62 protein-coding genes (2 of these 62 running past the window's edge) are annotated in these 55,858 nt (G+C 59.4%); 39 read left to right on the top strand and 23 right to left on the bottom strand.

The features are described from left to right. The 6 genes from KP702_RS12580 to KP702_RS12555 form a co-directional block, all read right to left on the bottom strand. Positions 1–324, bottom strand: the 5' portion of a protein-coding gene (locus KP702_RS12580; RefSeq protein ID WP_215769089.1) for a DUF262 domain-containing protein. Its footprint begins 765 nt before the window's first position; only the first 324 of its 1,089 coding nucleotides appear in the window; the start codon lies at positions 322–324; its stop codon lies off the left edge, out of view. A gap of 386 nt (positions 325–710) precedes the next feature. Further along, entirely contained in the window at positions 711–1,556 is an 846-nt protein-coding gene (locus KP702_RS12575; RefSeq protein ID WP_373687850.1) for a hypothetical protein, read from the bottom strand. A gap of 236 nt (positions 1,557–1,792) precedes the next feature. Continuing rightward, a complete protein-coding gene (locus KP702_RS12570) occupies positions 1,793–3,151 on the bottom strand; it encodes an O-antigen ligase (RefSeq protein WP_252348717.1) in 1,359 nt (452 codons plus the stop codon). A gap of 4 nt (positions 3,152–3,155) precedes the next feature. Then, positions 3,156–4,520, bottom strand: a complete 1,365-nt coding sequence (repC, locus tag KP702_RS12565) for a replication initiation protein RepC (RefSeq protein ID WP_215769088.1) — start codon at positions 4,518–4,520, stop codon at positions 3,156–3,158. 376 nt (positions 4,521–4,896) lie between these two features. After that, positions 4,897–5,574: a transglycosylase SLT domain-containing protein gene (locus KP702_RS12560; protein ID WP_373687849.1), complete on the bottom strand. Its 678-nt coding sequence runs from the start codon at positions 5,572–5,574 to the stop codon at positions 4,897–4,899. A gap of 35 nt (positions 5,575–5,609) precedes the next feature. Further along, positions 5,610–6,083 (bottom strand): hypothetical protein, encoded by a 474-nt coding sequence (locus tag KP702_RS12555; RefSeq protein ID WP_215769087.1) that lies wholly within the window; start codon positions 6,081–6,083, stop codon positions 5,610–5,612. Positions 6,084–6,218: 135 nt separating this feature from the next. On the opposite strand from KP702_RS12555, the gene KP702_RS12550 reads away from it, so the two are divergent. Continuing rightward, positions 6,219–7,154, top strand: coding sequence for a DsbC family protein (locus KP702_RS12550; RefSeq protein WP_215769086.1), 936 nt, complete (start codon positions 6,219–6,221; stop codon positions 7,152–7,154). Then, entirely contained in the window at positions 7,151–7,603 is a 453-nt protein-coding gene (locus KP702_RS12545; RefSeq protein WP_215769085.1) for a hypothetical protein, read from the top strand. The genes KP702_RS12550 and KP702_RS12545 overlap by 4 nt, the downstream gene beginning before the upstream one ends. 19 nt (positions 7,604–7,622) lie before the next feature. Here KP702_RS12545 and KP702_RS12540 read toward each other — a convergent pair whose 3' ends face one another. Genes KP702_RS12540 through KP702_RS16260 form a run of 7 tightly spaced genes read right to left on the bottom strand, consistent with a single transcriptional unit; the run spans position 7,623 to position 14,139 of the window. Next, complete coding sequence (locus KP702_RS12540; protein WP_215769084.1) at positions 7,623–7,931, bottom strand: hypothetical protein; 309 nt, start codon at positions 7,929–7,931, stop codon at positions 7,623–7,625. Further along, positions 7,928–8,239 (bottom strand): hypothetical protein, encoded by a 312-nt coding sequence (locus KP702_RS12535; RefSeq protein WP_215769083.1) that lies wholly within the window; start codon positions 8,237–8,239, stop codon positions 7,928–7,930. The genes KP702_RS12540 and KP702_RS12535 overlap by 4 nt, the downstream gene beginning before the upstream one ends. Positions 8,240–8,251: 12 nt before the next feature. Beyond that, positions 8,252–10,549 carry a DotA/TraY family protein gene (locus KP702_RS12530; RefSeq protein ID WP_252348716.1) on the bottom strand — a complete coding sequence of 766 codons (2,298 nt, stop codon included), beginning with the start codon at positions 10,547–10,549 and terminating at the stop codon, positions 8,252–8,254. Between the two features lie 16 nt (positions 10,550–10,565). Next, entirely contained in the window at positions 10,566–12,230 is a 1,665-nt protein-coding gene (locus tag KP702_RS12525) for a hypothetical protein (RefSeq protein ID WP_215769081.1), read from the bottom strand. Between the two features lie 21 nt (positions 12,231–12,251). Further along, positions 12,252–13,427 (bottom strand): hypothetical protein, encoded by a 1,176-nt coding sequence (locus KP702_RS12520; protein ID WP_215769080.1) that lies wholly within the window; start codon positions 13,425–13,427, stop codon positions 12,252–12,254. Beyond that, the gene (locus KP702_RS12515) at positions 13,424–13,996 is read right to left on the bottom strand and encodes a hypothetical protein (RefSeq protein ID WP_252348715.1); all 573 of its coding nucleotides are present in this window, start codon (positions 13,994–13,996) and stop codon (positions 13,424–13,426) included. Before KP702_RS12515 ends, KP702_RS12520 begins: the two co-directional genes overlap by 4 nt. After that, a complete protein-coding gene (locus tag KP702_RS16260; RefSeq protein WP_252348714.1) occupies positions 13,993–14,139 on the bottom strand; it encodes a hypothetical protein in 147 nt (48 codons plus the stop codon). The genes KP702_RS12515 and KP702_RS16260 overlap by 4 nt, the downstream gene beginning before the upstream one ends. 354 nt (positions 14,140–14,493) lie before the next feature. Between KP702_RS16260 and KP702_RS12510 the strand changes: the two genes are divergently transcribed. From KP702_RS12510 to KP702_RS12365, 30 genes are all read left to right on the top strand, one after another. Further along, complete coding sequence (locus tag KP702_RS12510) at positions 14,494–15,252, top strand: hypothetical protein (protein WP_215769078.1); 759 nt, start codon at positions 14,494–14,496, stop codon at positions 15,250–15,252. Further along, positions 15,252–15,899, top strand: a complete 648-nt coding sequence (locus KP702_RS12505) for a DotI/IcmL family type IV secretion protein (RefSeq protein WP_215769077.1) — start codon at positions 15,252–15,254, stop codon at positions 15,897–15,899. The genes KP702_RS12510 and KP702_RS12505 overlap by 1 nt, the downstream gene beginning before the upstream one ends. After that, positions 15,900–16,826: a DotH/IcmK family type IV secretion protein gene (locus KP702_RS12500; protein ID WP_215769076.1), complete on the top strand. Its 927-nt coding sequence runs from the start codon at positions 15,900–15,902 to the stop codon at positions 16,824–16,826. Beyond that, positions 16,823–18,076 (top strand): DotG/IcmE/VirB10 family protein, encoded by a 1,254-nt coding sequence (locus KP702_RS16255; RefSeq protein ID WP_252348713.1) that lies wholly within the window; start codon positions 16,823–16,825, stop codon positions 18,074–18,076. The genes KP702_RS12500 and KP702_RS16255 overlap by 4 nt, the downstream gene beginning before the upstream one ends. 72 nt (positions 18,077–18,148) lie before the next feature. Beyond that, complete coding sequence (locus KP702_RS12490; RefSeq protein ID WP_215769075.1) at positions 18,149–19,360, top strand: hypothetical protein; 1,212 nt, start codon at positions 18,149–18,151, stop codon at positions 19,358–19,360. Position 19,361: 1 nt separating this feature from the next. Further along, positions 19,362–19,907, top strand: coding sequence for a hypothetical protein (locus KP702_RS12485; RefSeq protein ID WP_024717053.1), 546 nt, complete (start codon positions 19,362–19,364; stop codon positions 19,905–19,907). A 53-nt stretch (positions 19,908–19,960) separates the two neighbouring features. After that, positions 19,961–20,362 (top strand): hypothetical protein, encoded by a 402-nt coding sequence (locus tag KP702_RS12480; RefSeq protein WP_061510691.1) that lies wholly within the window; start codon positions 19,961–19,963, stop codon positions 20,360–20,362. Position 20,363: 1 nt separating this feature from the next. Further along, positions 20,364–20,906: a hypothetical protein gene (locus KP702_RS12475; RefSeq protein WP_215769074.1), complete on the top strand. Its 543-nt coding sequence runs from the start codon at positions 20,364–20,366 to the stop codon at positions 20,904–20,906. Next, positions 20,906–24,064 carry a type IV secretion protein DotO gene (locus KP702_RS12470; protein ID WP_252348712.1) on the top strand — a complete coding sequence of 1,053 codons (3,159 nt, stop codon included), beginning with the start codon at positions 20,906–20,908 and terminating at the stop codon, positions 24,062–24,064. Before KP702_RS12475 ends, KP702_RS12470 begins: the two co-directional genes overlap by 1 nt. Before the next feature lie 14 nt (positions 24,065–24,078). Beyond that, positions 24,079–25,032, top strand: coding sequence for a TrbG/VirB9 family P-type conjugative transfer protein (locus tag KP702_RS12465; RefSeq protein WP_252348711.1), 954 nt, complete (start codon positions 24,079–24,081; stop codon positions 25,030–25,032). After that, positions 25,029–25,970: a toxin co-regulated pilus biosynthesis Q family protein gene (locus KP702_RS12460; protein ID WP_215769071.1), complete on the top strand. Its 942-nt coding sequence runs from the start codon at positions 25,029–25,031 to the stop codon at positions 25,968–25,970. Before KP702_RS12465 ends, KP702_RS12460 begins: the two co-directional genes overlap by 4 nt. Continuing rightward, entirely contained in the window at positions 25,967–27,682 is a 1,716-nt protein-coding gene (locus KP702_RS12455) for a secretin N-terminal domain-containing protein (RefSeq protein WP_215769070.1), read from the top strand. The genes KP702_RS12460 and KP702_RS12455 overlap by 4 nt, the downstream gene beginning before the upstream one ends. Next, positions 27,679–28,326, top strand: a complete 648-nt coding sequence (pilP, locus tag KP702_RS12450; RefSeq protein WP_215769069.1) for a type IV pilus biogenesis protein PilP — start codon at positions 27,679–27,681, stop codon at positions 28,324–28,326. The genes KP702_RS12455 and pilP overlap by 4 nt, the downstream gene beginning before the upstream one ends. Further along, positions 28,323–29,507 (top strand): type 4b pilus protein PilO2, encoded by a 1,185-nt coding sequence (locus KP702_RS12445; protein ID WP_215769068.1) that lies wholly within the window; start codon positions 28,323–28,325, stop codon positions 29,505–29,507. The genes pilP and KP702_RS12445 overlap by 4 nt, the downstream gene beginning before the upstream one ends. Then, complete coding sequence (locus tag KP702_RS12440; protein ID WP_011251506.1) at positions 29,504–31,189, top strand: GspE/PulE family protein; 1,686 nt, start codon at positions 29,504–29,506, stop codon at positions 31,187–31,189. The genes KP702_RS12445 and KP702_RS12440 overlap by 4 nt, the downstream gene beginning before the upstream one ends. After that, positions 31,189–32,319 (top strand): pilus biosynthesis protein PilR, encoded by a 1,131-nt coding sequence (locus tag KP702_RS12435; protein ID WP_215769067.1) that lies wholly within the window; start codon positions 31,189–31,191, stop codon positions 32,317–32,319. The genes KP702_RS12440 and KP702_RS12435 overlap by 1 nt, the downstream gene beginning before the upstream one ends. A 37-nt stretch (positions 32,320–32,356) precedes the next feature. Next, complete coding sequence (locus tag KP702_RS12430; protein ID WP_010504805.1) at positions 32,357–32,881, top strand: type 4 pilus major pilin; 525 nt, start codon at positions 32,357–32,359, stop codon at positions 32,879–32,881. A 6-nt stretch (positions 32,882–32,887) separates the two neighbouring features. Further along, complete coding sequence (gene pilM / locus KP702_RS12425) at positions 32,888–33,361, top strand: type IV pilus biogenesis protein PilM (protein ID WP_010504806.1); 474 nt, start codon at positions 32,888–32,890, stop codon at positions 33,359–33,361. A 1-nt stretch (position 33,362) separates the two neighbouring features. Then, positions 33,363–34,709, top strand: coding sequence for a shufflon system plasmid conjugative transfer pilus tip adhesin PilV (gene pilV / locus KP702_RS12420; RefSeq protein ID WP_215769066.1), 1,347 nt, complete (start codon positions 33,363–33,365; stop codon positions 34,707–34,709). Continuing rightward, positions 34,706–35,491 carry a DUF1796 family putative cysteine peptidase gene (locus tag KP702_RS12415; protein WP_226993346.1) on the top strand — a complete coding sequence of 262 codons (786 nt, stop codon included), beginning with the start codon at positions 34,706–34,708 and terminating at the stop codon, positions 35,489–35,491. The genes pilV and KP702_RS12415 overlap by 4 nt, the downstream gene beginning before the upstream one ends. Further along, entirely contained in the window at positions 35,488–36,195 is a 708-nt protein-coding gene (locus KP702_RS12410; RefSeq protein WP_010504812.1) for a transglycosylase SLT domain-containing protein, read from the top strand. The genes KP702_RS12415 and KP702_RS12410 overlap by 4 nt, the downstream gene beginning before the upstream one ends. Before the next feature lie 5 nt (positions 36,196–36,200). Then, the gene (locus tag KP702_RS12405; RefSeq protein WP_215769064.1) at positions 36,201–36,638 is read left to right on the top strand and encodes a DotD/TraH family lipoprotein; all 438 of its coding nucleotides are present in this window, start codon (positions 36,201–36,203) and stop codon (positions 36,636–36,638) included. Beyond that, positions 36,631–37,566, top strand: a complete 936-nt coding sequence (locus tag KP702_RS12400; RefSeq protein ID WP_211501533.1) for a type IV secretion system DotC family protein — start codon at positions 36,631–36,633, stop codon at positions 37,564–37,566. The genes KP702_RS12405 and KP702_RS12400 overlap by 8 nt, the downstream gene beginning before the upstream one ends. Beyond that, the gene (locus tag KP702_RS12395; RefSeq protein ID WP_215769063.1) at positions 37,566–38,699 is read left to right on the top strand and encodes a hypothetical protein; all 1,134 of its coding nucleotides are present in this window, start codon (positions 37,566–37,568) and stop codon (positions 38,697–38,699) included. The genes KP702_RS12400 and KP702_RS12395 overlap by 1 nt, the downstream gene beginning before the upstream one ends. Then, the gene (locus KP702_RS12390; protein ID WP_215769062.1) at positions 38,696–39,058 is read left to right on the top strand and encodes a hypothetical protein; all 363 of its coding nucleotides are present in this window, start codon (positions 38,696–38,698) and stop codon (positions 39,056–39,058) included. The genes KP702_RS12395 and KP702_RS12390 overlap by 4 nt, the downstream gene beginning before the upstream one ends. Beyond that, on the top strand, positions 39,055–40,170 hold the full coding sequence (locus tag KP702_RS12385) for a type IV pilus twitching motility protein PilT (protein WP_215769061.1): 1,116 nt from the start codon (positions 39,055–39,057) through the stop codon (positions 40,168–40,170). Before KP702_RS12390 ends, KP702_RS12385 begins: the two co-directional genes overlap by 4 nt. Next, positions 40,170–40,418 (top strand): IcmT/TraK family protein, encoded by a 249-nt coding sequence (icmT, locus tag KP702_RS12380; protein WP_010504824.1) that lies wholly within the window; start codon positions 40,170–40,172, stop codon positions 40,416–40,418. The genes KP702_RS12385 and icmT overlap by 1 nt, the downstream gene beginning before the upstream one ends. Further along, positions 40,415–40,786: a hypothetical protein gene (locus tag KP702_RS12375; protein ID WP_215769060.1), complete on the top strand. Its 372-nt coding sequence runs from the start codon at positions 40,415–40,417 to the stop codon at positions 40,784–40,786. The genes icmT and KP702_RS12375 overlap by 4 nt, the downstream gene beginning before the upstream one ends. A 58-nt stretch (positions 40,787–40,844) precedes the next feature. Further along, entirely contained in the window at positions 40,845–41,225 is a 381-nt protein-coding gene (locus tag KP702_RS12370) for a hypothetical protein (protein WP_215769059.1), read from the top strand. Between the two features lie 2 nt (positions 41,226–41,227). Continuing rightward, positions 41,228–43,477 carry a type IV secretion system DNA-binding domain-containing protein gene (locus tag KP702_RS12365; protein ID WP_215769058.1) on the top strand — a complete coding sequence of 750 codons (2,250 nt, stop codon included), beginning with the start codon at positions 41,228–41,230 and terminating at the stop codon, positions 43,475–43,477. Positions 43,478–43,518: 41 nt separating this feature from the next. Here the strand turns inward: KP702_RS12365 and mobF are convergent, their stop codons facing one another. The 4 genes from mobF to KP702_RS12345 all read right to left on the bottom strand — a co-directional run bounded on the left by mobF (position 43,519) and on the right by KP702_RS12345 (position 47,714). Beyond that, positions 43,519–46,725, bottom strand: coding sequence for a MobF family relaxase (mobF, locus tag KP702_RS12360; protein WP_215769057.1), 3,207 nt, complete (start codon positions 46,723–46,725; stop codon positions 43,519–43,521). Beyond that, positions 46,722–47,000 carry a hypothetical protein gene (locus tag KP702_RS12355; RefSeq protein WP_215769056.1) on the bottom strand — a complete coding sequence of 93 codons (279 nt, stop codon included), beginning with the start codon at positions 46,998–47,000 and terminating at the stop codon, positions 46,722–46,724. The genes mobF and KP702_RS12355 overlap by 4 nt, the downstream gene beginning before the upstream one ends. A 104-nt stretch (positions 47,001–47,104) precedes the next feature. After that, the gene (locus KP702_RS12350) at positions 47,105–47,488 is read right to left on the bottom strand and encodes a type II toxin-antitoxin system PemK/MazF family toxin (protein ID WP_206035503.1); all 384 of its coding nucleotides are present in this window, start codon (positions 47,486–47,488) and stop codon (positions 47,105–47,107) included. Further along, a complete protein-coding gene (locus KP702_RS12345) occupies positions 47,478–47,714 on the bottom strand; it encodes a BrnA antitoxin family protein (RefSeq protein ID WP_228123965.1) in 237 nt (78 codons plus the stop codon). Before KP702_RS12345 ends, KP702_RS12350 begins: the two co-directional genes overlap by 11 nt. Positions 47,715–48,016: 302 nt before the next feature. Here KP702_RS12345 and KP702_RS12340 point away from each other — a divergent pair, with 302 nt between their 5' ends. The 4 genes from KP702_RS12340 to KP702_RS12325 all read left to right on the top strand — a co-directional run bounded on the left by KP702_RS12340 (position 48,017) and on the right by KP702_RS12325 (position 51,269). After that, positions 48,017–48,898, top strand: coding sequence for a hypothetical protein (locus KP702_RS12340; protein ID WP_215769054.1), 882 nt, complete (start codon positions 48,017–48,019; stop codon positions 48,896–48,898). 99 nt (positions 48,899–48,997) lie between these two features. Next, entirely contained in the window at positions 48,998–49,807 is an 810-nt protein-coding gene (locus KP702_RS12335; protein WP_346344407.1) for a hypothetical protein, read from the top strand. Further along, positions 49,804–50,628 carry a hypothetical protein gene (locus KP702_RS12330; protein WP_215769053.1) on the top strand — a complete coding sequence of 275 codons (825 nt, stop codon included), beginning with the start codon at positions 49,804–49,806 and terminating at the stop codon, positions 50,626–50,628. The genes KP702_RS12335 and KP702_RS12330 overlap by 4 nt, the downstream gene beginning before the upstream one ends. Then, complete coding sequence (locus KP702_RS12325; protein ID WP_252348710.1) at positions 50,625–51,269, top strand: hypothetical protein; 645 nt, start codon at positions 50,625–50,627, stop codon at positions 51,267–51,269. Before KP702_RS12330 ends, KP702_RS12325 begins: the two co-directional genes overlap by 4 nt. 161 nt (positions 51,270–51,430) lie before the next feature. Here KP702_RS12325 and KP702_RS12320 read toward each other — a convergent pair whose 3' ends face one another. Next, complete coding sequence (locus KP702_RS12320; RefSeq protein WP_061928986.1) at positions 51,431–51,652, bottom strand: hypothetical protein; 222 nt, start codon at positions 51,650–51,652, stop codon at positions 51,431–51,433. A 92-nt stretch (positions 51,653–51,744) separates the two neighbouring features. Then, the gene (locus KP702_RS12315) at positions 51,745–52,401 is read right to left on the bottom strand and encodes a hypothetical protein (protein WP_215769052.1); all 657 of its coding nucleotides are present in this window, start codon (positions 52,399–52,401) and stop codon (positions 51,745–51,747) included. A 264-nt stretch (positions 52,402–52,665) separates the two neighbouring features. Between KP702_RS12315 and KP702_RS12310 the strand changes: the two genes are divergently transcribed. Both KP702_RS12310 and KP702_RS12305 read left to right on the top strand, forming a co-directional pair. Further along, positions 52,666–52,818 (top strand): hypothetical protein, encoded by a 153-nt coding sequence (locus tag KP702_RS12310; protein WP_215769051.1) that lies wholly within the window; start codon positions 52,666–52,668, stop codon positions 52,816–52,818. Between the two features lie 153 nt (positions 52,819–52,971). Beyond that, complete coding sequence (locus tag KP702_RS12305; RefSeq protein WP_215769050.1) at positions 52,972–53,232, top strand: hypothetical protein; 261 nt, start codon at positions 52,972–52,974, stop codon at positions 53,230–53,232. 155 nt (positions 53,233–53,387) lie between these two features. On the opposite strand, the gene KP702_RS16425 is transcribed toward KP702_RS12305, so the two are convergent. Genes KP702_RS16425 through ssb form a run of 3 tightly spaced genes read right to left on the bottom strand, consistent with a single transcriptional unit; the run spans position 53,388 to position 54,306 of the window. Further along, positions 53,388–53,513, bottom strand: coding sequence for a hypothetical protein (locus KP702_RS16425; protein ID WP_255308585.1), 126 nt, complete (start codon positions 53,511–53,513; stop codon positions 53,388–53,390). Then, on the bottom strand, positions 53,506–53,784 hold the full coding sequence (locus KP702_RS12300) for a hypothetical protein (RefSeq protein WP_010505526.1): 279 nt from the start codon (positions 53,782–53,784) through the stop codon (positions 53,506–53,508). The genes KP702_RS16425 and KP702_RS12300 overlap by 8 nt, the downstream gene beginning before the upstream one ends. Positions 53,785–53,811: 27 nt before the next feature. Beyond that, a complete protein-coding gene (gene ssb / locus KP702_RS12295; protein ID WP_215769049.1) occupies positions 53,812–54,306 on the bottom strand; it encodes a single-stranded DNA-binding protein in 495 nt (164 codons plus the stop codon). Between the two features lie 224 nt (positions 54,307–54,530). Between ssb and KP702_RS12290 the strand changes: the two genes are divergently transcribed. Further along, entirely contained in the window at positions 54,531–54,698 is a 168-nt protein-coding gene (locus KP702_RS12290; protein ID WP_215769135.1) for a hypothetical protein, read from the top strand. 351 nt (positions 54,699–55,049) lie between these two features. Here KP702_RS12290 and KP702_RS12285 read toward each other — a convergent pair whose 3' ends face one another. Next, positions 55,050–55,858: the 3' portion of a hypothetical protein gene (locus KP702_RS12285; protein WP_252348709.1), read on the bottom strand. 7 nt of this gene lie beyond the right edge of the window; the window shows 809 of its 816 coding nt (coding positions 8–816); its start codon lies off the right edge, out of view; the stop codon is at positions 55,050–55,052.

The raw sequence follows: 55,858 nt of genomic DNA, 5'->3' as shown, positions 1-55,858 counted from the left end.
CAGCGCATCGTGCCTCACCCCACGATGATCGACGAATACGCCCATAAGTTGAAAAATAGTGGAAAGCCTTTGGAGACCATCGATTACATCCCATATACCATCATCTCGTTGAGAAACGAAGATCGAAGGCAAAGGAATTCCGAGTAATATGGATTCAATTAAATTGCTTTTTTGCTCATCAGTCCACCGAAAAAATCTTTGAAATTCGGGGTGAATATCGAGATCGCCCCCTTCGTACATTGAAACCCACTCCCCAATCGACATTGCATAGTCGTCAGTTCTGATTTCTTTACGGCCTCTTTCGACTTCTTCAAGAATTGTCATTGATGCATCCTACGTTTAATATTATCGACTATATATAATTACATAGCTACCTCAACATCACATTAAGCGCCTTATATTTGAATGGCTGCTTCGCAATGACGTTCCATACGGTATGTTTGTGTGGCGGATGACCTATTACCTTTGCCGTTCGTATAGGCTCTGGATACCGTACTGCGCAGATTACAAAAGTCATCTTTCTGGCATTCTCCGCGAACAGCTGACATTTTGCTTTCCCCCCAAAGCTGCCTGCATGAGACCAGACAGGCAGCCAGATATTGTGATCAGAAAACGGCTATTTAGCGCAATAGTGCGACGCATCTGACACAGTAGACACTTCGTAAGTTGCCTCGGATGAGGCGGAACATAGTACTAGCTGACGGGTACGCTCACTCCGCATTACCAGACAGGGCCGCCTGATTGGCCGCAACAGCCTTCTGCGAGCTGATCGAGTTCAGATCGTCTGCCGTCGCGCCCGCCTGAACCTTGGCCTTACCTGTCTGAACCTGCTGCAACCCGGTCGTCGCTTCCTGCGCCATGTTATCCAGGCTGATCGCACCGGCTGCTTCCGCCGCCTTCGGCGCAACGGCCTTTTCGTAGATGATTGGTGCACCATCGGCCGTCGTTGTCGGCGCACCCGGAGCGGGCGCAGTAGCTTCCACAGGCGCAGGCGCAACAGCAACCGGTGTGACACTTACAGGCTGACCAGGCTGTGCTGTCACCTCTGCCTGCAGAGACGCGGTGGCCGGTACTGCGATAACCGGCGTGCTGTAAGCCGTGCGATTAATGATCAGATGATCGGGTCCGGTGGAATCCGTCGGATCCTTGTCATAGATGTCGACAAGCTTGTCATTACTGCCAAAACAGAACAGTACCGTATGGAGCTGCGGACGGGTTCCAGCCTTCACCGGTGCCCAGATCACCTGCGCCAGACCAAGTGTTGCAACGCTGGTGACAACTTCACCCGCCTTCATGGCCGCGCGGCCACCAGCTGTCAGGCCGGTGGTGTAGATCTTGTAGATATCGCAGGAGCGACCGTTCTTCTGGATCGTGCCTTCCGCCTTACCGACCGTGCTGACGACGCCGAAACGGTCCGTGTTCTGGTTGAACTGACTGAGCAGTACGGGCTCAGGCGCGGGCATCCCGCTGCTGCAAGCCGCCAGAAGCAGAAGGGCAGAGCTGGAGAAAAGTGTTTTTGAAATGGCTTTCAGTGTCATGACGGACCTGTCGATCACGGTCCCCGCCTGACCGACAGGGACACAGTATGTTGCGTTACAAATCATATTAAACGCTATCGTTTATCCGTCAATAGACGATATCTTTTATTTATGTTTGACAGGCGCAGCATGAGCCGTGTAGCGGAGGCGTATGGGAAGACCGCCACTCAACTTCAAAATGACCTCCGTTCGCCTGAGTCCTGAGGAGCGCGATCGTATTATCGCGCTTGTGGGCGACAGGGGTATGGCGCAGTTTATCCGGGAGGCCGTTGAGAAAGAGTTAAAGCGCCGCGAGCAGTCTCTCCGTCGTCAGGGCGATCCGCCTTCAGATCCCTGACGGCTTCCGCCAGCCCTGCCCCCAGAAGCAGAAAAGCAATCCCGCCAAGCGGCATATTCAGGAAAGCGCTCTGCGACGACAGAGGCCACTCATGCAGAACAGCGGCCCCGAAGAGACCGACACGCCAGGCAATCTCCGCTGCGGAAGAACCGACCTGCCTCCTGGTGGTGCGCCCCAGAACACGCCACCAGCTTCCGATCATCGTAATAAACAGAGCAGCTCCCGGAAATCCGCTGTTTGTCCCGGCTTCGAGCACATGATTATGGGTGTGCTGAACACACACAGACACACCTCCTCCGTCCGGTTGCAGATGGCTCGGACCGGGCCTGAGAAACTCTTCAGATCGACAATAATGCCGGAATGCATCGTCCCCTAACCCCATAGCCGGGTGTGCTTCGATCATCACGGCCGCCCGATTGTAGATCTGCCCATACGGGGAACTGGCGAAGTGGAGAAGCTGCGTCTGGGTCTTTGTCACCAGATGCCCGAAAGCCTCCGGGGACACGAACGCCAGCAGTCCAATGAGAGCCGGACTGGCGACCAGAAGTGCGAGCGCAGGACGCCGCAGTGACGGGAGCACCAGGGCACAGACACCGGTGCCGAGAAGAAATGTCGCCAGAGACATCCGCTGGCCAGCCAGCACGAGCAAACCGAGAACCGGTAGCAGGGTCGCACCCGTCACGAGTGCTTTCTGCCAGGACCTTCTCACCCGTTCCCCCAACAACGCCCCGACAAACAGAGCTGCCGGAAGACCCAGCAGTGCAAAAGGCGCAGATACACGCGGCTTGTCGTAGGGGCCAGTGAGTGTCCCATCCCCGAAACGCGGATTGCCAAACAGGTTATGACCCGTCACCGCCTGAAGCAGCATTTGCCCACCCAGATACAGCACGCAGGCGACAACCAGACGGCGACACCATGTCCGGGTCCAAGAATTCTGCAACGTCCAGAACGCCAGAGCGAACGCCGCGAGCGGAAACCGGATAGCCAGCAGCGCCTGGGTGAGGCTGGCCGTCGCCTCGGCCGGAACCGGCATCTGCCGTGGCAGGGAGCAAAGAACCAGCCATCCCCACCAGACAAGGGCCGGCCAGACGAAGCCCTGCCGACACCAGGACCAATCGCGGGTCAGGGCGCTCCGAAGCAGAAATCCGACCGCCAGGCCATCCAGACAGCCCTCGGCAATACCGCGCCAATGCACCAGAAACAGCGGCAGAAGCAGGGTCGCGAATGCGCCGAGACGATCCAGCAGTCGCAGAAGAACGGGCTTTTCAAACATCATTCTGTCAGATCCAGCTCGCTCGCGTTTTCGGTCCCTGCACGCTTACAGCGGCCATTGAGACCCCGGCCTCGGCCAGCATCCCCACTTCCCGGGTGCGATGATCCCGCAGTGCATACAGGCTGCGATCAAGGAACAGCGTGTTTCGTGCCCCGCGTTCGATGAGGGAGCGGAAATAAGCGTCCCGGAACCGGATGACAGCACCCCGCTCCAGCCGTGACGCCATGACGATCACGGCGACGGCTGCCTGCAACCGGCCGAGCACGACACAGGCCTGGGACCAGGCATGACAGGTTACACCCACCTGCCCCGACAGATACTCGGCGGCCTCGATCAACTGCTCGGCAGTCGGTCGACCGGAGGAACAGAGATCCCGCAGACTGCTGCAGATCTCGAGATAGAACGTCGCTGTCCCCTTGAATCCGCGCAGCGCTGTCCGGTCATACACGCTCGAACGGTCGGACCTGGAGCTTTGCCCTTCACGCCGCATTTTTTCAATGCGAATGCCGCCATCGGCGGCTACGTGATCTACTTCTTTAGAAGATTGAATGTTTTTAGTATCTGTATAGTGGGCCCCGTTTTGAGGACCCATGGGCCTCATTTCTGCTGGATACGACGTTGAAAAAACAGCGTTTTCCACAGGCGCATCATCCGGGCCGGTTTCAGGCTCGGCGCACTGCTCGGCCAGAGCCGTAGAAAGGGCCAGCATCTCCCGGTACAGCCCCTCCAGAGTGCCGGGCTGGGCCGTCCTCAGACGGCTGCGCATAATCCCCACCGCCTGCTCCATGATATTCTGAAGCCCGAGGTCTTCGGCCTGGGCGCGGACCGTGTCGTTCAGGCTGGCAATGCTGTCGCGCAGAAAGGACACGCGCTGGCGCAGTCGCCGCTGTTCGGCACTCAGGGCCAGCAGATCAGGCCAGCGGTAGCGAAGCGAGGCCAGATTGAAGCCAACCTGTGTCTGTCCCTCCTCCACCTGCCACCGTCGGCCGCGCTGTCCGTTGCGTCCGTCCTGCGGCACCAGCAGCCGCGCTTCCGCCAGCTCCCGGATATGACGCTGCAGCGTACTGCGCGACAGTCCTGTCCAGGACATGAGCGTGGTGTTGTGCGCGTAGATGAAGGGCGTCTCAAGCGTCGTCCAGGCGTCCGGAGAGGTCTTCTCCACCATGATGATCAGCGTCGAGGCTGCCCCCCGGCTGACGGGCAGCACACCCCGCAGGGATTTCAGCATGTTCAGCATATCCCGTTTGCCCGGCTCGGCCGGGACGGGGGTGGTCAGTTCGTCGCGTGCGGCCAGCATGGCCTCACTGATCCGGCGTCGTCCGCGCCGCGTGCACGGGGCCTGCGCCCTCTGCGTCTGTGCAGAATGCTCCATTGATCGGTCCTGTCTGAGGGTGAAGGGGCCACCTCACGGCCGGACACCAGACAAAACGCTCCCGTTCGCAATTTAGTGCTTGCGTTTCGAAAAGAGCTGACGCTAGATGAAGTTACCTTGTGTTCACCTAGCAACTGTTTTGCCGGAGCCCTGGCTCTTCCGATCGCCAAATCGGAGGAGGCGGGGTTTTTGGTATGCGGGCGCTACGTCATCGGGGGTCCTCTGGGTCGACTCGCTGGCGTCGCCCACAGGGACGTCTCCAGACATCCGGGCATCGTGCCTCCGTTCGGGCGCTGTAACAACCTCGAAAGCGCTGTGACAGTGAAAAAACTGAGTAAAAACGGGCGTTTAGTGTGTCCATTTTGGCGCGCTTTTTTCAACTTGTGACGGCCTCCGAAGCGCCACTGCCCATCCGGCTGGCCACCGTCTGTTGGTACTGACCCACCGTCCAGCCGCTCATATTATTGGCCGCGAGCGTCTTGGCGGAGACATACTGGCTGAGCGGCGTACTCGCATTTGATTCAGTTGCAATGGCCGCGCCGGCTTTGGTGCCGAACATGTAGGCGCCATACACCTGCGTTCCGGTGGCCGGTGCGCCTGTCGAGCGACTCACGGCGGGCGCGTAATCGCTGATGATAGCGCTCGCCACCTTGGCCTGGGCGACAGGATCGGAGCGGTCCGCGGCACTCAGACCGAGTTCTGAGGCGTACTGGTTCCAGGTGCCATCCGTCACCTGCCAGACCCCCTGTGCACTCGAGGACGTGTTCCCGACATTCTGGAAATGGCTTTCGATCTGCCCGAACGCCGCCAGCGTGTCCGGATTGATCCCGGCCGCCTGCGCCGCCGCCACCGCGTCCGCACCATAGGTCTGTGCCATCAGCGTCGCGTAAGCATCCGCCGTACCCCAAGCGCCCTGATACGAGGATGTGGCGGTCGTCTCGCCAGTCGTCGTCGCGGTCGATGGCCGCGTAAAGACGGGCGATCCGGGTTCCGGGTTGGTCGGCACGATCTGCTCAGGCACCGCCCCGAAGGCAGCGGTGACAGGACTACTCACGCCGAGAGTCAGCAGGGCCAGAACCGGGAAGGCTCTCACTTGGCCAGATGCGTAAACAGGACCATCCCGGCCGCGTTCTCACCAGAGACAACACACGCCCGAGACGCCCCATCCACGAGCGGGCGATAGGCCACAACGTCGGCCTCCGGAATCCAGGCATAGGTCGTTCCCGAGCGCAGAACCTGCCGCCAGCCCTGAAAGACCGTGTCCGTCACAGCGATCTGCGGAGCGGCAGTTCCAACATGGACGGCACCACGACGCGGCTCGGCAAAAAGCGGCTCGAAGTCATGGGCGGGACTGCGGCAGGTCACGGGAACCGGCGTGGCGTGTAGCGTTAGCGGCGCCTGTGTGACTGTCGGGGGCGGACCCCAGTTGCGAGAACCGAGCTCCGACTGACGCTCCTGCGACAGTCTATCGAGCTGCTCAGGCGTCAGATGCTGCGCTGAGGCCTGGGACACCAGAGGGGCCGCCAGCGAGACACAGACGGCGAGCCAGAAGCGAAAGCGCATGGTGCAGAATCCTTTAGAAAGTACCTCTCCATAGTCTGACCGATCCGAATGTGAGTGCGAACAGGACCCTGATTGACGCGCTCGGATCGCACTCACATGTGCGCCCGTCATGATGTCCGCAGGAGGATCAAACCCATGCGCTCTTTCATCCCGATGCTGATGCTCGGGCTCCCGGCTGTTGCCCTGGGAGCCTCGACCTGCCCCGCCGCGGAGCCAATCCGTGCTGCTGGTGGCCCGCCCCCTTCACGGCCGCTACCTGTTATGCCGGAGATGGGGCCAGCGCTGCCCGCCGCCGACATTGCAGCCTCACCTGCCTTGACCCGCCTTGCGAGCCAGGGCGCGCAACTCTATCGGCTGAAATCCGAACACGGTCTTGAGGCCGTCTTTGCCCGGAGCGGCACGCAGTTCCGTGTCTTTTACCTCACGCCCGATCATCTGGCCGAAATCGGAGGGGTCATGTGGGATGCGACCGGTCATAACATCACGCGCGACCAGGTCTCATCGATCCCGGGTGCGATCCCGACTGTACAATGGAATCCCTCGGGCTCCGGCCCGGGCTCAAGGCCGGGCGCCGCATCAGCGAACACTGCACCTCTCGCTGTGGATCCTGTTGAGCGCGTGAAAGCGGTTGCCTTCGGGCTTGAAGGACAGGACACGGCACCTCGCGTCTATATGTTCATTGATCCGCTATGTCCGTTTTCGACCCGTGCCTACGCAGCCCTGAAGCCTGCTGTTGCTTCCGGCCGGCTACAGCTTGCGATCGTTCCGGTCTCGATCAACGATCATGAGAACAAGGGGGCCAGTACGCCGGCTGCGCAACAGATGCTCTCTGCAAAACCGCATGACATGGCTGCACTGTGGAACCAGATCGATGATCTTGGTCACGCTGTTCCAGGCCACGCGACCTCAGACACGGCGGGCGCCAGCCTGATGCTGAATCTCTCTGCCGCTCATTCGATTGGCCTCAGAGGAACGCCAACCTTCGTGTGGAAGGATCGCAACGGCACCCCGCATGTTGAGGCAGGCCTGCCAGACGATCTTGATGCGTTTCTCGCGAGCCTTCACGCATGAGCGGTCGTCCGACAGTGAAGCAGCGGGCCGGACGAGCCGCGTTATGGCTCGTCTTTCCGTTTATCTTCGCGCTGAGGCCGGGTCTGCGCACGGCGCAGCAGGGTCTTCGGATCCTTCAGGACGTTCCTGTGATCCAGCCCGTGGATCAGACGACGTTCGAGGACCAGCCTCCCATGTCGCCGCAAATGGCTGCAATCCGTAAGCGAACCCGGACCCTGGGGCGACTGTATGGCACGCTCTGTCTGCTGGCGAGCCTCTGGTGGGTGATGATCCTCATGTGGAGCGGCGGGGCCGCTTTCAGCGCATCCTGCGTAGAAGCGCTCGCCTGTGCGATTGTTCTGGGAAGCCAGTTTGTTATTCAGGGCTTCTCAAACTGGCAGGCCCGGACAGGACGCGCCGGAAAACTCTCGGAGTATCTTTCGGACGGGCGGCTGCTCTGGCCCCGGTGAAGCCAGTCTCCGGGACGTCTCAGAATGTCCCGGACTGGGCGGCTTTGCGGTCAATCGACCAGGCGGCCTTTTCATAATCAGGTCGATCACCCTGATCGACCGGGTCATTGGGTTTGACAATGGTGCCGGCCCGCGTGGCAAGCGCAGGACGCCAGGTCACGGGCGCGGAGCCATAGGGCGCGTAAGGATCGTAAAGCGGCTGCTTCACCTTGGGTGGTGGTGGCACATTGTAAGACGAGATCGAACGGATGTTGCCGTGAGCGCAGGCTGACAGGCTGCACAGCAACGCGAGCCCCGCGACACTTTGCCTCAACGAAATGACCCTCAAGCCCTGCTGCCCTTTGCCTTTAGCTCGGCTTCAAGCGACGCAATCTGCGCTTCAGCTTTCTGAGCACGCTTCCGCATTTTCTCAGCGAATTCGCTCCATTCATCCCGGTTGCGAATCATCTCATCCAGACCCGTATCCGCGATACGGTGCTTCTTTGCGAGGGCATCGTACCTCCTAACGAGATCGTTATGAAGATCAACGACCTGATTATAGGCGGCCAGGGGAACCGACTTACCGGCAGCCTGTGCCATTCTTTCGGTAGCCTGCGTGATACGGCAGAGCTGGCCAAATTCCAGAATGTCAGCCATTATCCGTTCTCCTTAATCCTCGGCGCGGCCAGAGATCTGCATGAGAGCTCTGGTGGTGGAGTCTACTGGCTCTGCCGCGCCCTTGTCGACGGTATTCTGGGCATTTCCGATTGCACTCACATCCGACACGGTCTGTTGGGCAATATTTGCCACTTTATCTGTAGGAGCGGCGATCCCCCGGCCGGTTGACTTGTCATTGAAGTCGTCACTGTCCACACGACCAATACTCGTCATGCCCGCCATCGCAGGGATATGATGGGGCAGCGTTGAAATCAGCCTGAAGCACATGACGGCGATGCTCATCTCCATCGTGACGAACATGCAGAGCAGGACGATCAGACCAATGAAATTGTCCAGAAGCCAGCCACGCTCAAAGACGAACCCGGTGGCAATCGAGAACGCCTTCATGACCAGCCAGGAGATCGAGGCAAAGATCGTGTAACTGAGCACGAGACCCGCAATCATCATCACCGGGCGAAAGAGAATCGTGAACAGCACTTCATATCCGCGGTTCCCGCGTCCATGAAGGCCCTCTCCCTGAAACACCAGATGCGCCAGCATCCACAATGGGACACCCACCACGGCTTCAACCACGACAATATACCAACCCGCAACGCCAGCCATCCAATAGGCAAACGGGGTCATGGGGAGGACGTAAGCAAGCGTAATACCGGGCGCAAGCAGGAAGAAAGCGGCCGCAAAGACAGGCGTGAGCAGGGCTTTGATAAGACCGCTCAGTGCGAAGCTGCCTGCGGATGCGATGGCAGCCGGGACATCCCCGGTGGCAAGATTGGCCGCTGTCGCAAGCCCCGCCCCTGTCTTGCTGCTGAGCACCGCCGCGCCGCCAATAATCGCCAGCGCCGTGTGAATCAGAAGATGGCCGAGCCCGATCATTGCCCCCAAAGGGTCGGTCCAGTCGCTCCCGGATGTTGGCGACAGGAGATGATTGACGATCAGCGTCATGACCCCGTTCGTGATGCCAAGCGCCTGAAGAACACGGTCCAGAGCGGATTGCCCGGAGCTGGGCAAAGCCGCATTACTGAAGAGCCTCGTCGCCCCGTTCGGCGCACTGGCACTATCTGACGTTGCGAGCTTCTGCTCTTCCGCAGCCTGATACTGTTCAATCGCAGTGATTGGACCCGCTAGGTCTTTGGAGAGAAATGACCCCAATCCCTGCCAGCTTGGCAGCGTGACCGAGGGGACAATGGAGGACATGGACAGCACCTCTGCGTTGAGGCGCGAGATCTCAAGGTAGTAAGCCCCCAGCCCGCTCCAGCCGAGATTTTTCATAGCCACATAACCGGCATCATTCGAGCCGTTACCATCTGAGGAATACTGCGCACGGATCTTGCTGATCATGGCGGTGGCCGCTTCACTCAGCGCGCTCGAATAGGCTGTATTCTGTGCGGTCAGAACACCATCCATGGAGCGGAGGGCGGTCACATCCCGGGTCTGCCAGATCGTATCTGCGAGAGACGACATAGGCGTGCGCACCGCGCTGATCAGATCCTGCAGCGCTTTAACCTGCCTGGTGCCGACATCTGTCAGATCGAGGTTTGACCCGAGCATCTGCTGCTCGACCTGCTGCGGGATTGTCACCGAGATACTGCCGCAGGTTGCGGCAGCTGTCGCTTCGCCGACCGCGAGGCTGTAATCGACGGTCACGGGTGAACCGTTACCAGGATTGGAAATCCTGGGTTCGGGCATAAGGTCAGGATTGTTCGAGGCTTTGTTGACCAAGGCGCGGCACAGTTCGCTTTCCATCACCGCCATAACGACCTGCCTGGTCCCCGGGATGATCGGTTCAGCAAGGGGCAAAGCATCCGGGCCAATGGATTTGGCCACAACATCCGTGAGGTTGCGGGCCATCCCGATCGCCGTTTTCGCACCCTGCACGACGAGCGCCTGCCCGACCGAGAAGCCTCCATTTGCAGGGATCGGCACCATCAGCCCGAGTGCAACAACAACGCGCAGCGGCACCCACCCGGAGAAACTTGCAGAGAAAATCTTTCCGCTTTCTGCCGTCTTATGAACCTGCAGGATGGAGGCATAGCTGATCCAGAACGCCGCAATCAGCATCGCATAAGCCGAAATATACTGTAGCATCGTGCCTGTGGCTGTCTCTGTACCCCCTGACATCGGGAAGAGACTGTCGAGCACGCGGGCGGACCAGTCATCGCCCGCGCTCAGGTTGCTCCAGCTCACGCTGTCTGCCGTGGTTCCGGCAGAGGCGGATCCCACAGTGACCGTGAGGGCCACGACTATCATGGTGACCGCCCGGAAATGCCGGGACGCTCGAAGGAGCCGCATGAACTGGTGCATTGTTTTAGACCTCGGGGCTCGGGCTGTTATCGCGACTTTGCTCCTGACCCTGTTTTCGATCTTTGGTAAAAAAATCATGGAAACGGTCCACCAGACGCTGCAGAGCCGCACCAACTTCCCTCAGAAAGTCCTTGCCCGGCTCCTGGCCCGGAAGAGATTCCAGCCTCTTGCCAACACTGGCGGCGGTTTCTTCTGCGCTCTGCACCGTGGGGTCACTCAAAGCGTCGCGCTTTGACGCTTCATCGCCTAAAACTTCGACCTCTTTGCCCAACCGCTGAGACGACTTGCGAAGTTTTTCCCAGGACTCTGCAAAGCCGGGCGTGTTCTCCAGGGATGCGGTGAGCTGTGCGCGAAGCGCCTTATGGCTCCCATCCCCGGTCATGCCCGCGATGACAGACCGCTCTGACTGTCCGGGCTCTGATGCGGCTTTACTGAAGGCTTCAAAGAACTCATGGCCTACACGCTTGAGCGTGCCAAGATCTTCCTCGACCTCTCGGGCCGCTGCCTTGACCCTCCGGGTCCGGTCCATGATCTGGCGCTCGTCGCTCTTGCCCACCAGACCACTCATAAAGTCGGCCAGGCCATGACGATTGGTCGCCGTTGCGATCGTTGGCGCAACTTTCGCCTCGGCTTGATTGGGCTTGCTCTCCGGCTTTGGCTTGTTTTCCACGGCTTCTTGACCAACGTCCGGTTGTACGGCTTCCCGCTTATCTCCTGCTCGCGTAGGCCCGACAGATTCAGCTTCGTCAGCAGTTCTTTGGTCCTCTCTATGTACCGCACGGTCTACTCCTGCCGCGCTTTGTGGCCGCGTCTCTTCCACTTCTCCCGGCTGCTCAGACGAGCGATGATCTCCTTGGAACTCCTCATTGTCCCGAAAGGGACCGGCCTCGTCTTCAAGAGACTGTAGATATCCTTCGTCCTCAAACGGGTCGTTCGAGGGAAGGCCAGGCTCCAGGATCTCATGCTGTGTCCGGGGCGCCTGCTGAGGCTCGTGTGAGGGGTGTTCACTTTCCGCGACAGAAGGCTCAGGCTCCGTCACGGTCGGCTGGGGCATGTCAGCAGAAGCCGGTTTGTGCACTTCCGAAGATGCTTCCCTCACAGGAGCGGGCTCTGGCGTCGATGTCACTACGGGGTCCAGCTGCTGTGCATCTGGTCGAGGTGACAACTCTGGCTCGGTCTGTTGCGCGCGGGCAGGAGTGCCAGAGAGGGCCATGGTGATGCGATAGTCCAGAACGGCAGCCAGCCGTGCAGCCGCAACGGAAGCCTGTTCTTCCGGAGACATTTCGGACATCTCCAGCGCTGTTTTACGGAGATCACGGACGAGATCTCGATCTTCAAGCGAGCCAGCCTGCGCCAGAAGGGCTTTGATTTCTTCGTTCTCCAGCCCCGGCAGATCTGTGCCATGGGCCTTCAGGCCAGCCGCGAGAATGGGCGGGATCTGCGGCTCTGCACCGGTTCCGCTCAGAGCCTTCCAGTCCTGGACAAGCCAAGCCACCTGAACGGTGAACTTTGGATCGCCTTCCAGCCCCGGGTTTTCGCGCAGCCGCCCGGTCAGGTTCGAGAGATCTTTTGCAAGCCCGCGCTCTGCTTCGGGGATGGTCGACTGGTGAGCATCAAGCGCCTGCAGGACGTAGCCTAACGGCCCTTGCTGAGTGAGAGTACCCGACATGGTCATTCCTATTCGTGATGTTCAGGGGAGTGTTGTGGTAGGAACTGGCAGAGGCGAAACCGCCCGAAGCCTTTGCTCAGCGGAGGTCGCGAGCCTGTTGGCCTCCATCAGCGCCCGGGTCTGGTCCAGTTTGAACTGCTGCCAGGCAATCCAGTTACGCTGCGCGTCCAGCAGCGCGATCTGGACAAGGACCGATTTTTCGGAGGGCATCGCCTGCAGATCTGCCTGCCAGTCAGTGCCACTGTATTTCCGGTTGATTTCCAGTTCCGTGGCTTCGCTTTCAGAGCCAACCGACGTGTTGGTGTACCCCTCACGGACCGCCTCTGCTTTTTGGGCAGCACTCAGGGTCACGGTGTTCGCGTGCCACCCGATAATGTCGTCTCCGACGTGATGGGCGAGCGAAATGGCAGCATTATAGGCACGGCGACCCGGAAGGGCGGACTGCCCATCCACAGAGGTCAGGGCGCTCCCCCGCAGCGCGGCAGGCGCAACCGGCTGGATCAGTGTCGTAACATAATCATTGGCACGGTCGATTGAGGCCTGATCCTGATACGCCGGTGGCGTTAACAGGCTGGTGGCGTTCTGATCTGCATTCTGCTGGTCGGTGGATGCCAGCGAACAAACACCAGCGTCCGCTTCTGCGTCCGAGCAGTAAAGCGTGAAATGGCGGTTATTATTGGCCTGCGCGCCCTGCCCTGCACCTTCCCAGGACGGCGTTCCTTTTCCGGCCTGCGTCCGCTTGTCCTTGCCGCTATCAAGAGCCGTCGCAACGGCAGCACCATTTCGCGCAGCGACAACGGCAGCCTGCCCTCCTTCCAGATTGAGGCAATCCTGTCGGTTGGTCGCATGGTTGTCGCGCTGCTGAGCCGCCCGGACGTCTCGGGCAAGTTCGGCCTGCACCATATTGTTGGCGTCTGCGATCTGTTCCTGTGCCCCCACCTGCGCCTTCATGTAGTTGCTCAACTGCGTAAAGCCGTCTCCCAGACTGCCGTTAATGAGGCCAAGCGTACTGTTCAGGACTTTCTGGGCCGTTGTGATGACGCTGTTCATCGCGCCCTGAAGCGTGCTGATCGCGCCCACAATCGCGGCTGAATCAAAGAAGGCATAAGCCGGCTTCGGGGCTGCAACGGTTGCAAGCGCTAGAACCAGAAGGCTTGCGCCGCCGAGCCGTCCAGCTCTGTCGAGAAGCCGCTTCATTGGCTCACCCGAGAAATGCCGGTGCTCGATCCTATGGCGTCAAAGCTGTACCCCGAAGGAAGCTGGCTTTGTCCGGACACAACCCAGCTCTGGTTGCCGGTCGTATTCGTCCCGGCATTGATTAGGCTGTCGCCGCCGCCGCCAAAACTCAGGTTCGGGCAAAAACTGCCTGCCCCGAGGCCAAGATTAAAGTTCGTATCGAGACCCGTCACAGAGAGACCGCAATGGGCCGAACTCTGGAGGCTGTCCCATTCTGATGAGAGCTGGGAGCAGATCTTGCCCATTGCCGCTTCAGCGAGCGATGCGACATTCAGTTTGCTCGTGACGACATCCAGACCAACGCCGTTGAAGAAGTTTCCCAGGCAGGTGAACCTCGTTACGGATTTAGGCTGATGGATTGTTGCGTCGTCAGCCTTCAGGTCTGCAGCAAGCCCGGTCGCGCCTGCCTGCACGAGTGTCTGGCAGCCGGAGGAAGAGTCTTCTGCGAAGGCAGGTGTCACCAGACTGAAACCGAACGCGGCGATCAGCGGTACAAAAGTGAGACGTGTGCTCTCTCGGCACCCTTTCATTGTGCCGCACCTGAAGGCGTTCCCGAAGGGCGACTGTCCTGTCCTGAGCCAGGCTTTCCGAGAGGCCCAAGGATCTGCCTCGCGCCCTCTGCTGTCAGCCATCCGCCCTTAGGCTTTTCCTGCTCTCTCGTCTCACCAGACACCTTGACCCTCCAAAGCGGTTTCCATCCTGAGAGATAATAGAGGTGGGGGATGTGAGTGCGTACCCGGTGTGTCGCGGCGGCAGGAACGGGTTGGAAACCGAAAAACGTCTTTGCGAGACATTCCGATGCCGGAACGGGAAGCCGCAAAAATCAGATTGTGAGCCATGCAAAAATGGAATGGGGGTATTCCTGGAACGCGGCCTCGTTGGTTTTCGGGACTCTGCCGCCGCTGCCACGAGGTGTTGCAGAAATACACAGTTCCCCAAAAACGACCAGTCATTGGTAACATTTTGCGACGCGAGCGGTTAGGCTGTTTGACGATATATTAACGCTTCGATGGATGTAAAGAATACCATGAAGGCAAGCATTGTAGAAATGAAGTTTCGCTCCGGCTCGATTCCACCATGGATCAGTTTGCCATCAAAAAAGTTCTTTTGTCATGTGACCGCGTTAAAAGAGTTAACAACAAGTAAAGAAATATCGTTAAAGCGAACGAAAACCAGAAGGCTATGGTCTCACAGCGAGACGACACTGCTCACGAAAATCTATCCGACGGACACGGCGATCAAGGTCATTGCCGAGAGGCTCGGAAGAAGTCCGCAGGCTGTCGCGAACAAAGCGAAGCGACTGGGATTGCGCCGTCCGCTGACACTGAAGCGCCAACGTGCTGCACAAGCTCGAAAAAATTCCACAATCGTTAATGAGCATCATAACAATACATCGTCGGCAATGCTGGGCGCGCTTCCAAAAACGGCGTCTGGAAGAGCCATCTGGAACACACAGTCCCTGCATCTGCTGGCTGATCTGTGGAAGAGGCTCTATTCGCCTGCCTTCATCGCTGAATACTTCGGACTGAAGTACAATACTGTCTGTATGGCTGCTAAAAGGGCGGGGCTTCCGAACCGGGCCGGTTTCACACTGTTACGCACTTCTCCGACCGAAAACCCGTTTGCTGTTGCCGAAAATGCAACACTTGCCAGCCAGATGATTGCCAGGACCTGTGGCATCACGAACACAGTGTTTTTCCAGCATCCGAAGGATCGCCGCCAGCAACATTACAGCTACCTCGGCAGTCGTCTTGTCGAGCGCCGCGCGTCGGGATGCTTCCACTGATGCGTAACGCGTCCGCTGCTATCAGCCGGCGACTTCTCGATCCGGAGTTCCTCCAACGCATCGTCAAGCGCGTTCTCGTTGCCTTTTCGGGCAGTCTGATCCTCAACGTCATTCTGGGACTGGCCCTTACCGTATCGGTGATGAAAACACCGCACGTCCGATATATCTATCATGACTCATTGGGGAAGCCCCGGGAGCTGATCGTCACGGACCAACCGTATTTTTCTGACTCCGAAGTCATCAACTGGGCCGCAAGGAAAGTCACCAATCTCTATACGATGGATTTCGTGAGTTACGCCAAGCACCTGGATGCCTCTGCGAAAGACTTCGACCTTCCCGCATGGAACGCCTGGGCTCAGTCCTTCTCCGGGCCGGGCAATATTGATTTCATCAAGGCCAAACGTGTCTTCCTGACCGCAACGCCGAAGAGTGCGCCATCGATACGTTCCGAAGGAAAAACGAGAAGTGGCGACTATGAGTGGCACGTCTCATTTCCAATGTTGCTCAAATGGGAGAATGCCTCCGGCTCGACCACCAACCTTCTGTCGGTGGATGTGACGATCAGGCGCACCAACAGTCCCGAGCATCCTGACGGGCTTGTCATCACAGAACTCAACGCGCCGCGCGCCGCCGATAACGGGGGCTGAATGCACAGCACAATTAGAGCGGTCATCGGGCTTCTGCTGCTAGCAGTTCCCGAAGCAGTGGTTTGCGCGCAGACCACGCGGGACAGCAACGGCGCGCCACGGGTCGATCCCATTTATGAAGGCTTGCCGCCGCCTCCCAGTGCGATGCAACACTTCTATGACCGGGTCGATCAGGGCCAGAAGAACCTGGACGCAGCAGAAGATCCTCACCGTCTGGCCACCCCTGTGTCGCGGTCTGTGCGGATCTCCCTCGCCCCGGGTGCTCAGACCAATATCATCAGGATTGCGCAGGATTATCCCGCAGCCATCACGTTTCTGGATGAGACGGGTCAGTCCTGGCCGATTGCCTGGGATATCGCCACCAACAAAAGCGGCGGGTGTGACGCCCATGGTCAGGGACAGAACTCCGCCGTGCGCAGTGTCGGGATCAATGCGTGTGTTCCGGAAGCCGGCTCGAACGTCCTGCAGCTGACCCCCGTCTCGCGTTATGCTCATGGCGGTGTTCTGGTCAATCTCAAGGGCGCGCCAAAGCCGATCTCCTTCATGATCATCAGTGGAACAGGCGCCTATGACGCCGACCTGACGGTCCGGGTTGCCGCACGCGGTCCAAACGCGAAAGACACGCCCAATTCTGAGCCCGATGCGCCAGCTACGGGCGATCGTAACCTCGACGACATGCTCGATGGTGCGCCACCCGCCGATGCCGTTCCCCTGCGTATTTCCGGCGTCAGCCCGGATCGGATCAGGGCCTGGAAGCTGGGCGACAAGATGTACCTTCGCACCGATTACACGCCGATTTCTCCCGCCCCAAGCGCTCATGCGACCGAGTACGGCATTGGCATTTTTGAAATCCCCGAGACATCGAACGTGCTCCTGTCTTCAGGTGCCCGGATCATCTCTGCGACATTATCGGAGGACGGCCCGTGAGCGAGGCGCATCCAGGACCGGCCGCATCTGCCAGCGGCCTAGCCATCAGTCTCAAGGCGTCTCGTCGCCCCGCCTTCGCGGTCGCAGGCCTTCTCGTGGTGGCTGCAGGTGGGTGGTACATGATGAGCCACGGCTCAGCGCCAAAACCGAAGTCAGCGGCCCTGCAAACCCCAACCCTCGCGCCGCCAGCCGGAGGAAACAATCACTCCGACAAGCTCGACAGCGCAACCGTTATGAAGGAAAAGGCTGACGCCGACGCCGCCAAGGCCAATGGACGATCTTTTGCAAGCGCGCTGACGACAGACAGGCCGCTGGGGGACGATAAAGCCCCTCTGCTGGGTCGGATGCCTGGCACTGGTTCTGCAACAACCGCCGGCGTAACGCCCCCCGGGACGCCTCGGCCAGCGCCACCTCCGCCACCTGCAGTGAATCAGTTCACGCGCGCTCCGGAAGGAACCAAGGCCGCGTCCGAACCGCCCGCGAGCCGGGAGCGGCAGCCAGGAGAACTCTCTGAGGCACAGGAGGTTGAGTTATTGGCTGCGTGGAGCGGCAGGCCGGCTTCACTGGACATGGAACTTCCAGCGGAAACCGCGGCGGCAGGTGGCCACAGGCAGGACAGCACGTCTTTCACGCAGGAGCCCCAGGCGACCTCCTCAGGTGGAACCGGGTCACAGCAGAATGTGGCAACCGTAAAGTCGGCAACCCACAGGCTCCTTGCTGCAGGAAGGGGCGTTTATGGTCATTCTCTTCTTGGTGTTAACAGCGACTATCCGGGCACCCCGGTTCTCGTGGAGATTGATTCAGGACCACTCGCCCACGACAGACTGTCAGGCTCCTTCGAGCGCAAAGACGAACGGCTGGTCATCAAGTTCGATAAACTGATGATCGGTGACAGCGACCCTCTGCCGGTTTCTGCCTATGCCGTCGCACCCGACACCATGGAAACCGGCCTGGCCTCGGAAGTTCACGAGCATCTCCCGACGCGTGTCTTTCTTCCGGCCGCTGCGGCTTTTGTCGAAGGTCTCGGCAACGCGATGCAGAGCACAAACACAAACAGTGTGACCAGCGGGCTGGGCGTGAGTTCGTTCACGCATCTGACCTTGCCCCAGCAGCTTGGTGTTGCTGCCGGACGGGCTGGACAGGAAATGGGCCAGATCCTGCAAAAGCAAACGCCTCAGAACCCGACAGTCCTTCTTCATAAGGATGATCCTATCGGAGTGATTTTCACGGCGCCGGTGGACGCCCCCTGACTGCACTCACAACGGCCTTTGGCATCCTGCAAGGACGACACAGGAGGGACCATCAGCATGCGAGGAAACGCAATGCGCCGTGAGGACACAGGAGAGGTCGTGGAGATGCTGCGACCTCAGAAGCGCTCCACAGACCGGCCCGGTAAACAGGCCGAAGACGGCCAGATGCCACAGGAGGCAGAGCTGTCAGGCAACCGGGCGGATGCGCCAGAGGAAACGACAGAGAGCCGCCGCAAGCCTCTGAAGTCGCAGAATGGCACGGAAGACCGTGCTCCGCGCACGCCACGAAGCAGACTTCTGGTCGGTACCGCTCTGGCGGTGCTTGGGGCTGGAGGTCTGCTTGGCGGTGCTGTGGCGGTCGGTGCACATTTTGGCGTGCCGATCCCGTTTGTAAATGACAGACCACGCGCATCGATCACCACCACACCAGATGCACCAGCGGTCCCATCGGCTCGAAAGTCGGCCTTTACGTTGGCACCACCAGCGCTTGGCACGCCTGATGTCCCGGAAAAGCGGGTCCAGCAACCCTCTGTCGCTCAGAACGACGACCCGTTCGGCGGCGAGGGCATGACAGCCCCGGTTGATCCCCCAGCCACCACAAAGCCGGCTGAGATCAAAGCAGCTCCAGTCATTCCCGTGCCGCCCGCCGTCTCGGATGGAGCGCCAAACGCCTCCGCGGTGCCACCGAGCCAGGCGGTCTCCGCGCCTCAGGCTCAGTCCGCTGTGTCTGCCGCTCCGGCTGCGGCCCCCGCGCCCTCCTTCGCGTCCCCTGCATCCCCTTCACCAGACGCAGCCCTCGAGCTGGAAATGGCCAAACAGCTGAAAGCGCTGGATGATCATGTGGCGGCCTTGCAGAAAAACGTCGACGCCATGCAGGACAATGTGACGGCGACGCTGAACCGCGGTCTTGGCGAGTTCAAGGGACGCCTTGACGAGCTTCAGCATCACGAAGACCAGACAGATCGCGCGCTCCAGGCAAGCCAGTCCCCTCTGGCCCATCCGGCTCGTGAACACAGCAGTGCTGTGCCAGTTGCGCCGCGGGCCGTAAGTGTTGCGCAGCCTCACCCGTCAGCGGAGCCAAGTACGCCCAAGCCGGCCCTTGTGCATCTGCCCCAGTTCACGGTGCAGGCGGGAGCGCCAGGAATTGCCATTCTTCAGGACGAACAGGGCAATGCCAGCCGCGTCGAAGCGGGCTCCGTGATCCCCGGATGGGGGCCGGTCATCACGATTACCTCTTCGGGGTCGAGATGGGTCGTTCGCACCCCAAAAGGTCTGATCCACTAAGATGGAAGGGCTTTTCGACTTCGCTCAGGATCTTGGTGCCGCACTGTCCTGGCTGCTTCCGTTCCTTTGCTACGTCGGCGGAGGCTGCTTTCTCCTGAGCGGCGTCATGGGCATCTTTCAGCGCTCATCCATCAGTAACGGGCTACTCTCCAAGGGCGTGATTCCGGAGATGATGATCCTTGTTGGTGCGACTTTCCTGTCGTTTCCCGAGTTTCTCAATATGGGAAACCGCACCCTTGGCTTTGAGGGTAATGCCGGCATCGGTGCATCATCGAAAGTCAGCTTTTCCTCGGATGCCCTGATGACAGCGGCACAAGGTGGCCCGCTGGCTGCCCTGACGGCCATCCTCAATGTCTTTCACGTCTACTTCGCAGCCTACGGCGCACTGATCGTCTATTTCGCGATCGTGCGCCAGATGGGCCGGGCGAAAGGCGCGAACAACAGTTCCACCGGCCTCAACATGGTCATGGGAATAGCGGGATTCCTCGTGATGAACGCAGACGTCCTTGGTCCTGCACTCCTCAAAGAACTGAAGCTTGTGCAGTGACCCCACACCCTCACCCCACAGTCGACGCCCAGAGCGTCTATTCCGGAGTCATTATGACACAGTCCTCCCGCACACACCTGAAGCGCTCCCTGATGGTCGCGGCCCCTGCGCTTTCCGCATTGTCGTCTTTTGCTTTCGCCTCCGCAGCACGTGCTCAGGCCATTGACGACATCACGCGTGACGCAACGCAGAAAGGGATGAACGCCTTCGGCATGGGTCTTAACGCCTTCTGCTTTATCGGCGGTGGGCTTTTGCTTGCCATCGCCATCTTCGGTTGGTGGCAGCATCAGCGGAATCCGAATGCAGGATCGAAGCCTGGCATGATCATCGCTGGCTTCATTTGCGGTGGCATTCTCCTGGCATTCCCGTTCCTTGCCAAGACCGCGTCCTTTACGATGTTTGGTACTGCGCCGAGCGTCACAGGCGAACAGCAGCAGATGAAGTTCGACAAGTAAGATGCCTTCGTCGCGCCCATTGGCTTCGGCCGCCCCTGAAAGGTTGACGGTTGAAGATCTGACTGCACCGATGAGCGGGCATTGCACCTGCTGCGAGCACATGCTCGCAGCAGTTACCGTGTCAGGCAGACCCCTCTGTCTGACCTGTGCGCCGGCATTCGCGCTCGATGAGCCCGGTATAGACGATGTCGCGACACTGATCTGGCTCCCGCATCTGGATCAAGGCGCTCTGGGACGTTGTGTCACAGCACTTCATGTGGCCGCGAAAGCAGCGGGCCACACCGTTTACGATCAGGGGCTTTCAGGCGAGGCGCTGAGCGCAAAGCGCGCCTTCGAGGCTCTTCTGTCCTGCCGCCTCGGGGCATTGGAGAAGATCGGGACGGACCGCCCGTCTTTGTACCGATCCGCTCTGAAAAGCCTCTCCCGTAACCCTTTCCCGGATGCTCATGAAACCGGGCTTCGGATCCTCATGCGGGGAAAGTGGTTTCCAGACAATCCGCGCCGCTATCTCGACGCGGCTCAAGAATGGGCAGTGTCACGCTGATGCTACGTAAAAAAACGGTGCACTCAGAGGGGCAGGAAGCCCCGCGTCTCGCGCGGTCCAGAGCCTCCCTCTTCGATGGTGTCTTGCGGACGATTGCAGCCACATCAACCTTCCTGCATCGGGACGTGACCTCGTTCTGCGATCTGGCAACCTGCGATCAACGCGGCCTGATCACGTTCCAGGGCGATTACGCCACCGTCATCCGCCTGCGCGGGATGCGGCGGATCGCCAACGGGGCTGAAATCGCCGCGGCATCCTCACGACTTCGTCTGGCTTTGGGAAGTCAGTTCAGTCGGCCCGGCCATGCGTTGCAGTTCTGCTATGTCGCCGATCCTGAGGGTGTCAGTGAGAGCATCCGGCGAAACCTCGATGAACGACGGACCGTTGCAGGTGCGCTGAACGCGGATTTTGAAGACATCTTCACGGAACGACAGAAGGTACTTCCACCTTTCATGCGTCAGGAACGCACGTACCTCGTTCTCTGGACAAGACCTGCATGCCTGTCATCGCAGGAGGTGTCCCAGGCCAAACGCGAGCGGGCCAGCAATCTCAAGGACCTTCCGCCCCTGGGTGATGCTCAGAACCCTCTTCTGGGTAGCCTTGAACTGGGGACGATCCATCAGACCTTCGTGCAGGGTACCTGTGATGCTCTGAGCGCAGAAGCAGTGCAGGTCGATATTCTCAGCCCCGAAGAGGGTCTGCAGGCCATTCGGCAGGAACTCTACCCCGATACGATCGGCTCTGCCTGGACACCGTCCACGCCACTTCGTAAACCGGGCGGAACCGTTCCCGAGACGGATGCTCCGGCTGACGCGGCCGATGTTCTCTGGCCTCCGCTGCGCGAACAGCTCTTCCGTGACGATGCCAGCACGCCTGACTTCTCTACGGCCCGTATGGGTGTCTTCGACTGGAGCCCGATCGAACTGACGCGGGTTCCAGAAATGCCGGTGCCAGGCGTGAGCAACAAACCTGTTCCGACATTTACCGAGCTTGCAGCGCGTCTGTCGGGTCGCCGCATGCCCTGGCGTGCGACAGCTTTGATAGAAGGCGTGCGGCCGGGTTACATGGTGTGGAAGGATACGATCGCACAGTTCCTGAAGTTCGGCTCCAACACCCCCATTAATTCGGGGTTCGAAGAGCTGAAGGCCATGCGTAACAGCCAGAGTGACAGTATCGTCAAGCTGCGCATGGCCTTCGCCACCCGCTCGAACGCGGGTGACACCGAAGCACTCCGCACCCGTGCCTCAAGGCTGGAGCAGGCCATCCAGTCCTGGGACAGTGCTCAGGCCAGCCGCGTATGTGGGGACCCGCTTGCGGGTGTCCTGTCTTCCGTCCCCGGGCTGGCCCTTGCCTCAACCGCACCTCCGACCCCTGGCCCGATGTCCCAGATTCTGACGATGATGCCATGGGCCAGACCGGGGATGCCCTGGTCCGATGGTGCGATGCTGTTTCGCGCGAACGATGGCACGGTGGTTCCTTATGACCCTGCTGGCTCAGGGCGCGAGGCGGTACTTGACCTGTTCGTAGCGCCTTCCCGTCGCGGTAAGTCCATGCTGGCCAATGCCCTCCTGCTAGCCACGGTCCTGAGCCCTGCTGCAATGACAGCTCAAGGTGCCAAACTACCCCTGATCGGGAAAATGGACGTTGGGGATTCGTCTTCAGGGTTTATCGATATGGTCAAGGCCGGCTTGCGACAGGAAGACCGGCACCTTGCAATCCATATTCCATTTCAGCTGATTGACGAACACGCTTACAATATTTTCGATACCGAAACGTGCTGCCGGGCACCGCTGCCCTATCATCGCACGTTTCTGACCAATTTCATCGCGCAGATCTGTAAGCCGCTCGATGGTTCTGACTTCGAAGGCATGAACCAGCTGATCGACGCACTCATTACGGCCGCGTATGAATACTTCTCGGACACGGGGCCCTCCGTGCGGCCAAAGATGTACCGTGAGGGCGTTGATCGCTCGGGCATCGACGCGGCTCTTGCGCATCATCGTCTTGTGGCGACGCGGAATACGTCCTGGTGGGAAGTTGCAGACCTGCTGGCAAGCGCCGGCGACATGCGTATGGCGCACCGCGCAACACAGTTTGCCGTGCCGGTTATCAGCGATCTCGTCGAGGTCGTGCGTGAAGAGCGCATCCGCATGGAGTTCGACAAGACGAACCCGACAGGCGGCGCAGAGTCCTCCATTGATGTCTTCCGACGATACCTCAATCACTTCGTCGCAAAATTTCCAAGTCTGACAAAACCCACACGTCTGGATCTTGGAGAGGCGCGGATTGTGGTCATCGACATTGACCGGGTTGCGCCGGAAGGTCAGGGAGAGGCGCAACGTCAGACGGACCTGATGTATCTTCTGGGGTTTCAGATCGCTTCGCGCAACTTCTTCCTGCATCCAGAGGATGCCCAATACGTCCCTCTCCATGTCCGTCCGTATCATCGCAAGCGCTTCGAGGAGTTCCGGGAAAGCTTCAAGCGGATTGAGTGTGACGAGTTCCAGAGAACCGCAGGCGCGCCCTTCATCCAGAAGCAGTTTGAGGAGGCCGCACGACGGGGCGCCAAGCTCAATGTGAAAATCGGCCTTGCCAGTCAGAAGCTCGCAGATTTTGGAGACTATCTTATTTCTCACTCAACCGGTCGCTTCATTCTGGGCGCCGGCGACGAAGAAGAAGCCAATGAAATCTGCCAGCGTTTTCGCCTGAGTTCAGCCGCCCAGGCGATTGTCCGCAATGGACTGAACGGCCCCCGTGCCGATGGAAGCGGTGCCCCGCTCATCTGGCAGACGCGCGTGAACCACGAACTGTACGAACTGTTCGTTCTCAATCTTATGGGACCGATTGAACTGTGGGCGCTGTCTACCAGCCCCAAGGACACCGCCCTGAGACGCCGTCTCTATGACGCACTCGGGACGACAGAAGCACGTCGACGCCTCGCAAAGGTCTTTCCCAGGGGATCGGCCGAGCAGGAAATTGAGCGCCGCGAAGACGTCCGGATGAAAGCCGGTCAGGATTCAAGCACCGCCCTCGGCGGCGTGATCGAGGACATTGCCAGAGAACTCAGGGATGGCGTCGGGCTGGGTACGGTCATCCGGATGCCTTCTGAAGACGAACTGTCCGCACTCACAAAGGAGTCCGCCACACTAACAGCATGAAGAACGCTCTTTTCATGCTTCCCCTCGTCGGCCTTGCAGCGCTCAGCGGGTGTGCGGGTGAGAATACCGAGACCCCGGTAACCGTCGATGTCCCGGGGATGCCATCACCCGAGCTGGCCCTGCAAAAAAGCCTTGATCGCATCAACGGCTTTTTAGGGAGTCTGAACCAGCGGATCGACACCCCGGCTCGACAGACAACCGCACTTGCTGTCACGCCCTCCCACCCGATCAATCTTGCGCCACAAGCCCAGGCATCTCCACTGCCGGTGACATCCCCACCGGCTGCACCGCATGAAGCCAGTCCGCTTTCTGGCAAGGCGGGGCTGACATGGTTTGCCTACGGCGAGGGCTATGCCCGGGTCCATTGCGCGCCAGGCGCCCTCTGCATTCTTCGCCTTCAGCCGGGTGAGACGGTCGCAAGTGAGGCCCTTGCTGTAGAGCCAAAAGCCGGATGGCGGACAGATCTCGTGCATGGAACACACGGTATTCACGCTGCCTGGGCCGTCGCACTCACGCCTGACCCGACCGCCAGGCAGTCCATCCTGCGTTTCTCGACCAGTCGACGTTCTTATGTCGTCATCCTTGATCCCGTCGGCCCCTCAATGCGCAGCATTGCCTACAGCTATGCTTCGGGCGATCCGCAGACGCAGTCCGAGCCGCCGCCGTCGCCAGAGGCGCTGGCCAAGCGGAATACTCCAGATTTTGACTTTCACATGACAGGCAGCAGCCCGGCATGGAAGCCTCTGCGGATCTACCGCGAGGGCGATCATACCTACATTCAGTTTCCGCCCGGTGGGATCAACAGTGCCCCTCGTCTGGTTGTGCTGTCACCCTCCACCACCGCAACCCAGCCGTATCGAACGGTCGGTGACTCTTATGTCGTCGACCTACCCGTCACTGATGCCCTGTTGATCGGTAACGACCCCGGCTCTCCTACAATTCGCATCTCTCATGGAGGAAAGGCATGACGCGCCGTCCCTATGCCCCTATCGCTGCGTCAGTGCTCACCTTCCTGAGCGCGTGCACCGAGGTTCCACCATCCCAGACGTCTCACGTTAGCGGAGCTAACTTCAGAGATACGTCTGCACTCACTGTGTTTATCGCTGATATCCTTGCTAACAGCCTGGATGCAGGACGCACTGTCGTCCGCCTTGCCCCTTACACCGGCCCCGACGATGCGCACGCCCAGACGCTGCTGACAGATACGCTGCGCGAGCGTGGCTTTGCGCTCTCTCCACAGGGTATGCCTTACCCGGGCGCACAAACGGTCAGGTATGCTGTCTCGCCGCTTGGCACAGATCTTCTTGTTGAACTCGATGTTGAAGACGCTATTGCCACCTGTCTCTACGGACATGATGCCGATGGCGCACTCAGGCGCAAGGGCAGTTGCAGTCTGAGGTCGGGAGCAGCACTGAGCCTGCGCATCCCCACACAGGACATTCTTGTCCCTGCGCCGGAAAAACCCAAGGTCGCCACCTCTGCGCCCCAGGCTGGTCCTGTACAGCTTGCCCCTCACGCTCCGGACGATGCGAAGACAGTCGGCGCCGCACCTGTCGAAGCAACGCCGCGTGCAGTCATCACTGCCGCCGCACCGTCGCCCCCTGTTCATTTGCAGCCACCTGCTGAGGTCTGGACGCTTATCGAAGGTCAGCCGATCCGCGATCAGATGATTGCCTGGGGTGATCGGGCCGGATGGCGGGTCATCTGGCCTGAAGGCATGAACTGGATGGTTCCGGTGACGACCGGCTTCACAGGACCGTTCCGGCATGACGACGGACACGGTGGGGATGACGGTGTGATGTCACAGGTCATTCACGCCCTTTCTGCTCAAGGCAAAACAATCAGCCTCCAGCTCTTTACAGTTAATCATGTCGCACTCGTTACAAATACGGGGATCCAGCAATGACCCGCACCAAACACACCTACCGCCTGCTAACAGGTCTCAGCGTCCTGGCGCTCCTGGGGGGATGCAGTGACTTTAACGATGCTCGGGAAAAAGAGCAGCGCATGGCAAGGCTTGGGGACACGACCCGACCACCGGAACAGCCGATCGTGTCATCCATCAACGCCCCCTATCTGCTGGGGGAAGCGCTCAAGGACCGGGACGCGACGCCCGGGATTTTGAAGGCTCCGGCGTCCATCCTTATCGCTCGTCCGGTCGAAATCCGCGATGCTGCGATCCTGGCAAGCCGCATTACGCACATTCCCGTAAGCGTTGCTCCCGACGCTGAAGAAACGGACAGTGATAGCGCGTTCTCAATGCCGGCGTTGAGTGGGGGATTCAATGGCGTCGCGCTGCCACCTCCGCCAACCATGGCAGGTGCTGCAAACTCTGCGGGTACGCGCAGAAGCGCGTCAGCCGCGCTGTCAGCATGGCACGGCCCCGGTGCCTGGCTGAGTTACGATGGCACGCGGGCCGGACTGTTTCAGGCGATCGCAACACGATTTGGCGTCTGGCAACGGTTCGAAGACGGTCAGGTCCGGTTCTTTCGCAACGAAACGAAGACATTTGTTGTTCCGACTTTTCCAGGATCAACGAACATCAACACGACGATTACCGCCTACACTGGCGGCGGAGGTGGAGGAAGCTCTGGCGGTGGGTCTGGCGGAAGCTCTGGTGGCGGAGGAGGCTCCTCCGGAAGCTCAGGAGGATCTTCTGGCGGCAGCTCTGGCGGTGGATCATCATCGGGCATGGCCTCCATCTCTCGCGAGAGCAAAACCGATCGCTGGAAAAACCTTCAGAAAACCGCAAACACGATTGCAAACGGCGCTCAGGTCATCGCCGATGAAGGTCTGGGTACGCTTTCAGTCACAGGAAATCCAGACCAGGTAACAAGAGTTTCCGACTGGATCCACTCTCTCTCCGAGAGTCTGATGCAGCAGGTCGCAATCGATGTGCACGTTTATACGCTCAAAGAGACACATGAAACGAACTATGGATTCAGCCCGCAGATTGCCTTGAAGAATTACGGCAAGGTCTATGGTCTGAGCATGATCCCCGCCGCGATACCGGGCATGCAGACGAATGACATCCCCTTTTCATTCGGCGCCTCGATCCTGGACACGGCCAAAGGGGCTGCAGGCCAGTTTTCCGGATCGCAGCTTGCCGTTCAGGCGCTTTCCGAGCTTGGAAACGTGACAGAGATGTACAGTCGCTCTGCCGTGGCAACCAACGGTATGTCAGCCCCATTCCAGAACGGGATCAATACGACCTATCTCGCCAATTCGAGCACTGTCCTCGCGTCAAACGCCGGCTCCTCCGCGACCCTCTCCCCTGGCGTGGTGATGAGTGGGTTCATGGGGGAAATCACACCGAGGATCGTGGATCAGAGGATCCTGCTCCACATCAACTTCCTGCTGCAAACCCTCCTGAGTATCCAGACCTTCCAGTCGAACGGTTCGTCCATTCAGGAGCCTAAAACCTCCAGTACGTCACTCGACGATACCGTGGTTCTCCGATCCGGTTCCACGCTGATGCTGTCGGGCTATGTCGATGATTCCTCATCCCGGGACCGCACGGGCGTTGGATCGCCGCTTTTCTGGTTAGGCGGTGGCGGCGGCGACGCACAAACACAGAAAACTCAGGTTATCGTTACGGTAGAGGCGCACACCCTATGAAACGTGCAACGCATACTCGCTGCTGTGGCGCGGCTATCCTGATCTTCACGATGGCAAGCGCTCACGCTGAAGTCCCGGATTGCGCCACCCATCTCCAGCGTGCCGCCCCAGGGCAAGTCCTGACCGCAGAACAGATTGACCTGAACAACAACTGCTTACAGGAACTGCAGCAGGAGAGCGCTGCCGTTGAGCTGAGAGCCCGCATAGCAGATTCCGAAAAGAAAATTCTGGGCAGGACCGAGCCTGGGCCTTCTCCTGCAACCCGAACGTCTGGCGGCCTCCCGCTCCCGGGCTTTCCAACAGTCCTGCCTCCGAACGCTCCCACCCCAGTCCAACCCCGGACACCAACACCCCCTGTCTGGCTGCCGCCCCGCATAGCCATGATCGCCTCCGACCGGGGACGGATGACGGCCTCTCTCAAAATGCCCGATGGAGCGCTGTATGACGCGATTAAAGGGACCGTGCTTCCAGATGGTTCCACGGTAACGGCCATCCGCGCAGACATTGTCTACGTCCGACACGGAAAAGACGTCGTGCCATTGTCCAATGACGATGGGTCAAGCCAGATTGGCCAAGCCGTTGCCTCCGGTGTATCCGGCGCCTCAGCCTTTCCAGTGCTCGGAACCTCCGGGGCGCGGCAATGAGCCTCGACCTTCAGACCCGTGACCATCGGTGGTGCCTCGACGCAAGCTGGATTTCGTACGCTCGTCGACCTGCCGCCTCAGAACTGCGTGCTCGTGCGCGCAGTATCCGCGCGACGCACTATCTGGTTGTCCCTGGACGACCTGCGCTCGTCGGTTTTTTCGCGTTCCGGGACGGCTCCAAACGCAAATCGCTTATACCGGCTGCGTTAGCCGCGGCACGGACACTCGGGCCCGATGCCTACGCGGAATACGAACCTGAACCAGGACGGCTCTGGATTGTTGCAACCGACCATTTAGGCAATTTAACGCCGTTCGCCGATAGCTGCATCAGCGCGTCGGAGCAGGAAGCGTTTGAAGCTCGCCTCGATCCGTCGCTGGTGGCCCGCAAACAGCGCTTTGATATCGATCAGGTCGACGAGAAATTCGCGCAGTTCGAGCCTGAATCATACCCGTTGCGTGAAGTGTCTTCCCGTCGAAGTCTTTTTATCGGGGCCGGAATTGTTGCTTGCGGCGTTGGCATCGGCTTGAGCCTCTATACCTGGCATCTCCACAATATTCGTCTTGCAGCAGACAGGGTCCAGCAGATGCGTGTCGAGAGTGACCGCCTGAAAAGGCTGGCCAACGCGCAGGTTACAACCGTAACGCCGGATCATTGGATCAATGCGTGCCTTAAGACGGCAAAGGCCATTCCACTATTCGCCGCGGGCTGGGCCCAGATGGAGTGGGTTTGCAACAGCACAGGAGTAGAGATCACCTGGTTAAGAGCTGGCGGAACCCTCGCTGATGCGCCTCCAGGGAAGTACACCGATCAAGGAGATCTGATTGTACAGACACTCCCCATGGAGCCTGAAAGAACACGACCACAGGCTCATGCTCCCGTTGACGGCAAGCGCCTCCTGCTTGCGCTCCTGCAACAATCTGGCGTCAAGGCACAGATCCATACCACCGTCGTCCTAGACCAGGATCCCAAGCAGGCGCACGGCCCTCCACCGGCAGCGTCAGCCCAGTTCATCTGGCCCACTGATCCACGGTCAACCTCGTGGGACGCCATTCCCGGGCTACAGTTTATTGAGCTTCGCCATAAGACCGGACTTCAGTTGTCCTCTGCGGCCGGCCAGCAATCAGACCTGAACAGCTATCTCGTTTCTGCCCAGATTGGCGAAGGAGACCATGCCCCGTGAGCCTATTCAACCGGCTGCAAAATCGGACCCGAAAGTCAACGTCCTACGATGGGACGCTGGATGCCACAGAGGCACAGCACGTCGCTATCGATGACCTGACCAAGACCCTCTACGTCGATCAGACCAGACGGAATAGCGTTGCGATCCAACAATGGATGGCAGAGCATCGCGCCAGGACAGGCTTGCTGTACCGTGTGGAGTGGGAACCTTTCAGCGACATCAGTCGCCGTCGCGAGGAAATCCGTCAGACTTATGCAGGTCAAAAGGGACCGCAGGAGACGTCCAATACGGCGCGAAACCAAGCAATTGGTATGCTGAAAATTGCCGCGCAGTGCCGCGCTAGCGACGTGCATGTTCTCAAGCGAAAAGACCATACCGAAATTCAGTTTCGCATCAAAAAAACCCTGATGGTTTATCGCGAGCTGAATAATACGGAGGGCGAAGCCCTGCTGGTCGCGCTGTACCGTCTTTGCTCCAGTCAAGACAACACGATCAAGCCGCTGGAAACCCAGGATGGTGGCATCACCGGGCAGATCCTTGACGGCACCGGCCTGGAGAACGTGCGTCTGGTGCGTGGCCCCGCCTATCCGGCAAACGACGGTGGCGGGCACATGGAACTGCGACTGCAGTATCGAGAGAAGAGTGAAGGCTCAGGTGCGCTGCCAGCCGGTGTGACACTCCGACTGCCGCGGCGGCCGGAAGGTGAACTGAAACTCGCAAGCTATGGGTTTTCCGAGGACCAGATTGATCGCCTGAAGTACATCGCAACACAGCCCTCCGGTGTGCTTCTTCTGACAGGTCCAACCGGTTCAGGAAAGACGACAACAATTTACGAGCTTGCAAAATGGCAAGCCCGAACCGATCCGGGGAAGCGACTGGTCGGTATTGAGCAGCCAGTAGAATATCCCATGCCGTGGGCGGTTCAGCTTGAGATCTCCAACGCCCTGGATTCAAAGACCGCAGGTGAACGTTTTCAGGCAAATCTTCGCTACAGTCTTCGTATGGACCCGGACCGGCTGATTATCGGTGAAATCCGAGACGCCGAGGTGGCACTGACAACTTTCGATGCCGCTCAAACCGGTCATGGCGTCCTTTCTACCCTGCATATCGAAGACCCCTTCGAGTTTCCAACACGCCTGCAAAACATGAATTTCGAACGGCTGTCATTCCGGGTGACCTGCAACAGTTCTGTTATTCGTGGCGTCGTCGCTCAGCGACTGCTGCCTCTTCTCTGTCCGCATTGCAAGGAACTCTGGACCGTCAACGACGAACGTATGCCACAGAGGGCAGCGCAGGCTCTGGCGACCTGGGGCGATACATCCTCAACATACAAAATTCATCCAGGCGGCTGCTCACGTTGCCAATACACCGGGGCCGGCTCTGTCACCTCTGTGGCTGAGGTCGTCGAGACGGATGAGGAGCTGATGAATGATCTCATCACCAAGGGCATCGCGATTGCACGTCGCCGCTTCCGCTCCCGCCCCGAAGCAGACACCCCGATGGTTGAAAAGGCCATCAAGCTCGCACTTGAGGGCCTTGTCGATCCGTACACAATCATCCGCGAAGTCGACAAGATCCCGTCCAGGGAACAGGTCGATCGCGATCGCAGGATCGGACGTGCGGAGCGTGCAAGAGCCGCACAGGACGCAGCGGCTCTCGCCAGGGAAGAGGAGATAGCCTGATGCCCTTCGAAGTTATTTCGCATGAGGCCCCCCGCTCGTATGGCCTCGAGAATGCAACCCCATTCTCGTTATTCGGTCACCGCCTGAACTTCGGTTGGTCCGTGCGCGCAAAATTATATCAGATGATGATCCCCCGGCTTCGGGACAAGAACGGTACGACACCAGAACGGCTCTTCGAGCAATATGCTCGCCGCCTTCGACGGAGAGGTATGGTTGGACGGTCAGCTGCCACGGTCGTTGAACTCCTGCTCGAAGAGATGACGGAGCATGCCCGAAAGCTCGCACCGGCCATGCGGCCTCTGATCCCGGCCGACGAGTTCGCAATCATCGACGCAGGAGAACGCAGTGGCGACCTGGCGCAGGCCCTGGAAAATCTGCTCGAGCAACGCCGCCGCACAGCGAACATCGTCAAGGCAAACCGCAAAGTGGCGCTCCTGCTTCTGGCCTTTATCGGGCTTTTTGGGGGCACGTTCTGGATCATCGGAAAGTTCGCTATTCCCTCCCTCCTGCCCTTCGCCCATGCCTTCTCAAAGCGTCAGACCGGGTCACAGCAGACCCTTCTTGCCGTCACCGGCTGGGTCACAGGGACCGGACCTCTTTGGGTCATCTCTGGAGTTATCGTCGTCTGCGCCGTGGTTTTCTGGAGTTTTCGACGACTCACCGGTCCGTTGCGGCTGGCTCTCGAAAAGATCCCCCCATGGTCAACCTACCGCGCCATCGAAGGATACATATGGCTTTCGACGTACATTATTCTCGTGCGAGCGGGTGCGCCAGAGACGTCGGTTCTGGAAGACCAGATGAAAACTGCCTCGCCATGGCTGCGTGAACGACTGTCCAAACTTGCTGAGCTCATGGGCCAACATGCTTACCTCTTTCCGGTTGCCCTGGAAGAGAGCGGTTTCCAGTTCCCATCGCCCGACATGATCGATGACATCGCCAATGCCTGGGGTGGCTCAACAGACGGATACGATCGGCTGCTTGCCTCCTCAAAGCTCTGGGCTGATGACATCGAGCAGGCAGCGATTCAACGAACCGAGTGGCTTCGGACCATAGGATTCACAGTCATGTGGATCATCGCGGGCGCACTCACATTCGCCACAGATACATTCATCCCGCTGGATCAGTTTTAGGTCCAGCGCATGAATTTTTGTCTGAAGGCGAGACCCCATGACTAACCTAATTGGCATCATAGCCGCGATCATCATCGGATTGTTCGGCCTTGGTACTGCAGCGACTTATGCGATGCGCGCGTACCACGGAACTGGCACAACGACTGCGATTACCGAAGCCACCGATATGTGGCATCAAGCACACTCGGTTTACGGCGGAACAGTCGCCGGTGGTGCGGCGACCTATGCAGCAGTAACCAACTCGAACGCAATCAGGGCAAGCATTGTGCCGCAGTCCATGACAACTGGCGACGGCTCTTACATCGCTGGCCCGTGGAACGGCTCTTACGTCACGCTGTCGGGTTCATCCACCACGTTCTATGAGGACTGGAATAATATTCCTTCGAGTGCATGCGCACAGTTCGCCCTGTCTCAGCCCGTGAATTTTCTGATGGTGAATGGCACGGGCGTTTGGGTCAACACCGGGAGCGATGTGGTCACGCAGGTGACGGCAGCCTGCAACCAGGGTAGCTCAAGCCTCAGTGAGGTGAAGTTCAGCTACGTAGACACCGCAGGCCAGTAAGTCGTCGTGGGCGCTTTCTTTCTCATTGGCCTCCTTTTCGTCAGTATTCTGACTGGGCTCATTATGGAGCAGGGCGCCCTTAACACGCAGCAGAGGAGCGCGGTGACAGCCGGAGCGTCCGACCTGACGGCCTTCCTGTCATTCAAGAGGGCTGTCCAGGGTTATGTCACTGCGAACCCGTCTGTCTCCGGCTCCATCCCTCTCTCGTCTCTTCCTTCAAGCGAGACCGAAGGTGCGACAAGCGCGATGAAGGATATGGTCATTCGTACCGGGTCCGGAACTGAAATCGTGACGTGGTGGGAAACGAGCGGAGCTCGTCTTGATGACCTTCTTGCAGCGGCTGAAGGAGATCGGGCGATTGGAATTTCAACAGGACAGAACTGGCAAACTCCATATGGCGGCGACATGGGTCCACTCCCCGTGACGGTCCCTGCCGGAGACATTGTCTCTTTTGTCATTTTCACAGGATCAGGATTCTAAGATGAACCTTCTGATCGCCTTGCTTGCCGGAACCGCTATTGCGGCTCTCATGATTCCACGCTTTGGTCTCATGATACAGCGTGGACAGGACCGCTCGGTTCAAGCGGTCACGGCGGGAGAATTTCAGGATCTCCTTTCAGCCGCACGGACCTATATCGAAGCTCACTACACTGAGCTCGCCTCTCAGGTCGCGGTAGGGAGCACGTCCGAGCTCCCATTAGGACAACTCCCCCTCCTTCCAAATTTCGGCCAGCAAAACCCATATGGACAGACCTGGCATGTCTATGTGCAGCAACCTGCCAGCGGCCAGATCTCCGCGCTCGTCGTTTCCCGGGACGGGCAACAGCTGGATCTCTCCGCGTTGACGCGCATTGCTGCGCTTGGCGGAAGTCACGCAGGTTATGTCGGCGCAGACAACATTCTTCCAACCGTCAACAGTCAAACAGCCATCGGAGCAAATGGCGGCTGGAGGCTCTCGCTCGCTGGCTCGCCCGTCAACCCAGGCGCAGGCCACTTCGTCGGTCTGGCAAGTGGGACTGCAGGAGCCCAGTACAACAGCGACGCGCTCTACCGCGACGCCGTCCCGAACCATCCTGAGTTGTCGACAATGAACAACACGCTGAACATGGGTGGAAACGATATCGCCAACGCTAATACCATCTCGGGTGTACGCGGGCGCTTTACCAACAATATCGCCACAAACAGCCTCGATCCGAACTCGGGATACCCCAATGGCTGGGCTGGCGGCGCGCACGTCAACGACCTCTACGCCCATGGCTCAATCGGAGCGGGACCAATGAATGGGCCGGCAGCCGCCTGGATGAACGCAAACGGTGACGCAGGCTTCAATCACTCTGTCTCCGTGGGCTGGACACTCAGCGCCAATCAGATTGTCCTTCCCCAGGGCAACTCCCTGCAAATCGGCAACCAGTACCTCTATGGCGATGGAAACAATATCGCCATGCGTACAGGCGGAACGTTCTATCTTCAGCACTATGACGGGTCTGCTGCGAATGAAAACGTGTCGACTCTGTCGGCCGAAAAGCTCGTGCATCTGAACGGTACTGCGGCTCCTGGCGAGGGATGCAATTCTGGAGGACTGACTGCGCAGAACGACGGGAGCGGTCGCTTGCTGAACTGCGTCAACGGAACATGGCAGTCCGTAACCCGCGCGCCCTTTGGCTACTACGTCCCTCCGACAACAAACGGCAGGAACAACTACAACGTCGTTAATCCCTACACTGGCGGCTTCTCTTGCCAGACAGGAACGCAGGACATGCAGTCAGCCGTTCTTTGGTACGGCGACTACGGCTTCTCTGCTCTTCATCTTTGTATCGCACCACAATGAGCGACGCACGCACCCTAGATCGGGCCCGTAAGGGTCGATCCGGTATCAAGCCCGGAACCTACGACTTGACCCCTGAGTTTCTCATCTCGCTGCGCACGGCTTTGCAGCGCCGTCGGCACCGCCGCTCCTCTAAAATGCCAAGCTACGGCACCCGGGAGATCAACGGACAACGCGTCAGGCATACCGTTGCACTCGGAACCCACTGCCTTCCTGCAACCATCCTTCAGCAGGCGGAACTTCGCCAGTTTGCCCTTCCCTTCGATTGGATCCATGCCACTCCGGGAATGATCCGTCACTGTCTCGAAAACGACTTTGCGGACTTCCTGCCTGAACAGGGAGAGCGTCATCATCCAACGTTTCGTGACCGGTTTGGCTTAAAGGAGATCTTTCTACACAAGGACCCGCAGTCGGAAGGTGACCGGACTTATTATCAGCGCTGCATCGAGCGCTTTCGCCTGTTGATGAAATCGAGAGACGCCAAGCTCTTCGTGATGATCTCGCGACCATCCAATCCCATCGGGTGGCATTTTCCTGAGCTTGTTGACCTGCTGAACCGTATGACCAGCAACGCCGAGCTTCTGGCAATCCAGCTGCAACCACAACGGGATAAGGGCGAGAGTGTCGGAATGGAACTGTCGCAGGAACGGAACGGCTCCCGTCTCTATGACTATCGACCGGTCTCCGACGAGAGCGCTCTTGGCTACTTTCCAGACATCATGGACGAACTCATGATCTTGAGACTCATCTATCAGTACCATCTGGATCCGGTCACGTTGCCATGACGGCCCTTCCACCGTGCACTGCCCTCGCCGCTCAGGCCTATAACGTTCCGGTCGCCGCTATTGAGCGCGTTGCAGATCAGTCGTCATCACCGGGTATCGGTCCCATGAAGATCGATCCCAGGTGGCTGCCCATCCTTCAGCGTATGGGCTTTGATCCTGAACAGGTTCGCACGAACGCTTGCATGAATATCGCTGCCGGAGCCTGGATCCTCGCATGGGCTAACGCAAGCCGGTCACAGACGCCTCCGCCACAAAGCGAGCGACCCGTCTCCCGGCCCATGCCGGGCTTCATGGGCCCGCTAGGTGCATGCATCTCTCATGCCGCAAAACAGTACCACCTGCCTGAACTTCTCTACCGGGCTATTCTCCTGACAGAAGGTGGCCGTGTTGGCCACATCAGCCGGAACCCGAACGGCAGTTATGACATGGGGCCTGCCCAGGTGAACTCAATGCACCTTGCCGAACTCGCTGACATGGGCATCTCGAAAGACCAGATCATCAACGATGGGTGCCTGAACATTCATATTGGTGCGTGGATCCTTGCGGGCGCACTTGGCGGCCGGACGCCTGATAACGCGGCAGAGTTCTGGAGACGCGTCGGCAATTACAACTCCAGTACGCCTAAGTACAACGTCGCTTATCAACGTAAGGTCTGGAAAAATGTGCAGCTTGCTGCGCACTCACAAACGTCTCCGCCATCATAGGCGGCATGTGGCAAATCCCTCTCTGCCGACCCTTCGGCCTTACCCTTCTGCTGCTGTCAGGACTCTGTGCCTGCAGCAAACAGGCCGCTGCGCCTGTGCATCCCTACGATCAGGACATGAATCATATTCTGTCCGCACTCGACCAGATTGGTGCCGTCCGTTTTCCTCTGGTACGGGCGGGCTCTGTTCTTCCGGCCGAGATGAACCGACCTGTCAGATGGCAGTGGCAGGGACCGCTCGATGAGGGCGTCCGGCTGATCGCCACACAGGTCGGCTATCAGACCGATATCCCGCCATGCGCCTCACCGCCGATCATAGAAGTGGATCAGAAGACGACCACGCTCGGTCGCCTTCTGGACGAGATGGCTGCCGCATCATCTGGTCATGCCGACATCTGGGTTGATATCCCTCACCACGTCATAAGGATTTCCTGGAATGCGTAAGCCTCGGCACTCTGCCTGTCGGGCAGCCCTTCTTGCGGCATCACTCTGTGCGTACAACGCGTCTGCACACGCCGAGCCCCCTCAGGATCTTCCTGTCCCGGAGATACCCGACGGCAACCCGGAAGCGGGCGAAGCAATCGACACGCCTGTCACCGGTGCAGCCGAAGCCCCGGATATCCCTGACGTGGACAGGCCTTCATCGCTCGAAGCGATGATGGCCGTGCGTCCCGGCTACTCCCCAAAACAGGAAAGCGGGAATGGGCGCGACAGTGCCGTGCGCAGTGCGGCGTGGGCCTATGGCGCTCAGGGTGGACGGGCCGCAGAGTCCTACGCGATCAATGAACTCCTGCGTCGATATTCCCATGTTCTGGACCAAAAGGTGGATTTCCGCACTCTGGTGCTCCCCGCCGGCAACGGTCAGACCCTTATCCGGCCGCCCGTGGTCACAGAGGCGCAAATGGCGGTCGCTCTCGATCCAAGTGGCCAGACTGCCCGTGAAACAGGCACGATTTATCAGATTACGCGCCGCGCGCAGCTTGTGACGGCCGTGCCGCAATGGCGCACATGGCTTGTACGCACTGTCTCACCCCCTTCCCCGCCAGCCGACGCGGTCCGGCCACGCACACCACACGAGGTTGAGGTCTGGAGATCCGGGGTGGCTTATGGCTGGGCAGCCGGACAAAGGCAGGCGGTCGAGATCTTTCTCGATGACCTGTCGCGCATGGAACGCGATGTCATGGGCATGGGACGTTACAGGGTTCTGTTAAGGGCCGGAAAGGTGGCAGCCCCGGAGGTTTCCCAGCTGCACCGCGACGTCCAGGGCGGAGCAGATTTGATGCGTCTCGATGACCGGGAGCTTCGCATCCGCAGTCAACCAGGTCTCGATGCGAACCGCGCGCACTGGCACGTTTCAGAAGGAGGTCAGTAATGCCCGTTAACCCGGCTCCCAGCACGCGGTCCCACGATCCCGAGCGCATTGCCAGCCTGCTGATCGGCGTCTGCGTCGGAATTGCTCTGTTTTCGTTCCTGCTCTGGTTGAAGTTCCACACCCAGATCGTCGAAGCCGTCCTGTTCGTGCAGGGCTACGAGCTGCGGCTGATTGGACTCTTCACGCACCGTTACGACGCGGTCCTTGTCAATCTTGGGGACGCCATCCCTGAGCGTGTCTCTGCATCGACCCTCTGGGAACTCTGCACACTGACAGGGTCGGTGCTCCGATGGCCCGCTCTTGTCCTGCTTGTCATTCTCGCGGCCCTCTGCCTGACCCGCGCGCCGCTGGAACGTCACCGCAGACGGTTCGGTCTCGAGGGTATGCAGAAAGCACTCGCGGAGATCCATCCATTGGGCGCAGCGTGGCTTGGCAAGGGGTTAAAGCTGGTGCGGCCCTCGCCTCCCGAAGTGCCGTTGGCGCCTCTCGATCCAGCGCTTAATCTCGATGAGTGGCGCGCACGATATGTGCGAGGCGACTCACCCGCCGAGCTGCGCGAGGCCACTCTTCAGGCGCTGGAGGCGCAACTTGGTCGTCCCTGGCGTGGGCCCCAGGAGGCGTCGGTCGCTGAAAAATGCTTGTTCGTCGCCTTCTCGTTCTTCATCCAGCGCCGGAAAGATGAGGCACAGAACGTCCTGGAAAACCTGTCTGTGCAACTGAAGGGCACTCTGAAGGACGGAGCACCTTCAAACTTCGCGAAAGTACCGAAATCTTTTGTAGCTACCCTTGATAAACAGCTGAAGAAGGAGAGCTTTCGTTCGACGCTGAATATCGCTGAGCAACATGCCTTTACGCGACCAGCACTCCTGTCTCTTCTCCAGGAGGCACGCCTCAAGGCCGGCGTCGTCAACCCAGGGCTTTTCGCGGCCATCCAGTTCCTGGATCGCGACCTCTGGCTCGTTCTCTCCGCAGCGTCCTATCCGCGTGACGGACTCCCACCTTATGTCATGGCGATTGCCGCCTGCCCGGAAGCGGCAGCAGCACTGGCACACTGGAAAGCAGAGTGCCTTGCCGGACGCCCTCTGACGACACCCCAGATCTCCAGCCTTCTCAAGACTTTCGGCAAACCATGACTGATTCCGTAATTTTTAACCTCATGCCTGATTTCATCCGTGCGCGCATTGCGGCTTACACGCTCCGGGATTGGGTGGCAGAGCATTATGCCGTACCAGCCCTTCAGCTCGATCGGGCGATGACACTGACGCTTGTTCAGCTCGAACATGCAGCATCTCGCAAGACCTTTTACGGGTATGACGTTTCCAAGGCTCCTGTGTCCCTTCTTGAGCCAATCTCGCGTTACATGGAGGCGCTCCTGGGTGGGCTCGAGCGGCAAGATGAACGCGAGGGCTTTCCCAAAGAGCTGGCCCGGACCCACCAGAAAGTCATCCATGAGTTCGAAAAGCTGAACCGTCTTGGAAACAAGGCACGATGAGCATGTTGTGGCCGCACGACAGCGAGCCTTTGCGGGGCAATATGCTGGACCAGTTCCTGATCTGGTGCTCAGAGGCCGAATGTTCGAGGATCGAAATCCAGTCGGACATGCCTGTCATGGTGCGTTTGCATGGTGAAAACCATCAGGTAACGCGCGATGCCAGTCTGCCAGGGGAAGTCGAGGATGCGGTCAACTACATCTTCCGGTCGGCGACGGGAGTGACCAACCTCAAGAACGGGGATCCGATCGATGTCGGCCATACAATCTGGCCAGATCGCAAAAAAAGACGATACCCGTTTCGCCTGAACGCCGTCAGTTCGCAAGTTGGTGCCGACGCAGGCATTTCGATGACGTTCCGACCCCTCGTTGATATCCCCCGGCCGTTGGAGGACCAGCAGGTCGAACCACAACTGCTGGACGCGCTCCATGGAGAACAGGGCATTTTCCTGATCTGCGGCGCCACGAGCTCGGGGAAATCAACGCTGATTGGCGGCATCAACCGGGCCCGGCTTGAAGATCCGGATATCCACTGCAACCTGATCGAGGCTTCAGCCCCCCTTGAGATCCTCTATGATCGCGTCGAACGTCGCAACTCAGCGGTCACGCAACTTGAGATTCCCCGGAACCTCCGGAGTTTTTCCGAATTTGTCCGCGCGTCCATGCGTCGAGAACCAACCGACATTGTTGTGGGCGAGTGCCGCGATCCCGAGACCATGGAAGCCTCGATCCAGGCCGGAATCTCTGGTCATCGCCTCCTGAGCTCTCTGCATACGAACAGCTGCTCTTCAACGGTCCGACGTGTTCAGGCACTCTGCCCCGCTGATCAGCGAGACAGCCTGACAATTTCGTTCGTCGAGAACCTCCGTCTTCTGGTGAACCAGAGGCTACTGAAGTCAACCGATGGCAAAAGGACTCCCGTTCGGGAGTTCCTGCCTGTGACCCGGGCCATTCGAACCCGCCTGCTGGATGCACCGAGGGATCGCTGGCCGAACATCACGCAGGCCGCTGTCGAAGAGCACGGACAGACTTTCGCTCAATCCATCGCTGCGGCTGTGAAGCAGGGCAGAATCACAGAAGCCGTCGCCGCCGCTGCCATGAAGGAAGAAAACTGATGTGGCGCTTTACCGCGGACCCGGTCCGCCTTCTCATTATCGACGCCCGTGCGCTTGCGCCATTCGCTCTGTGGATCGCTCACATGCGCGAATGGACGTTTATCCTCGCCATTATCGGGGTCCTGTTCTTCAGCGTGCTGGCATGGCTCGGCCTGACGCTTCCCGTGGCCGTGCGTATGCTCCGGGTCATCCTGTGTGGCCCGGTTCGCCCTCGTCTTCCCTCCTGGAAAAAGCGTGATTACGCATGAGCGATCTTGATGACCTGGTGCGGTACTGCACGGCCCTGATTGAAACGCAGGGATACCGCTTCGAGACGGGCATTCCAGGCGTTGGCACTTTGCCTGCATGGCGTGTCACCCAGACAAACGTGTTTCTTCCGGTATTGCTCCGGCTCGCCGAGGAGTTCTGGAGATCTGAAACAAAAGGAGCCGGCTTCGGCCTCAAGCTCGAGCCAGACACACTGAGCGTGACGGGCTACACGCTTAAAGGGCTTTATCATGTACCGCTCTCGATCGCCCTTCTGGCGCTCAACGCTGTGCTCAGGAACGTCGCCGATCCTGAAGGACGCATTACTCTCGAAGCTCTGACGACCTACGCCCAGGTAGCCACGACCTGATCCGCACTCACAAACGCCTGTCAGATACTGCACAGGCGTCTAACTGTTGAGGTCCGCGATGATCATTTCTGTTCCCCCTGACACACAGTCCGTTTCTATTCGTCGTGAAGGGGAACGGACCATCATCGTTCTCGACCACGAGGTGCTTTCAGAGGCGTCTGACGGTCCCCGTCCCCTCCCGGCAGAAGAAAATGCTAACGAACGGCCGCCACAAAGAGCCAGACGCGTCCCCCTCCCGATGATCGCTGGCGTCTGTATGATTGTTGTCGGTGCCGCCGTTGGCCACCGGCTGTGGTCGCCCGCGAAAGGCAGTGGTCCACATACAGCCGACACCTTGCAGATGCCGCTACTCCGCGCCCCTGAATCTGCGACACGCCGTTCCCTACCCGCCGCGCCTGAAGCCGCCCCGGTACCCAACACTGCGTTCGGGCTGGAATAATCATGGCGACGATCAGACGCCGCATAGACGGTCCGCAGGATTTTCACGAACAAAAGGGTGGGCTGGCATTCCGCGACACCCGAAGCGTTCCTCACCAGATCGCGGAAATCCTGCGATCCGGGTTCTCGTCCATCGGGCTCGTTGCAATAGCCGGCGTGGCCGTCACTGTTCCCGCGCTGACAACCGCCATCGTACCATTGGCCGTCGCCTATGCCGGCTATGTCCTGACGCGGCCGGTGACGTTGCCTCTTCGCTTGCCGGCCAACGCGAAGGGAAAGGACTACGGCAATCCTCAGCCGGACCCAAAACGACCTGGCGTCGAAATCCCGGGCAAGCCTTCTGGAGACTGGCTGATAGGCTGGGATGAAGTCACGGCCCAACAGGTCTGGCTGTCCGGCAATGATATGACGATGCATGCCATTCTGCCCGGCTCAACCGGGTCCGGCAAAACGCAGTTCATTTATAGTCTTCTGTGCAATGCCCTGGCACAGGGCGGCGGGTTTACGATTGTCGACGGCAAAGCCTCAAACAACCTTGCCTTCTCCGTTGCAGCCATGGCGAGACGGTGGGGCCGAGAGGCAGACCTGCGCTTCATCAATATGATGGTGTCAGCCGGCGACAGGAAGACCAACACCTGGAACCCCTTTTCCTCTGTCAATGCTGAGGGCATGACCGAGCTTCTGCTCACGCTCTTTCTGCCGGAAGACAAGAAAGGCGGAGGGGGTAACTCCGCGCATTTCCGCGACAGGGCCGAAGCGCTTATTCGCGGCATGTCCTATGTCTTCGTCTGGGTCCGGGACAACCTTGGCATTCCGATCATGTCCGAGACGATCCGCACGATGTTCTCTGACATCGTGAAACTGCGCGATCTCTACCAGGATCAGATCTTCACCTACTATGATGCGGATGCAGCTGAGACGCGAACAGTCGAGCTTCCGCCAGAATTTGACCGGACCCTGCTGAACCCGGTCCGCGACTACGTGACGGAGACGGGTGGCTTTTCGAACACCAAAAGCGTGGGAGACCAGGACAAGGTTCGCGAGCAGCATTCCTATGTGGTGGGTGGCTTCGGCAAAACCTTTACCCAGATGAGTTCCACACTGGGACATATTTTCCGGTGCAATATCGGCGATGTGGACTTCCGGGACATCATATTCAACCGGCGCATCCTCGTCGTTCTTCTCCCCTCGCTCGAAAACCATCCGGACACGAACGCCGCCCTGGGCAAGGCCGTCATCACGGCGCTGCGTTACGCACTGGCGGCGGCCCTCGGAACCTCGATTGAAGGCGAATACCAGGATCGCGTCGTAAACCGGGCGTCATCGTCCAAGGTCCCTTACCCGATCGTCCTGGACGAAGTCGGTCAGTTCGCGACACGTGGGATCGACGCCATGATGGCGTTGGGTCGCGAGATGAACATCTTCCTGCTGATCTCGTTCCAGGAAGTGGGCACGCTCTACGCCACGCTTGGGAAGGATCTGACCGTTCCGCTTCTCGGCAATCCAAAGCTGAAGATCTTCGAGAATATCGAGGACTCCGGCCCGACCCGGGAGTGGGTCGAGCAATCAGGCGGAATGATGCCTGTCAGCGTCCTTCCCGGGTTCGACAGTTCGAACCCCCTGGGCGTCTATGCGGATCAGCAGCGCGCAGACATCCGGGACGTCAAGCGGATCTCCTGGAGTGATGTGCAGAACCTCCGACAGGGGCAGGCCATTATTCTTTTCCGAGGAAAGCGCATTTACACGCGATTGTTCTACGCAGGGATCAAACCTGAAGGCGTGAACAGAGTGTTCCCAACAGTTTCAGCGACCCCAGCTCTTGAATCACCTGTTTCCCAGGAACCGGCCACAGAAACAGACGACGTGGCTCGGCGGCTTCAGGAAGGGCGCGACCGGATCGAAAAGGCTGATCTCCGACCGTTAACCGGAGTTCTGGGAGATCTGTATCAGCGCCTCGGCGTGGTTCTCAACACGGAAGGCACGCCCCTGCAGGACGCGCAGGAGCTCCTGACCCTGCTTTTCCCTGATGAGACCCCGGCAGACGACAAGCCGTTCGCAAAGCTGTTTGAGACCCTTGTTCCTCCGTCCGCTCAGTTGCCCCGAACAACGGAACCGCTGCATCCGCATCTGGACAAAGCATTGCTGGCCGAACTGGTTGCGTTTGAGACGACGCTGGGACAGGACGAGCGTGGGGCCGTTGAAACCGTCACGCACGCCCTAAATCTCTACGCGCGTGGCAAAGAACTCGCCTGATATCTGAGGCGGCATGTCCTCAGCCGCCTCGGTTTTCCACTCTACATCCCTCGTCCTGTGCCACGGACCCGCGTGCGCTCGCGCTCCCGCAACTCTTCTTCCTGTGCGGCGGCGCGAGCCTGCCGCAGCCGGTCGTAGGCCTGCCGCGCTCTCCGACGCTCCTGCAGATCTTCAACCCGCCGCGCTGCATTCAGGGCGTCCTGCGCGGCATAGCCGGCCTTGCGCAGCTTGCGGCTGACATCATCCCACTGCGCGCGCGGCACGTCCCGGATCGGGGCTTCCTCAACCTGACGACGTACCTGGCCGCCCGGTGACTGCCCCTTCTGGCGGGTCCGCTCATTGACGTGGTTCTGCCGGATCCATCGCGTATTGGCTTCTTCGTGCGCAAGACGGGCTTTTGCCAGATCAACGGCCAGGGACTTGTAGGGATGACGTCCCATATCCGACGCCAGACGGTCATACAGATCGTTGACCGTCACCGGCCGGATATCACCCAGAGCCCGCGAAAACGTCTCGGCCTCCCGGAGAGATCCCTCCGATACGGCCGTCCAGCAGCGATGAACATGCCGGCTTTCGGCAACATAGGAGGTAAAGCCCGTCATGGCCGAGGATCCACGCGGCATGGCGTTGATATGCTCGTCGGACGTCACCCCCTGCGCCGCATCGACCGTCATGGCGTGACCAAAGCCCAGACGGACGCGTCCGGTCTTCGGGTCGGCCAGCCGGATCCAGGGCACGAGCCCTTCCCGTCCCTTCGCATTCTGCAAAACCAGTCCCTCATCGGACCAGCCTTTGACGGTCGTGAAGTCGCCATTCGACCCAAGATCACGCCAGCGGCGCCCGTGAGGTGTTTCCATTCGGACGCTGGTTTTCGCAAACAATCGAACCCTGTCACCTACTGCGAGAGGCAGCTCATAGGTGACGCCACGCTGATCGATGGCGGCCTTGACGATCTCCTCCTGCCCGATCTCGCCGCGCTTGCGCAGCCGGTCGCGGACGGCACGGCTGAGATCCATGACGTCTTCATTCGTCGGCGCCGACATGGTGATGCCCCGCTCCGATCCGGCCTGGGTCAGCATGTCGCGGCGTCGAAGATACAGGTCAGCGATCTGCTCGACGACCTGATCATGGTCGCCCCCCACAAGTCGGATCGTGCCGTCCTTGCGCTTCATGTCGATGGCTTCACGCGCCCGCGCAATATCGGCTTTCTTCTGCTCGTCCTCGGTCTGGCTCAGATCGCGGCCGGGACTGCGGAACATGCTGGCGATCTGCCGACCGCGCGCGGACTTCTGGCGGATCGTGCTCAACAGTTCCGGACGCGCCTCTTTGGGCATAACGCGCAAAAGCAGTTCCACAGCGTCACCGGCCTCGATCGCCTGGGCCTGTTCCCGGTCGCCCACCACCCGGAGGGCAAATCCCTTTTCCTGCTGAAGCTGAAGGATTTCGAGCAACTGACGCGGCGAAACCTGACTGACTTCATCAAGAACCAGGACCGACTGCCGATCGAGGACAATCTTTCCCTGCGCCAGACCATCCAGAAGGGGAGTCATCGCGTAGGTCTGGGCAATGCCCGCATCCTTCAGCGCATCGGCCTGACGCCAGGCAATGGCCGCGCCAATGACGGTGCGGCCATCCTCCTGCCAGGCATCGACCAGAGGCTTGAGAAGCGTCGTTTTGCCGGAGCCGGCGACACCAATCAGGAAGCCCAGTCCGCCCGCCTGACCAAGCGCATTGATGGCTGCAAGCTGCGCAGCGCCGTGTGCCGGTTCGCGTGTGAAGTCGAGACCCGACCGGGCAACGGCAGCGGCAATCTGCTCGTCACTGAGCGCACCGTCCCGGGTCCGCGACGACAGGCCGGCAAGACGGGCCATGTCCTTTTCGAGGGCGATCTGAGCGCTTGTCGCCACCCGGAGGCGGCCGTCCTGCTCGCGTTCCAAAAAACGGACCTGTTGGCCGTCGATCTCGATGCCACGCTCCTGGATCAGATCGGCAATCCGCTCCACGTCCTCCATTCCTTCAATGCCAGCCGCAATGAGACCCCGTGCGGCATGGGTCCGGAACGTATCCCGGTCGAGAACAGCGGCGGTCCGAAACTCCTCGGCCAATTTCTTCGCAGCAATCGCATAAGCCAGCTCGTAGCGCTCAGCGCGCCCTGATGGCTGGACCTTCTCATTGGTCAGGACAGTATCGTGATACCACCCAATTTCATGAGCCTGCGCAAGCCAGAACTCCTTGTCGTTGCTGCCATTGTACTTCTTTGAGCGGTAAGCCAGATTTGCGTTGTGAAGAATTGAAAACTTCCGCTCTGCCGACAATTCGTTCCAGTCCAGACCCTGCCGTTGGACATAGGCTTTTCCCGTTTTCTCCGCCTGCGAATGCCGCTTTGAAAAAAGCTCACAGGCTTCTCGCGGCACACCATCAATCGCGATTGCGCGGCCGCTTTCGTCGACGTGCACCGCGATACCGAGCTTGCGAAGCTCCCTTGCAAGTTCCGCCTGAAAATACGCCCCGAACATGAAAGACGTCGCACTGGTAATGCGAGCACTGTCCAGCGAACCCAAATGGCCGCTTTCTGTCGCTACGGCATTCAAAAGCAGATTGTGAATATGCGCCTGTGGATCCCCCGGCACCGGCACTTCCACCGCCGCCGTAGGGCCTTTTGCGCCGTCCTGAATCTTCATGACAGGACGTGCCGTGTAGTGCCGGAACGATACCCACGCGACTTCCCCTCCTTCCAGCGTGGCTGTCTTTCCTGACCCTCTGCGCGCCACGCCAACCTCCTTGGCAATAAACGCCATAGCCTTGTCGTTGGCCTTGTGAATTGCGCTCCAGATGAGAGCCCGCTCGGCATCCGTCGATGCAAATTCAGCGGCAAGCGTCACGGATTTATCGGGTGACGCTGTGAAGTCGATGGCTGAGTGCTCACGCTTCCGGCCTGTGTTGGCCCATTTCTCACCCGTGTCAGCGCGCTTGGCTTCGAACAGATTGGCCAGCGCCTGGTCTGTCGGGACCTTCATGACATCAATGCCTAACGCATCAGCGATCCGGGGCCCCATATCTGGCGACCACATTCCGCGCCCATCACGTCCGGTATAGTAGGTTGTCAGCCTGTCACCGTTTTCATGGGTCGGATCGCTCCGTTCCCGTTCAAAGCGGGCATCCTTCTCCGGTTCGGACTGATTCTCTCTCAGATATGCGACGATCAGCTTGCCAGCACCGGCCGCAGAGATCTTCCGGTAAGTAATCATCTTTCAGCGGGCGCAGAGAAGGTAGAAGCTTCGAGCCGACCGAGCTGCGCCGAGATTGTCTCAAGGGCAACACCCTGCTGTTCCATGGCCTGGGCCATGCGCGCGACGACCTCGACCAAACCCTCGCCTTCCTCGGCTTTCTCTGGAGGGCTGACCATCTGGTGGATTTGGGCGAGTGCCTCTCCGATCTGATCCAGCCGCTGCAAAACGAGGAGCTGAAACGGCGCTTCGCGATCTACCGGGTGCGGGAGTTCAAATACGTTTTTGTCTGGCATGCATCGTCTCCGTAGGCAAAGGAGACATTCTGCTCGAGGTGGTTGTGAGTGCTCGCCAGCAAAAACTGTCGCTCCGAGCCCTCGTCGTCCCAGATGTTATTTGCCTAGCCGTCGCATCCCACCAGGAGCGCAATCTGACGTCTGATTGCAGCAAGCTGATCAGGTCTCACCTTGCTGCCCGTCACGGCGACACGCTGCTTGGATGTGGTGGTAAGTAGAGCACTGACCGCCCAACAGGGCTTGGTGCAGCCGTTATCAGCCGTTGGGTCGATCCGTACCGCCAGATCCGGAATGACGAGGTTCTCATCGTCGGTCAACGGCACAAGCATTACGTTCGGCCACTCGGGCGGAAAGAGATCGTCTTCGACAACAACAGCCGGCCGACGCTTGTTGGGCTCCTTTGGCAGCGCATCTCCGCGCCAGTCCGCCAGTACAATTTCTCCAGGCGAGAAGATCGCTGCCATCGCGACCGGCCGATCAGGCGCCATGGGTTCCGCCAGCCTCTTCAAAAAGCGCCTGGGCGGAAGGCGTCGCAGCGACGTAGCGGGCAACACGCGCGCTGTCTCTGCGGATACGGTCTCGGCGTGCGCTCTTTGCCCCTGTCTCCAGCAGATCACGAATGAGCTGGCTCAGAGGGATACCGCGTGCCGTTGCTTCCTGCTCCAGGTCAGTGCGCAGCCGCTCGTCCAGACGGATCGAAAGGGGGGATGCCATGACACACTCCATACATTCAGAACGTCGGTATCGTAGCGCGGTTTCGTAGTGCAAAACAACATATTTGGCAGGGCAGCATGCGCCGAGATTTCTTTGGCCCGGGTCCACCCCGGCATCACCGGATGCAACACCCGTAGGGTGGCGCGAAGCGCAAACTGAAAGTTTGCATTTGTGTATGGAAAAAGAAAAAACCTGCAACGATCTTGCCTCGATCTTAGGACGATAGCGCAGCGAACACAGCACGATCTTTGACACGATGTGAGGCTGGTGCTAGGCGTAGCTCAACGAGGAAGGACGTAGACATGAGTGCAGCGATGGCGATGGGGGGAACCGACGGCGCAATGTTCACCGCATTGCTGGGCTGTCAGCGCGGAACATGGGCGCACTCGCCGCTGTACCAGTGGATGACGAACAATTACGAGGCGATGTCGAAGGCCATCACAGGTAAGAAAGTCCGCTGGCAAAAGATGAGCGAAGCAGCGGAATCCGCTGGTCTGATGAACGTGAATGGGGAGCCGCCGAAGCCTGCCACGGTCCGCAGTACGTGGTATCGTGTTCGCAAAGCTGTCAGTGCCATGCACAGCGCACAGGAAGACGCCCGCAACAAGGCTTCTGCGGCTCGTGCCGCGGCCCGCGCTGCCTCTCAGGCACACAAACTGGATGATGGGGATGGACGGGAGACACTGAACCGCCGCATGGCAGAAGCCGATGCGGATCTGCGGGAAAAGCAGTTACAGGACGCCCGCGATCGTAGCCGCTCAGTCCTCTATCCCGAAACGACCTCAGACGTACGGAGTGAAGCCGCCCCGTCAGAAGAACGCGAGGCCGCTCCTGCCGTGAAAATCGGGCAGGTGGCCGAGTTCGTTGTCATGAGAAAGCAGGCTCCACGCTATGGCAGGGATCAGGATATTCCTCTGCCACCGCCCTATGTTGGTCCACGTCCCGCAGGAATGCCGAAGGATCTGCCACTTGAAGCCCTCATGCCGCTTGATGCGTCTGGGCGAACTCCCGAGGGCAAACTCGACTTCGAGCAGATGCCGGGTCTGCCGCGCCGATCCTTCTTTGACAGAGACCGGGAATGGGCACTCGCTTGTCTCTCTATGCTTGAAGCCATTCCGCCACGAGAGCGAAGTGGTCCACTCAAAGCAATGTTCTGCCTCATGGATATGAAGGTACGACGGTAGACATCTCATTTCTGAACTATCGACGGCCCGCACTCACATCTGGTGCTGCGACAATGATCGAGCCGCCTTGGGCGGAGCAACCATTGTCAGGACACCCTTGTGACCGAAAAACCAAAACGCCTTTCAGCGCCTGAGCTTCACGAGGCCATTACGAAGTCTCTAGAACTGCGCTCCCTGATCAAAGCCGGACGCGGAAATCTCGGTGGAACGACTTGCCTCGCTCCGCTTGCGGAGCGGGCCATCTTTCAGGGGCGGCCTCTTCTGTTGGGGGACGGAGATGTTCGTAACCCCGGCATTTCCCTGTTCAAGGAGATTTATAAAACTCACGGGCTTCCTTGCCCTTCGAATGAGGAAGCCGGCCACCTGAAAGAATGGTTCACCAACAGCTTCAACGAAGCCGCGATGCGCCAATCATCCTTGCTAATCGATATTGGGGGTGGTGACAGAACATTGGAGGAATGGGCGGCCGAAGATGACATCATCGGTGCAGCGGATGCCGTCGGGATCCCGGTCACAGGCCTGTTCATGTGTGGCTCCCAGCCCGGTGACATCGCCTATCTTGAAAAGCTGTGGGCCAGCGGCCAGTTTCGGCCCCGTCGTGGGGTCATCGTCCTCAACGAATGGACCGTTCCGGCCGGTCATAAGCCGGACACAGTTTTTGAGCCGATTATGAATGACGATCGACTCATGGACGTTTCGGGCATGGAAACTGCTTTTCTGCGAATTCCAAAGCTATCCTGCATGAAAGAAGTGCTTGCGAGCGGCCTGACCTTCCATGACGCCGCCGCGGGTAAGCCGGGACAGGACGGAACGCCCCTTGGCCCGATGCGGCAGTGGCTTGTCAAAAACTGGCTAGAAAAGATCGAAGAAAACATTGCCAAGGCTGGCATTGAAGACTGGCTGCCATGAGAAGGAGCCGCAAATCCGAGCCGGATCTGCTCGACCGGCTGAAAACAGGCGCCAATCCCTTTGGAGGGATTGGCAACCGAAGATTTCTCGACCTCCTCGCTGACGGAGAGCAACACTTCGTCTGTTACAATGCGGTGGGGGAAGCTGAGCATCTTGATGTGACCGATCTCGGCGTCACCATCCGCTCCCTCTCCACCATCCGGTTTCCGGTGGGGGTATCGTTCTGGGAGTGGGAACCCAATGGAACGGAGCGGCTTCCGCCGCTTCGAAAAAACAGCGTGCCGACCCGGTGTGGATTTCTGGTGATTGCGGATCAGTCGGGGCAACGCGGGATGCTGCACTACGCGGACTACCGTCCGCGCATGAAACTACACGGCAGACCCATGGCCATAGTCTATCCTGTCTCGTTGACGTTCGATCTTCGGGACGACTGCGCTTCACCGGACACGCCACTCTTTTTTGGCGATGAAAGTCACTACGCCCGTCAGCCCGATCTTCCTCCCGAGGCTCTGACGGCGTTTGATGTTGAGGCAAGCCCGAAGGACGCAGCGGCTCTGATGAGCCATTTCGGGGCGATGCCCTCCCCGCTCTACAAAAATAATCCTGAACAGGCCTTCCCTCAGGATGTGTCTCTGTACTCGTCCAAAGACTGGGAGCTTTTCCAGTCCTTGGCCAATGACCTGATCCATGAAGCCACGCCGTTCATGTGCATGCAGCTGCTCATTCGTGCATCGCATGTCCGGAGCTGGACCACTGACCACGGCAGCGGGACGGGGGTTCGAAAGATTACGCTGTACGATACTGAGGTTCTGACGACATGAGTGAGCTCATAGACAAGGCGACTTTTGACGGACTGGCCGAGGCGGGTCGGTTGATGGAAGAAGCGGCCCGACTTGATGGCATTGATGAACATTCTCCCCTTGGGCGGTGGATCCGAGCCCAACGCAAGGGCATGGATGCTTTTGCGCGGGTTGTGCTGTCATGCGCCTCTGAAATGCAGAATTTCAGAGGCGAGGCTCGCGACATCATCGAGATGGCCAAGCAGGAACAAAACACGCTGCGAGACCAGTTTGTCGAAAGTCGTCGGCAGGTCGAAAAATTGGGGGAAGTCGCGGAACGGAATGTCGAGAAACAGGAACTGTTTCGAGACCGCGAATTGCAGGCTACCCTTGGTCGGATCGTCTCCGGCGTGACCTCGGAGCTGCGCAAGGAAGTTTTCGATCAGTTGCGGACGGAAATTCCGACGCATGAGCGCCAGTTTTACAAGGAAGCGCGCTGGCGCGCGTATGTGCGGATGACGCTGGCCGGTGCGGTCCTTATCGGCCTCGGCTTTGCCTCTGGGTACACGTATGACGGTTATGCGGCGCAGGTCGGCCGTTATTGCGAGGAACATCAGGCGTTCGACACGAAGGGCGCATCATGGTGTCAGATCGTCCCGCCGCCGATCCTGCCGAAGTCCTGAGCAGACTCTCGCGCACCGGCTCCAGGGCGAAGCCCTGGCGCAGCATACGTCACAGCCGCGCCTGCGCGGTTGTGTCCATTTTGGCGCGGTCTGACCGGACAACAAAAAAGGCGGCTCCCAGGGGAGCCGCCTTTTGCGTGTGTGGACCTGGCCGAGGCCGATCAGGCGAGGCCGTTCGAGGCGGCCCGGATCTCGGCAGGGGTGGCACCAGCGGCGCGCGCGTCTTCTGCGGCCTTCTCAATGCTGGAATCGAAGCGGGTATTTTCCAGAAAGGTCATGAGGGCGTCCGCGATGGCAAAGCCACGCGCAAGATGCTCCAGCCTTCTCAGGGGGAGGCTCTTGGCGCTGGCGTCGGGGACATAGGGGGCGAGTGCGTGAGACATGGGACAGGCTCCACGACCGGGCGGGGCCGGTCGCTCTTCGATGTGCAGAGGGACAGGAAGAGGCCGCGCCCTGTGGGCGCGGCGGGCTTGCCTTAGAAGCCCATGGCGTCGGCCTGAACGGCGGCGACGTCACGGGAGAGGCTGCGGCCATTGTCGCGGGTGTAAGGCTTCCACGCCTGACCCATGAGTTCCTCATAGGCGGCACATGCGCCGGAAGCGACGCAGGAGAGCGCGTAAGCCTTCGCGCCGTTTTCGGCAGCAATACGGCGCAAGCCGTCCACGCGGTTATCTGCACCGTCCACGCCCATGCGGTCTTCGTCGCGGTCGCCGTTGGCGTAGCTGTCGGCTGCATCCTTGGCGACCATGCGGCGGGTTTCATAGAAATTCGCGGCGCCATAGGCGGACCGGATGAGACCATCCACCACACGGTCAAGGTGCATCCGCAGACCGTTGAAATTCTGCTCGCCCCGGATATAGGTCACAAGGATGGGAAACATCAGCTCGTATTGATCGCGCACTGCGCTGGACCCCAACCCGGTCAGCTCGTCAACGTCACCGGCCTCGACACCGAACGCGAGCACGATTTTTGCCATCTGGTCTTCAGAAGGAACGAGGCGCAGAATGTCGGCCAGAGACGGCGCGGCAATAGCCTTGGTGCGACGTTGTGCTTCACTGAAGCGGCGAACAGCGGCGGGGGAATAGTTGCCCTGAGAAGCGTTCTGGGACATTGTGTTGGATGCGTCGGACATGAAATGTACCTTTCTAGTCTAGCGAAGTCCCGTTCGGTGGTAGGACACCGTTCGGGGCGCTTTGTCTTGAGGGCCAATCCCTCTCGACAAGTAAAAGATAGCCTTTTTGGCCTTTTATGACAAGAGAAAAAGCGCATAAAACCGCCATAAAACGCGCTTTATTTTTGCGTGACAAGTAAAAAGATTTCTTGATTACTTCATGAATACCTGTCGTTTTCCTAGACCCATCCTGCCCGTGCGGCGAGCACACTGACGGCGACGAGAGTGGAACGACAGTGGCGTTTTCCTGAGCCCATCCTGCCACCGGCCAAGACGGTCGACGGGACAGGCCGTCAAGCCCGGAGCGTCCTGAGCAAGGGTGGCTGGCCTGCGGCTGATGCGGGGTCGCGTGCGGCCCTGCAGCAGACGCTGGCCTGACACCTGCCGCCGAGGGTCGCGCAGTGGCTTTACGGACTGGCACGGCGACTGTCAGACTGAACGCTGGATGCGAGGACGCTGTCGTGGAACGGCCCTCCCGGGCGGTCCTTCAGGACCGTTCGGGAGGGACGAGGAGCCGTCTCACGGTCGAACGTGCCAGACCAGGACCGTCCGTTCAGGGAAAAGAACGCGGGTGAACCGTTACCCGGATGGGCCGCCCCGACCCTTCTTCTGTTTTTTCTACCTACGGCCCTGATTTGCACCGGAACAGTCCCGCGTCAGGAAGAACACACCCCCACCCACGGCAAGCACCAGCAGGCCTCCCCGGACTGGATGCAAAAAGCCCTGCCAGATCAGGAGAAGAACGGCTGCCTGAATACTCAGTGCAACAATGCGGATTATGGTTTGTCGTGACATGAGCGCAGTCTAGCTCTTTCCGCTGCCCTGGCGCAGTCCCCCTGTGGGGGGCGAGCACTGGGGGCATCACACTTCGCGCCGACGAGGCGCGTCCGCCTGACTAAATCGGGCGAGCGGACAAAAAAAAGCGGCCCGGAGGCCGCCTGTCGGTGTCACTGATGGGACGTTCGCAACTTAGCGAGCCGGGTGGCAATCGGTCCGATCGCAAGCCCCAGACCTATGGTGAAAGCAGCGGCAGGAAGAAGAATAAACAGGATACTCTGGGTTACGTTATCCATTGGTTTTCGCCTCCGTCTTGTCCTCAGGATAAGGGATATACGCCAGAAAAGTCAAAGAAATTGCCTCAAGCGCGGCTCCCAGAAAAAAGCAGGTGACGGCACGCATGGGGGTCAACGGTCCTGTCCCGGAGATGAGTGGGGTCACGATGCCGAGCCCCCACGCGCTGAGGGCGAATGTCTGAAGGACGCTAGCAATCGCCTTGTAGCGGTCTTCCTTGTGTTTGGAGCGCTGCGGCGGGGGCAGCAGCGCCATGAGGCGGTCTTTGTTCATCTGGCGCTAGGCTCCTTTTTCCCAGAGTCAAAACGGCACGTCATCGTCAAGATCGTTCCCTGCGGGCGCATCCCAGCCGCCATTGCGGTTTCCGTTGCCAGACGATCCCCCGGACCGGCCTCCACCGTTTCCACCACCAAAGCCGGCATCGCCCTCATCGCCATTGCCTCGGTTGCTGTCGATCAGCACCAGATCACCCCGGAAACGGTCAACGACGACCTCTGTGGTGTAGTGCTCCTGACCGCCCTGATCGGTCCATTTACGGGTGCGAAGTTCGCCTTCGATATAGACCTTGCGGCCTTTGCGGAGGAAGCGCTCCGCCACGTCACCAGCCCGCTCATTGAAGATAACGACCCGGTGCCATTCGGTGCGCTCACGACGCTCCCCGCTCTGGCGGTCATTCCAAGTCTCAGACGTGGCGAGTGTAAAACTCACGATCTTGGAACCGGACTGCGTATTGCGGACTTCCGGGTCTTTACCAAGGTTGCCAACGAGAATGACTTTGTTCACGGAACCGGCCATGAGAACCTCCAAGAATTAAGGAACGTATCAACTGGACTGTTTCGGCGCTATTGCCTCCGCCCATGAATAGATATTAGGTTTTTACTTACTCACAGTCAACGAAAAACCGCAGAAAACCGCCGATTCCAAGAAAATAAACCCTAAAGAATTAGCGATTTACTTATTGAATATTGTAGGGATATTTGATGTTTTCCTAGACCCATCCTGCCCGTGCGGCGAGCACATTGACGGCGACGAGAGTGGAAGGGCTGCGTCGTTTTCCTGAGCCCATCCTGCCACCGGCCAAGACGGGCGACGGGACAGGCCGTCAAGCCCGGAGCGTCCTGAGCAAGGGGGGCTGGCCTGCGGCTGATGCGGGGTCGCGTGCGGCCCTGCAGCAGACGCGGGCCTGACACCTGAAGCCGAGGGATGTGCAGTGGCTTTACGGACTGGCACGGCGACTGTCAGACTGAACGCTGGATGCGAGGACGCTGCCGTGGAACGTGCCTCCCCGGACGGTCCGAAGGACCGACCGGGGAGGTTGAGGAGCCGTCTCACGAACAGATCCCCCAGACCGGGACCGCCCGCCATTGGAAAAGAACGCGGGTGAACCGTTACCCGGAAGGGCCGAGACGCGGGGGCCAGACGCCCGACCAAGGGCGGCTGGACCCTGTGGCTCGGTCGAACTTGGCGACGAAGGAGCCTAGCGCAGTAGAGCGAACGAACCCTTCAGGGCCGCCCCTAATCCTCTTCTCGCCTGCCCTTCAAATCACCCAAGGGTCGGTATCGCAGAAAGACAAAAGACTGCTTCCTACCGCCCTGATCTCTTTCTTCATCTTCCTCCTCAGAACTTTGCGCTCCTGGCGCGCTTTCCGCCTCTTCTTGTCGCTGGCCTTCCACCGGTCCCGCAGGACAACACGCAGCTCCGGGCACGCGGCACTGATCTGTCCGTAAGACTGACGCCGGAACCGGGTAACGCCACCGAAGCGGTCGATCCCTGCCAGCAGGGTGCTCCTGCCGATCTCCAGATAGAAGATTACGCCGAGGCCATCCTGCGCATCGGGCGTCGAGGGCGGCCGGAGAAAGAGTGTGGCGAAGCCGTCGGTTGTTTCAACCCATCCCGGCACCGGCCCTGCCAGTTGGCGCAAAGGCATCAGGTCAAAGTGGGGACAGTTCTCGGCTATGGCAGCCGCGAGAGGTGCAGACCTGTGCCAGAAGCTGGCGCTACATCCCGGCCAGTCTTTTGTGGCGTCTGTCGGAAACAGGATTCCGAAGACGGTGATGAGATCCGCTTCATAGACAAGCTGGCCGCCCTGCCATTTGACGAAGCCCGGATCATCAAAGCAGTCGAAATATTCCATGCCCCGGATACTGACGTCCGGATACTCGTCAGACAGGCCATGGCCGTGGTCAAGGAACGACGTTCCGATCCCGTTTTCGAGGGTCATCACCAGTGTGCTGTCGTCTTCCCACGCCATCTGGTCCGGTGCGCAGGTTCGATAGGCGCGCTCATCAGCGATCTGACGCAGACGATCCTGCGGGCCTGTGAGGGTGAAGACGGTTGTGACGTGAG

The sequence above is a fragment of the Gluconobacter sp. P5B12 genome, assembly GCF_018812035.1.
GTDB lineage: Bacteria > Pseudomonadota > Alphaproteobacteria > Acetobacterales > Acetobacteraceae > Gluconobacter.
The sequence above is the reverse complement of the archived record's forward strand: the minus strand, read 5'-3'. Positions and strand labels throughout refer to the sequence as shown.

Bases quoted from the DNA above. Each gene is read 5' to 3' on its own strand.
- KP702_RS12570 (WP_252348717.1), bottom strand. From the start codon at position 3,151: ATGATGTTTGAAAAGCCCGTTCTTCTGCGACTGCTGGATCGTCTCGGC.
- repC (WP_215769088.1), bottom strand. From the start codon at position 4,520: ATGGAGCATTCTGCACAGACGCAGAGGGCGCAGGCCCCGTGCACGCGG.
- KP702_RS12555 (WP_215769087.1), bottom strand. From the start codon at position 6,083: ATGCGCTTTCGCTTCTGGCTCGCCGTCTGTGTCTCGCTGGCGGCCCCT.
- KP702_RS12550 (WP_215769086.1), top strand. From the start codon at position 6,219: ATGCGCTCTTTCATCCCGATGCTGATGCTCGGGCTCCCGGCTGTTGCC.
- KP702_RS12545 (WP_215769085.1), top strand. From the start codon at position 7,151: ATGAGCGGTCGTCCGACAGTGAAGCAGCGGGCCGGACGAGCCGCGTTA.
- KP702_RS12535 (WP_215769083.1), bottom strand. From the start codon at position 8,239: ATGGCTGACATTCTGGAATTTGGCCAGCTCTGCCGTATCACGCAGGCT.
- KP702_RS12530 (WP_252348716.1), bottom strand. From the start codon at position 10,549: ATGCGGCTCCTTCGAGCGTCCCGGCATTTCCGGGCGGTCACCATGATA.
- KP702_RS12525 (WP_215769081.1), bottom strand. From the start codon at position 12,230: ATGTCGGGTACTCTCACTCAGCAAGGGCCGTTAGGCTACGTCCTGCAG.
- KP702_RS12520 (WP_215769080.1), bottom strand. From the start codon at position 13,427: ATGAAGCGGCTTCTCGACAGAGCTGGACGGCTCGGCGGCGCAAGCCTT.
- KP702_RS12515 (WP_252348715.1), bottom strand. From the start codon at position 13,996: ATGAAAGGGTGCCGAGAGAGCACACGTCTCACTTTTGTACCGCTGATC.
- KP702_RS12510 (WP_215769078.1), top strand. From the start codon at position 14,494: ATGAAGGCAAGCATTGTAGAAATGAAGTTTCGCTCCGGCTCGATTCCA.
- KP702_RS12505 (WP_215769077.1), top strand. From the start codon at position 15,252: ATGCGTAACGCGTCCGCTGCTATCAGCCGGCGACTTCTCGATCCGGAG.
- KP702_RS12500 (WP_215769076.1), top strand. From the start codon at position 15,900: ATGCACAGCACAATTAGAGCGGTCATCGGGCTTCTGCTGCTAGCAGTT.
- KP702_RS12490 (WP_215769075.1), top strand. From the start codon at position 18,149: ATGCGCCGTGAGGACACAGGAGAGGTCGTGGAGATGCTGCGACCTCAG.
- KP702_RS12485 (WP_024717053.1), top strand. From the start codon at position 19,362: ATGGAAGGGCTTTTCGACTTCGCTCAGGATCTTGGTGCCGCACTGTCC.
- KP702_RS12480 (WP_061510691.1), top strand. From the start codon at position 19,961: ATGACACAGTCCTCCCGCACACACCTGAAGCGCTCCCTGATGGTCGCG.
- KP702_RS12475 (WP_215769074.1), top strand. From the start codon at position 20,364: ATGCCTTCGTCGCGCCCATTGGCTTCGGCCGCCCCTGAAAGGTTGACG.
- KP702_RS12470 (WP_252348712.1), top strand. From the start codon at position 20,906: ATGCTACGTAAAAAAACGGTGCACTCAGAGGGGCAGGAAGCCCCGCGT.
- KP702_RS12465 (WP_252348711.1), top strand. From the start codon at position 24,079: ATGCTTCCCCTCGTCGGCCTTGCAGCGCTCAGCGGGTGTGCGGGTGAG.
- KP702_RS12460 (WP_215769071.1), top strand. From the start codon at position 25,029: ATGACGCGCCGTCCCTATGCCCCTATCGCTGCGTCAGTGCTCACCTTC.
- KP702_RS12455 (WP_215769070.1), top strand. From the start codon at position 25,967: ATGACCCGCACCAAACACACCTACCGCCTGCTAACAGGTCTCAGCGTC.
- pilP (WP_215769069.1), top strand. From the start codon at position 27,679: ATGAAACGTGCAACGCATACTCGCTGCTGTGGCGCGGCTATCCTGATC.
- KP702_RS12445 (WP_215769068.1), top strand. From the start codon at position 28,323: ATGAGCCTCGACCTTCAGACCCGTGACCATCGGTGGTGCCTCGACGCA.
- KP702_RS12435 (WP_215769067.1), top strand. From the start codon at position 31,189: ATGCCCTTCGAAGTTATTTCGCATGAGGCCCCCCGCTCGTATGGCCTC.
- KP702_RS12430 (WP_010504805.1), top strand. From the start codon at position 32,357: ATGACTAACCTAATTGGCATCATAGCCGCGATCATCATCGGATTGTTC.
- pilV (WP_215769066.1), top strand. From the start codon at position 33,363: ATGAACCTTCTGATCGCCTTGCTTGCCGGAACCGCTATTGCGGCTCTC.
- KP702_RS12415 (WP_226993346.1), top strand. From the start codon at position 34,706: ATGAGCGACGCACGCACCCTAGATCGGGCCCGTAAGGGTCGATCCGGT.
- KP702_RS12410 (WP_010504812.1), top strand. From the start codon at position 35,488: ATGACGGCCCTTCCACCGTGCACTGCCCTCGCCGCTCAGGCCTATAAC.
- KP702_RS12405 (WP_215769064.1), top strand. From the start codon at position 36,201: ATGTGGCAAATCCCTCTCTGCCGACCCTTCGGCCTTACCCTTCTGCTG.
- KP702_RS12400 (WP_211501533.1), top strand. From the start codon at position 36,631: ATGCGTAAGCCTCGGCACTCTGCCTGTCGGGCAGCCCTTCTTGCGGCA.
- KP702_RS12395 (WP_215769063.1), top strand. From the start codon at position 37,566: ATGCCCGTTAACCCGGCTCCCAGCACGCGGTCCCACGATCCCGAGCGC.
- KP702_RS12390 (WP_215769062.1), top strand. From the start codon at position 38,696: ATGACTGATTCCGTAATTTTTAACCTCATGCCTGATTTCATCCGTGCG.
- KP702_RS12385 (WP_215769061.1), top strand. From the start codon at position 39,055: ATGAGCATGTTGTGGCCGCACGACAGCGAGCCTTTGCGGGGCAATATG.
- icmT (WP_010504824.1), top strand. From the start codon at position 40,170: ATGTGGCGCTTTACCGCGGACCCGGTCCGCCTTCTCATTATCGACGCC.
- KP702_RS12375 (WP_215769060.1), top strand. From the start codon at position 40,415: ATGAGCGATCTTGATGACCTGGTGCGGTACTGCACGGCCCTGATTGAA.
- KP702_RS12370 (WP_215769059.1), top strand. From the start codon at position 40,845: ATGATCATTTCTGTTCCCCCTGACACACAGTCCGTTTCTATTCGTCGT.
- KP702_RS12365 (WP_215769058.1), top strand. From the start codon at position 41,228: ATGGCGACGATCAGACGCCGCATAGACGGTCCGCAGGATTTTCACGAA.
- mobF (WP_215769057.1), bottom strand. From the start codon at position 46,725: ATGATTACTTACCGGAAGATCTCTGCGGCCGGTGCTGGCAAGCTGATC.
- KP702_RS12355 (WP_215769056.1), bottom strand. From the start codon at position 47,000: ATGCCAGACAAAAACGTATTTGAACTCCCGCACCCGGTAGATCGCGAA.
- KP702_RS12350 (WP_206035503.1), bottom strand. From the start codon at position 47,488: ATGGCGCCTGATCGGCCGGTCGCGATGGCAGCGATCTTCTCGCCTGGA.
- KP702_RS12345 (WP_228123965.1), bottom strand. From the start codon at position 47,714: ATGGCATCCCCCCTTTCGATCCGTCTGGACGAGCGGCTGCGCACTGAC.
- KP702_RS12340 (WP_215769054.1), top strand. From the start codon at position 48,017: ATGAGTGCAGCGATGGCGATGGGGGGAACCGACGGCGCAATGTTCACC.
- KP702_RS12330 (WP_215769053.1), top strand. From the start codon at position 49,804: ATGAGAAGGAGCCGCAAATCCGAGCCGGATCTGCTCGACCGGCTGAAA.
- KP702_RS12325 (WP_252348710.1), top strand. From the start codon at position 50,625: ATGAGTGAGCTCATAGACAAGGCGACTTTTGACGGACTGGCCGAGGCG.
- KP702_RS12320 (WP_061928986.1), bottom strand. From the start codon at position 51,652: ATGTCTCACGCACTCGCCCCCTATGTCCCCGACGCCAGCGCCAAGAGC.
- KP702_RS12315 (WP_215769052.1), bottom strand. From the start codon at position 52,401: ATGTCCGACGCATCCAACACAATGTCCCAGAACGCTTCTCAGGGCAAC.
- KP702_RS16425 (WP_255308585.1), bottom strand. From the start codon at position 53,513: ATGGATAACGTAACCCAGAGTATCCTGTTTATTCTTCTTCCTGCCGCT.
- KP702_RS12300 (WP_010505526.1), bottom strand. From the start codon at position 53,784: ATGAACAAAGACCGCCTCATGGCGCTGCTGCCCCCGCCGCAGCGCTCC.
- ssb (WP_215769049.1), bottom strand. From the start codon at position 54,306: ATGGCCGGTTCCGTGAACAAAGTCATTCTCGTTGGCAACCTTGGTAAA.